Here is a 55,435-nt window from a genome sequence, read left to right on the forward strand (position 1 = left end):
CACGGCAACGTGTGGAGCTGACGAATACTAATCGGTCGAGGGCTTATCCAAAAAGCACATGAAGATGATCAGCGGCTTGGTTTCGATCCAGTTTTCAGGGCGCAAGCCTTGAGAAATGAATACGTTTGGTGATGATGGCGGAAGGGAACCACGCGTACCCATACCGAACACGACCGTTAAGCCTTCCAGCGTCGATGGTACTTGGACCGCAGGGTCCCGGGAGAGTAGAACGTCGCCAAGCAATGAAAGAGCCTCTTTGGATTTATAATCCGAAGAGGCTCTTTCCTGTTGTGTGATGCATAAAATAAGCACATCTTTTCAATTTGAAATGCTTTTGCGGTATATGAAATAAACGATGGGGTGTTTTTTAAAAATAAGCGCACGGTATTATTTAAAGACATAATCTTAGGGAAAGAATACATAATAAGCATAGGAACCGAAACCGTTGTTGCTTAAACGAAGTTAAACAAATGTGATATCGGAGCATCTCGCTGTAGGCTCAGTCTGGAGCACTGCGGGGTGTTGCATTATTGTAAAAATCTGATATAATGTTTTTAAAGTCAAAGAAAGTCAAAGTCAATAATTGAGATTTTCAATGGCTTTCACACAACATTTTACGAACTGGCTTTACTTCTGCCTTTGGAGGTCGAACGGATGCGAAATGTTTCAGAAGTTATCGAACAGTATCTGAAGCAAATTTTGCAGCAGAGCCCGGGCGGCGTGATTGAGATCCAGCGTAATGATCTTGCCGATCAGTTCAACTGTGTTCCATCACAAATCAACTATGTCATCAGTACCCGTTTTACTTTGGAAAAAGGGTACATTGTGGAAAGTAAACGAGGCGGCGGCGGGTACATTCGAATTCAGAAGATTAAACTGCATTCTCATGGCCCCGTGCTTGACCATATTTTTCGAACGATCGGCTCGCATATGGATCAATCCGCTTCGGAAGGTCTGTTGTACCAGCTAGAGGAGGGCGGCTTCATTTCCGAAAGGGAAGCGGCCATCATGAAGGCAGCTATGGCAAGAGAGGTGCTCACCTTGAAACTGCCTCTTCGCGACGAGATTCGGGCGAAGCTTCTTAAAGCCATGCTGATCTCCTTACTTAGCAAATGAGGAGGGAACCGAATGTTATGTCAAGAATGTGGTAAAAAACAAGCAACGCTGCATTTTACTAAAATTTTGAATGGCGAGAAGACGGAATTTCACATTTGTGAAACGTGTGCCAGGGAAAAGGGAGAGCTGATACCGGGAACCCCGAATGGCTTTTCCATTCACAATCTGTTGAGCGGATTACTTGACTTTGAACCCTCAACAACGCCCGGCACGCTGGCGAATAAAGTTCAACCGAGCCGCTGCGAGCATTGCGGGCTTACTTATAGTCAATTTAGTAAAGTAGGACGATTCGGCTGCAGCGAATGCTACAAATATTTCGGTGAGAAGCTCGATCCCCTTTTCAAAAGAGTCCACGGAAATATCATTCACACCGGCAAGGTTCCAAAACGATCTGGCGGGTTGATTAAATATAGGCGCGAAATCGATCGGCTCAAAAAGGAGCTGCTGTTATCCGTTGAAAATGAAGAATTTGAGCAAGCGGCCAAGCTTCGGGATCAGATTCGGGAATTAGAAAAGAAAGTAGCCGAAGGCTGAGATAATGACAGGTTGTTGGGGGGAATGCTTATGACAGAGGCGAGCCGGTTTACAAAGCATGCTCTGAGCGATTGGATGAAGGCGGATGGCCCAGATTCGGATATCGTGATGAGCAGCAGAATTCGCATTGCCCGGAATTTACGGGCCTACCCTTTTCCTATGTTGGCGACGAACCAACAGTCAAAAGAGGTTTTGGATCAAGTAGCTCAGGCGCTTCATAATGATGAATTGAATACGATCAGCAAGTTTACGCTGCTTCCGCTCTCGGAATTGAATGATTTGGAAAAACGGGTGCTGGTTGAAAAGCATCTGATCAGTCCGGCCCTGGCTAACGAGTCACGGAACGGTGCGGTTATTTTGAGCGATAATGAATCGATCAGCATCATGGTGAATGAAGAAGACCATCTGCGAATACAATGCCTGTGCCCCGGTTTTCAAATTAAAGAAGCGTGGGAGATGGCTAATGAAATCGACGATGCTTTCGAGGTGCAGCTGAACTACGCATTTGATGAGAAAAGAGGGTACATGACGAGCTGCCCGACAAATGTCGGAACCGGTATTCGCGCGTCGGTTATGATTCACCTTCCGGCGTTGGTGCTGACTCAGCAGATCAATCGAATTTTGTCGGCTATCACACAGGTAGGCTTGGCGGTTCGGGGTCTGTATGGTGAAGGCAGCGAGGCTCTGGGCAATCTGTTCCAAATATCCAACCAGATTACGCTCGGGCAATCGGAAGAGGAAATTATCGACAATCTTTACAGCGTAGTCAGACAGATCATCGAGCATGAACGGGCGGCCAGACAGAAGTTGGTACATGAAACCAAAGCCAAAATTATCGATCGAGTCAGCCGTTCCTATGGAATTCTTTCCTATGCGGCGATTATGGACTCCAAAGAAGCGACGCAGCGGTTGTCGGATGTTCGGCTGGGCATTGATTTACAATTTATCAAGAATGTGTCACCAAACGTACTGAATGAGCTTCTCGTGATGACCCAACCGGGTTTTTTACAGCAATTAGCAGGAGAAAAGCTAACCCCTGAAGAAAGAGACATTAGAAGGGCCCAGCTGATCCGGGACAAATTATCACAATCGGATTGAAGCCCGGCCGAGTTCATGTTAATGTGGAAACCATATTCCCTTACTAATTTTTGGAGGTGTTACACATGATGTTTGGCAGATTTACAGAACGTGCGCAGAAAGTACTGTCTTTGGCTCAGGAAGAAGCCGTTCGTTTGGGTCATAACAATATTGGAACGGAGCATATTTTGCTCGGTTTGATTCGCGAAGGCGAAGGAATTGCGGCCAAGGCGCTGATCGCGTTGGGGCTTGGTTTGGAGAAAATTCAGGACGAAGTCGAATCGCTGATCGGCAGAGGACAAGAGCAGCCGACGAATATCGCTTATACCCCTCGAGCCAAAAAGGTTATTGAGCTGTCCATGGATGAGGCGCGAAAACTCGGGCATACGTATGTCGGAACGGAGCATATTCTGCTCGGATTGATTCGCGAAGGCGAAGGTGTTGCAGCGCGAGTGTTGGGCAATTTGGGCGTAAGCTTGAATAAAGCCCGCCAACAAGTGCTCCAACTTCTTGGCAGCAGCGAGGTGGTCTCGCCGAACCATGGTAGCCCTGCTAATGTAAATACACCGACTTTGGACGGTTTGGCGCGTGATTTGACCGCCTATGCCAAAGAAGGCAACCTCGATCCGGTTATCGGCCGGAGCAAGGAAATCGAGCGCGTCATTCAGGTGCTCAGCCGTAGAACGAAGAACAATCCGGTCCTGATCGGGGAACCGGGGGTTGGTAAAACCGCTATTGCGGAAGGCCTGGCCCAGAAAATTGTAGCCAATGAGATTCCCGAGACTTTGCGTGACAAACGCGTGATGACTTTGGATATGGGATCTGTCGTAGCCGGTACCAAATACCGCGGCGAATTCGAAGACCGTCTGAAAAAAATCATGGATGAAATTCGTCAAGCCGGCAACATCATTCTTTTCATTGATGAGCTGCATACGCTTATCGGTGCAGGCGGAGCGGAAGGCGCAATCGATGCCTCCAATATTCTGAAGCCGGCGCTGGCCCGCGGCGAACTGCAGTGCATCGGAGCGACGACGCTGGATGAATATCGCAAATATATCGAGAAGGATGCCGCTTTGGAAAGACGCTTCCAGCCGATTACGGTGGATCAGCCTTCTCCGGAAGAGGCGATTCAAATTCTCCATGGGCTTCGTGACCGGTATGAAGCACACCATCGTGTAAAAATTACAGATGAAGCGATTGAGCAAGCCGTGAAGCTCTCCGATCGTTACATCACGGACCGCTTCCTCCCGGACAAAGCGATTGATTTGATTGATGAGGCAAGCTCAAAAGTAAGGCTTCGCTCTTACACCGTTCCGCCGGATCTGAAAAAGCTCGAAAGCCGTTTGGAAGACATCCGCAAGGAGAAGGATGCTGCCGTACAGAGCCAGGAATTCGAGAAAGCAGCCGCGCTTCGTGACACGGAGCAGAAGATGAGAGAAGAGCTCGATGCCACAAAGAACGAATGGAAGGAAAAACAAGGCCGCACCGACTCCGAGGTGACGCCGGAAGATATCGCCCAAGTGGTGGCCAGCTGGACCGGCATCCCGGTGGTGAAGCTGGCTGAAGAAGAAACCGAGCGTCTGCTCAAAATGGAATCCATTCTGCACGATCGGGTGATCGGACAGGATGAAGCAGTGAAAGCCGTGAGCCGCGCAATCCGTCGTGCAAGAGCGGGGCTGAAGGATCCGAAGCGTCCGATGGGTTCATTTATATTCCTTGGGCCGACAGGGGTCGGTAAAACGGAATTGGCCCGCGCTTTGGCGGAGTCGCTGTTCGGCGATGAAAACGCGGTGATCCGGATTGACATGTCCGAGTACATGGAGAAGCATTCCACTTCCCGTTTGGTTGGAGCGCCTCCGGGATATGTCGGATATGAGGAAGGCGGACAGCTTACGGAGAAAGTACGCCGCAAGCCGTACTCTGTCGTTCTTTTGGATGAAATTGAGAAGGCTCATCCGGAAGTGTTTAATATCTTGCTTCAAGTGCTTGAAGACGGACGTTTAACGGACTCCAAGGGCCGTACAGTAGATTTCCGCAACACGCTGATTATCATGACATCCAACGTCGGGGCGGATTTGATTAAGAAAAACTCGACGCTGGGCTTTACTGCGGCACAAGATTCGGGCAGAGATTACGCAAACATGAAGGACAAAGTCATGGGCGAACTGAAGAAGAGCTTCCGTCCGGAGTTCTTGAACCGGATCGACGAAATCATCGTATTCCACTCCCTGGACGAAAAGCATATCGGCGAAATCGTATCGTTGATGGCCGAAGAACTGCGTAAACGTCTGAAGGAGCAGGAAGTGGATTTCGTACTGACCGATGCGGCCAAGGCATTCCTTGCCAAAGAAGGCTACGATCCGGCATTTGGTGCAAGGCCTCTACGCAGAGCGATTCAAAAGCATATTGAAGATCGTTTGTCTGAAGAATTGCTCCGCGGCAACATCAGTAAGGGCGATACGCTTACGATTGATGAGAAAGAAGGCGAGTTGATTGTGGAGCGCAATCAAGGCGTCGCTTCACAAGCATAATGAAAAAATCCGGCTGCCGTTTTCCGGCTGGTCGGATTTTTCTTTATACGGAATGAACTGGGAGGGTTTTCAAGGGTGTTGCATCATGGTAAACTTTGTTTTGTAGTACTATAAGCGCGTTTGGGCTTGAAGCAGGATTAGGAGGCGCAATGGCCAAAGCAAAAACAAAGTTTTTTTGTCAGCAGTGCGGCTACGAAACGCCGAAATGGTTCGGCAAATGCCCTGGCTGCGGAGCTTGGAATACTTTTGTGGAAGAAGTGGAGACTTCCGGCAAGAGCAGGGGGCTTCATTTATCTTTTTCCGATAAGAAAGAAAAAGCAGTTTCCATCATAAACATAGAAAGCAGTCAGGAAGAGCGCATTATCACGGATAACCGGGAGTTAAACCGTGTGTTGGGAGGAGGCGTCGTACCAGGATCCCTTATTCTGGTAGGGGGCGATCCTGGAATTGGCAAATCGACACTTCTGCTGCAGGCTTCCTACGCATTGACGCAGCAAAATCTCAAAGTGCTGTATATTTCCGGCGAAGAATCCGTCAGGCAGACGAAGCTCCGAGCCGACCGGCTTCAAGCGGTCTCCGGTTTGTTGTTTGTACTTAGTGAAACGAACGTGGAGTATATCGAGGCGGCGATTGATGAGATGGAGCCGGATTTTGTCGTCATTGATTCCATTCAGACGGTATATCATCCCGCTGTGGCTTCGGCACCCGGCAGCGTATCTCAGGTCAGAGAATGCACGGGGCATTTTATGCGCATCGCTAAAGGGAGAGGCATTGCCACCGTGCTTGTGGGCCATGTTACTAAGGAGGGGTCGATTGCCGGGCCGCGACTTCTCGAGCATATGGTCGATTGCGTGCTTTATTTTGAAGGGGAGCGGCATCACTCGTATCGTCTTTTGCGTGCCGTAAAGAACCGGTTCGGTTCGACGAATGAGATCGGTATTTTTGAAATGCGGGAGAGCGGATTAGTCGAGGTGAGCAACCCTTCGGAGCTGTTCTTGTCGGAACGGCCGATGGGTGTATCCGGTTCAACCGTGGTTGCGAGCATGGAGGGAACCAGGCCGGTTCTGGTTGAACTGCAGGCGCTCGTATCGACCACAAATTTCCCTTCTCCCCGGAGGATGGCCACCGGCTATGATCACAACAGGTTGTCGCTGATCATCGCTGTGCTGGAGAAACGGATGGGTCTGTTCTTGCAGAATCAGGACGCTTACCTCAATATCGCAGGCGGAGTCAAGCTCGACGAACCGGCAGTAGACCTTGCTGTGGCGGTGAGCATTGCCTCAAGCTTCCGCGATCAGCCTACACAGCCGTTCGACGTTGTCTTCGGCGAGGTGGGCCTGACCGGTGAGGTCCGCGGCGTTTCCCGAGTAGATCAGCGGGTGCGCGAAGCGCAGAAGCTCGGCTTCAAGCGGGTCATTCTCCCGCACAAAAGTCTGAAGGGGTGGACGCCGCCCGCAGGAATTGAAATCATCGGTGTGAATACTGTAGCCGAAGCGCTATCAGCAGCTTTAGTATAACCGTCAGGAGGGACACCTTTGAGCAAGGAAGAAGCGAAACGCGACGTGATGAGCCAACTGCTGCAGTTGGTAGCGCCGGGAACCCCTTTTCGGGAAGGGCTCGAAAATGTGCTGCGAGCCAAAACCGGCGGTCTGATCGTCGTAGGATACAGTCCGGAAGTGATGGAAATTGTGGACGGAGGATTTTCCATCAACTGCGACTTTTCCCCAAACTATTTATATGAGTTGGCCAAAATGGACGGCGCCATCATTCTCAGCGAAGATCTCAAACGCATACTTTATGCCAATACACAGCTGATTCCGGATTCATCCATCCCATCCACCGAAACGGGGATCCGTCACCGGACAGCAGAGCGCGTCGCGAAGCAGACTTCCAAGCTGGTAGTGTCGATTTCGCAGCGGCGAAACGTCATCACGCTGTATCAAGGAAATTTGCGGTATGCCTTAAAAGATATTGGTGTGATTTTGACCAAGGCGAATCAGGCGATTCAAACGTTGGAAAAATATAAATCTGTACTCGATCAGGATTTGACGAACCTTGGCGCTTCGGAATTTGAAGAGCTCGTGACGCTACATGATGTAACGGGAGTTATACAACGTATCGAGATGGTGCTGCGTATTAAGGCGGAAATCAATCGCTACATCAACGAGCTGGGGAACGAAGGCCGTCTGATCAGTATGCAGCTGCATGAATTGGTCGGTAATACGGAATACGAAGCCTTTTTGCTGATTAAAGATTATGTCAAGGATCCCAGCGACGAAAAGGTTAAAGAAGTCTTGAACTCGCTCAAACGGCTGGCCACCGACGAAATGCTGGATCATTCCCACATTGCCCGAGTGCTTGGATTCCCGCATGCGACCAACAGTGCGGAGGAAATCGTATCCCCGCGGGGGTATCGGGTATTGAATAAAATCCCGAGGCTGCCGTCGGTGATCATTCATAATCTGATCGAGCGCTTCGAACAGCTTCCTCATCTGATGATGGCCACGATCGAGGAACTGGACGAAGTGGACGGAATCGGAGAAGTAAGGGCCCGAACGATAAAAGAAGGCCTAAAACGAATTCAAGATCAGGTACTCATTGACAGGCATATCTAACTTGCATACAATCATAAGGTACCTTAGTATAATTGAATTGGGTTAGGTTTTTTTGAATAGGGCACAGTATAACCAGAGGTGGATTAATCATGATAACGAAATCCCTCCCGAATTTGTTTACCGTCGGGAACTTGTTTCTCGGCATCATTTCGATCATTATGGTGTTTAACAATAAACCCGAGCTGGCGGCTATTATGGTGCTTGTGGCTATGCTGCTTGACGGTTTGGACGGACGGTTGGCCCGTGCGCTCAATGTTCAAAGCGAATTCGGCAAGGAACTGGATTCGCTGTCCGATGTCATCTCGTTTGGGGTGGCTCCGGCGTTCATTATGTATGTTATGGCCTTTACCGAGATGAACGCGGCAGGGGCGTGGATTGTCACGGCGATTTTCCCCATTTGCGGAGCGCTGCGGTTGGCTCGCTTCAACGTGATTGCCGGTACGCCCGGCTACTTTATCGGTTTGCCCATACCGGCTGCCGGCGGTGTTCTTTGTACGCTTGCTCTGTTTCACAATGAGCTGAGCACCATGGTGCTTGTCTTGGCCACACTTCTCCTGTCCTATCTGATGGTCAGCACGGTGAAATATCCGAACTTCAAGAAGGTGGGCATTCCAAAAGCGGCGATATGGGTAACCCCGATCGTGGTGATCATCGCCGTTGTCATTGCCGTTCAATTTCCGGGCACACTGTCCAAGATCATCTTTGTACCGCTGCTCCTGTATGCACTGTACGGCCTAAAAAAAAACGTTGACCGTCTTTTCGTCTTTCTCCGCCTGAAGAAAAAGAAAACGAATACGATGGAAGAACCGGAATCCAAAACAACGACAATTTAACGAAGAGATGTCCGTGAAAATGAAAAGCATTTATTTTCCTTATGGAAATAAATGCTTTTTTGTTTTTTTCTTACGGAACGATTAGGCAGGAAACTTTTGGTTCATAATTGTAACGTAAGGGATTATGCAACCGATTTTGATGGAGGTGAAGTCTATGATGAAAAAATGGTTCCAGCTTCTATTCGCAGTTATTGGCGGTACGCTTGGATTACAATGGAGTGATACGATAGGTAAACCATTATTTGAAGTCATAGGTACAGTAACGGGTATTCATGAAATAAAAGGCCAGGGAGCATGGATGTTTGGGGTGGGAGCACTCTTCTTTTATTCGATGAGCTCCTGGGCGCTAAATTCTCTGCTTAAGGTCATGGTTCAGGGGGAAGAACGCGCGGCGAATATGCCGGCGGCCGATATGCTTGCCGGGGCGGCGGGAATGGTGATGGGATTGTTGGTCTCTTCCGTTCTGCTGAATCCTTTGGCGCGTGCGGGTATATTCAATCCGCTGCTGCATATGCTGTGTATCGCGATTTTCTCGTATGCGGGATACCGGATGGGGATCTTGAAGAAAGAAGAGTTGTTAGCCGCACTCGATAAGCGGCGGTCGGATCGGAGACGCGGCGCTTCAGGCGAAGCCAAAGAGTTTGAGGAGCATAAAATTCTGGATACGAGCGTCATTATCGACGGCCGGATTGCAGATATCTGCAAGACGGGGTTTATTGAAGGTACGCTGGTCATTCCGGAATTCGTGCTGGAGGAGCTTCAGCATATTGCCGATTCCTCCGATCTGTTGAAAAGAAACCGCGGACGTCGGGGGCTTGATATTTTGAACAAGATTCAAAAGGAGCTCGACGTGAAGGTGCTGATCTATGAAGGGGATTTTGAAGAGATTTCCGAGGTGGACAGCAAATTGGTTAAGCTGGCGAAATTGCTTCAAGGCAAAGTGATCACGAACGATTTCAACCTGAATAAAGTATGCGAGCTTCAGGGCGTGTCGGTTCTGAACATCAACGATTTGGCCAATGCGGTGAAACCGGTCGTACTGCCGGGAGAGGAAATTCTCGTGCAGGTAATCAAGGACGGCAAAGAGCACGGTCAAGGCGTCGCTTATTTGGATGACGGCACGATGATTGTGGTCGAAGGCGGGCGTGACTTTATCGGCACGACACTGGATGTTCTGGTGACGAGTGTTCTGCAAACTTCAGCCGGACGAATGATTTTTGCTAAGCCCAAGCTATTGGAAAAAGCGCTCTAACGCGGTATGATAGTGTAGATGCGCTAATCGGGCCCATGTCTTGCCGGAAACGGCAGCTTTCGCGAAAGCAGGGCCCTGAAGCCGATATGTTGTGGCAGGTGGACAAGTTGACGATCAGACTTGGAGTAGTCGTTGTCGCTGCGGGCAAGGGCTCGCGGATGGGCACAAAAGAAAGCAAGCAGTATTTGCTGATTGATCATAAGCCGATTCTCGTACATACGCTGGAGCTGTTTGAACGCTTCGCTCCGGTAAGCAGCGTTGCGCTCGTTACCGGAGCGGACGATGTGCCGCGCTGCGGTCAGTTTGTCAGGGAGTACGGACTGGGCAAAGTAAAGCATATTATACAGGGTGGAAAAGAACGGCAGGATTCCGTTTATCAGGGCTTGCAGGCCTTGAAAGGGACTGTCGATTGGGTCATGGTACATGACGGCGTCAGGCCGTTCACGGCAGTTGAGCACCTCACCGCCTGTCTGCATCAAGCGATGAAGACGGAGGCGGCAGTGCTTGCCGTGCCCGTGAAGGACACGATCAAAGTCGTGGACGGCTCAGGGGTGATCCAATCCACTCCTGACCGGAGCAGCTTGTGGGCGATCCAAACGCCGCAGGCTTTTCGTTTTTCCGTGCTGCTGGAGGCGCACGAACGCGCCCGGCAAGAAGGGTTTACAGGGACGGACGATGCCATGCTGGTGGAGCGGATGGGGATCCGCGTGTCGGTAGTGGAAGCCGACTATTACAATATTAAAATCACGACTCCCGAGGATCTGCCTTGGGCGGAGTGGATTATTCGCAATGTCAGGGGAGAGAAGAAATGATGATTCGGGTAGGACAAGGCTTTGATGTACACCAGTTGGTGGAAGGGCGCAAGTGCATCATCGGCGGAGTGGAAATCCCGTACGAGAAGGGACTGCTCGGGCATTCGGACGCGGACGTGCTGCTGCATGCGGTGAGTGATGCCATTCTGGGAGCGCTCGGGCTTGGGGATATCGGCAAGCACTATCCCGATACGGATGCCGCCTTTAAAGATGCGGACAGCTATAAGCTGCTGGTAGACATATGGGGGAAGGCGAAGGAAGCGGGATACCGTTTGGGAAATGTGGATTGCACCATCATCGCGCAAAAACCGAAGATGGCTCCGTATATTCCGGCGATGGCGGAGCGCATCGCTCAGGCGCTGGAGGCGGAGACGAGCCAAGTCAATGTGAAAGCAACGACGACCGAGCAGCTTGGATTTACGGGACGCGGAGAAGGAATAGCGGCACAAGCGGTTGTTTGTCTTGTCCAAGGTGTGCTATCATAACACATATTATTTTGACGGTTGATCGGCTTGCAGGCATCGTTCGGTCTGAAGGAACGCCTGCGGAGCAGGGGAGGAGAACAACGTATGGCAAAGTTTCGTGTGAGGTATGCGCCGAGCCCGACAGGGCACTTGCATATCGGGGGAGCGCGTACGGCGCTGTTTAACTATTTGATCGCCCGTAAGGAAGGCGGACAGTTCGTGATCCGTTTCGAAGATACGGATCAAACCCGGCATGTGGAAACCGGAGTGGACAGCCAACTGAACGGATTGAAGTGGCTGGGTATCGAATGGGACGAGAGTGTGGATGTAGGAGGACCGTATGGGCCGTATCGCCAAACCGAACGGCTGGACCTGTACCGGCCTTTTATTGACCGGCTGCTGCAGGAAGGCAACGCCTACTACTGTTACTGTACGGAAGCGGAGCTGGAGGAGGAGCGGGCTAAGCAGGAGGCTGCGGGCCAGATGCCGATGTATTCGGGCAAATGCCGCCATCTGACGCCGGAGCAGGCGGAGGCCTACAAAGCGGAAGGCCGCAAGCCGTCGATCCGCTTCCGTGTGCCGGAGAACCGGACGATTGCTTTCGAGGATCGGATTCGCGAGCACGTCGAATTCGATACGAACGGCATCGGCGATTTCATTATCGTCCGCCCCGACGGCATCCCGACGTATAACTTTGCGGTCATTCTGGATGACCACCTGATGGACATCACCCTAGTTATTCGCGGGGAAGAGCACCTGACCAATACGCCGCGGCAGATCATGATGTATGAAGCGCTTGGCCTTCCTGTGCCGGAATTCGCGCATTTGGCGCTGATCCTGAATCAGGACCGCAAAAAAATGAGCAAACGGGACGAATCGATCATCCAATTTATCGAGCAGTATAGGGATCTGGGTTATTTGCCGGAAGCGGTGATGAACTTTATCGCGCTCCTAGGCTGGTCTCCGAAAGGGGAGGAAGAAATCTTCACAAGGGAAGAGCTGATTGCAGGATTCGATCTCGACCGGTTGTCCAAGAGTCCTGCGGTATTCGATATGGATAAGCTCAATTGGATGAGCAACGTCTACATCAAAAAGGCGGATACCGAGCGTATTGCAGAGCTGGCACTGCCCCATCTTCAAAAAGCGGGCAGACTGCCACAGGAGTTGACGGACGAGCAGCGGCAGTGGGCTCACTCCCTGATCGGGCTGTATCAGGAGCAGCTGCGCTATGCCGCTGAGATTGTTGATTTGTCGGAGCTGTTCTTCCGTGAGGAGGTCAGCTATGATGAAGAAGCTAAAGCGATGCTTGCGGAAGAGCATGCACCCGTCGTATTGCACAGCTTCTTAACCCAGGTGGAACAGGCGTCAGAGTTTGATGTCGATGCTCTAAAGGCGATGCTGAAAGCTGTCCAAACGGAAACCGGCTATAAAGGGAAGCAGCTCTTTATGACGGTGAGAGTGGCCCTGACGGGTCAAATGCATGGGCCCGATCTGAATAGGACCTTGTATTTGTTGGGCAAAGAAAAGGTGATTCAACGGGTGAAGAAGTTATTGTAAAACTTCCGTTTTTTCGATATACTATAGAGATCATTGATATTGCTTTAACTTCATACTTAGTGGCGACGAACGGGAAAGTACGGAAAAATGCGGGATTCTCAGAGAGGACAACCGGTGTGGGGGCATGCCGGCTGCAAGTTGTCCAATCCTCTTTATCCGGAAGTGCACCCGGGAGCTGTAAAGACGATCTGCCTGCGAGCGCTCCGGCTGCAGCGGCAGGGTAGCCTTTACCGTGACGTTCACGATACGAACGATACGAGATGGATAAGCTTCCCGGCCAATCATGGCTGCCGGGAAGAGGATTTATACTTATCCAAGCAGAGTGGAACCGCGGTATTTGAACGCCTCTGCAGCCGAAATCGGCTGCGGAGGCGTTTTTTGCGCGACGTTCTTTCTTTCGCTTGGGGGATTAGGAAAGGGAAGCGGTGAAACGATATGTTCGAACGGATGAAAGAAGACATCAATACGATCTTTGAGAACGACCCCGCGGCCAGGGGATGGTTTGAAGTCGTCTTTACTTATGCCGGTTTGCATGCGCTTTGGGCGCATCGGGTCGCGCATTGGCTTTATAAAAAAAGATGGTATACGCTGGCCCGCGTGATTTCTCAGATCAGCAGGTTTATGACGGGCATTGAGATTCACCCGGGTGCGGTTATCGGACGGAGATTTTTTATCGACCACGGCATGGGCGTCGTCATTGGAGAAACCTGCGAAATCGGCGATGACGTACTGTTGTATCATGGTGTAACGCTGGGGGGTACAGGCAAAGAGCGAGGGAAGCGCCATCCGACCATCGGCAATAATGTGGTCATTTCGGCCGGAGCCAAGGTGTTGGGTTCATTCACGGTAGGAGACAACTCCCGCATCGGCTCGAATGCGGTAGTGTTGAGCGAAGTGCCGCCGAACAGCACCGTAGTGGGAATTCCGGGACGCATCGTCAAGAGGGATGGCGTTCGTATCGGTCGGTTGGAGCATGATAAGCTTCCCGATCCGATCATCGATATGTTCAAACAGCTGCAGGAGCAGGTTGACGAGCTGAAGGCGGCGCAGCAAAGGGAGCAGAAAAGGGAACCAGTGAAAACAAAGATCGGAGGAAACGATTGAGCATGTCGCTTAAGATTTATAACACGATGACACGTACGAAAGAAAACTTTATACCGCTGGAACCGGGTAAAGTAAAAATGTATGTGTGCGGTCCGACCGTATATGATTATATTCACATCGGAAATGCCAGACCGGTTATTTTTTTCGATGTGGTTCGCCGTTATCTGGAGTCGGTAGGTTATGATGTGACGTTCATTGTGAATTTTACCGATGTGGATGACAAGCTGATCAAGAAGGCCGCGGAGATGGGCACCACCGTTCCGGAGGTGGCGGACTTGTTTGTTCAAAAGTATTATGAGGATACGGCGGGTCTGGGTGTTCGCAAAGCGACGGCGCATCCCCGCGTGACGGAGAACATGGCGGACATCATCGAGTTCATTTCGGGGCTGGTAGCCAATGATTACGCCTACGAATCCGGAGGAGACGTTTATTTTCGGACATCCAAATTTACCGAGTACGGCAAGCTTTCCCACCAAAACCTGGAGGAGCTGCAGTACGGCATTCGGGTAGACGTGGACGAGCGCAAGGAGAATCCTCAAGATTTCGTGCTTTGGAAGGCTGCGAAGCCGGGTGAAATTAGTTGGTCAAGCCCCTGGGGTGAAGGCCGCCCGGGATGGCATATCGAATGCTCGGCGTTGGTTCGTAAATATTTGGGCGAAACGATCGATATTCACGGTGGAGGCCAGGACCTGACTTTTCCGCACCATGAATGTGAAATCGCTCAATCCGAGGGATTAACCGGCCGCCGGATGGCCAATTATTGGATGCATAACGGATTTGTGAATATCAACAATGAAAAAATGTCCAAATCGCTTGGGAACGGCATTCAAGTGCATCAACTGCTCAAGGAGATGCCGGGCCAGGTGATTCGCTATTTTATGCTCTCCGGCCATTACCGTAATCCGTTGAATTTCAGCGAGGATGCGGTGGAGCAAGCAAAGGGCAGCTTAGCCCGTTTGGACAACTGTATCGCCGCTTTGAAGCACCGGCTGCAATCCGCGGAAGCGGGGGAGGCCGACGCTGCGGTCGTGGAGGCGGTCCGTGCGGCCAAGGAGCAATTTGAAGCGAAGATGAACGATGATTTCAATACGCCGGATGCAATTACGGCGGTGTTTGAGCTTGTCAGTGCCGCGAATAATTATTTGCAATCGGGACGGGTAACGTCCGGTTCCCTGGAGCTGTTCGTACAGCAGTTTGCAGCGATGGACGGCGTGTTGGGTCTATTGGCCCCGGAGGCAGAGGAATTATTGGATGAAGAGGTGGAACGGCTCATTACAGAAAGGACCGAAGCGCGAAAAGCGAAAAATTGGGCCCGCGCCGATGAAATCCGGGATCTGCTGACAGAACGCGGCATTCAACTGGAAGATACGCCTCAAGGCATCCGCTGGCGGCGGAAGTAGGGCGAGTTTATGAAATGGGACGAAATGTCGGATCAGGAGATCAAGAGCCATTTATTTTCCTTCCCGCCCGCCCGCGAACCGGGTCAGCTTCATCCGCTGGTGCTGGCGTATATGGGAGACGCCATTTACGAGGTGTTCGTGAGGCAGTATGTGGTGGCGCAAACGAATCATAAGCCTAACTACTTGCATCGGACGGCTACCCGGTATGTTTCGGCAAAATCGCAGGCGAAATCGCTGCAGCGTTGGCTGCCGCATCTCACGGAAGAGGAACAGGATGTCGTCAAGCGGGGGCGCAATGCCAAGTCCGGGACAACCGCGAAGAATGCGGATGTGTTGGAATATCGGCACAGCACCGCGTTTGAATGCCTGATCGGCTATTTGTATTACACGCAGCAATGGGAGCGGCTTCAGTATTTGATGTTGCTGTCGTTGGAGCAGGATAAATAACATTCGAAGAAGGAAAGGGGGCCTTGGGCATGGAAGAAGAATTTATCGGAGGAAAGCATTCCGTACTTGAAGCGCTGCGTTCCGGGCGGACGATCAACAAAATTTGGATTGCCGAGCAGGCGCAAAAACAGCTCGCCCAGCCGATTATTGCCGAAGCGAAGCGCAGCGGGGTGGTTGTGCAGCTGGCTGACAAGCGGAAGCTGGATCAAATGGCCTCGGGCCTGCAGCATCAAGGAATCGTCGCGCAAGTGGCGGCATATGCATACGTCGAAGTCGAGGATTTGCTTGCGAGAGCGGAGGAGCGCGGTGAGATGCCGTTCTTGCTTTTGCTTGATGAAATAGAAGATCCGCATAACCTTGGCTCCATTCTGCGTACAGCGGACTGTACCGGCGTGCACGGGGTCATTATCCCCAAAAGACGTTCCGTGGGATTGACGGCTGCCGTCTCGAAAACATCCGCGGGTGCAGTAGAGTATGTTCCGGTAGCGCGTGTGACGAATCTGGCGCAGACCATCGAGCTGCTAAAGGAGCGCGGGGTATGGGTGGCCGGAGCGGATGTCGGGGCCGAGCAGCCCGTATACCAGACGAATCTGAACCTGCCTCTGGCGATTGTGATCGGTAATGAAGGTAAAGGGATCGGCCGGTTGATTAAGGAAAAATGCGATTTTCTGCTTAAACTCCCGATGTTCGGTCAAATTAATTCGCTGAATGCCTCTGTCGCCGCATCGGTCTTCATGTATGAAGTCGTCCGGCAGCGGACGGCAGCCCGCTAGCGCGCTTACCAGCAGGGCGATGCTGCATGATACAGGAAATCTTAATCGTAGACGGATACAACATCATTGGCGACTGGCCTGAGCTTAAGGCGCTGAAAGAAATCAGGCTGGAAGAAGCGCGGGACAGGTTGATTGAGATGATGGCGGAATATCAATCGTTCTCGGGCATGAAGGTGATCGTTGTTTTTGACGCGTATTATGTGCCGGGACTTGGCGGTAAGTATGTTCAGAGCAAGCTTCCGGTTTATTACACCAAAGAAAAGGAAACGGCGGATGAACTGATCGAACGATTGGTTACGGAGCATATCGGACGGCGAAAGCAAGTATATGTGGCGACTTCGGATATGACGGAGCAGCATGTTATTTTCGGTAAAGGAGCCTTCCGCATTCCGGCCGGCGAGCTTCTCGTAAAGCTGCGGCAAGCGCGGGCCGAGATCCGGCGAAAAATTGAGGATGAAGCCGCGGGGAAGCGTAATACCTTTGATAAGCGGCTCAGTGAAGATGTTCGGGCGATGTTCGAAAAGTGGCGGCGGGAGAAGTAGCTTTGCAAATCTAGCAAGTAAAGCTTTTTCTAACGGGAATCCGGTTGACGATGGTAGATTACATAATGTATACTAGTCCTATCTTTCAAGCGTTGGGCCGGAGGGATTGTAGTGAGTGTCGACTTCAAAGAGTTGAGAATGGACGAATACGACCTCAAGGCAGACGAAGATCTTGTCGAAGCGGTCCGTGAAGGAAATAGCGATGCACTGGAGTACTTGATCAACAAGTATAAAAACTTTGTCCGCGCCAAAGCACGTTCTTATTTTTTGATCGGCGCTGACAGGGAAGACATCGTGCAGGAAGGTATGATCGGTCTCTATAAATCGATCCGCGATTTCCGCGGAGAAAAGCTCGCCTCTTTTAAAGCCTTTGCCGAACTCTGTATTACCCGCCAAATCATCACAGCGATCAAAACCGCCACGCGCCAAAAGCATATTCCTCTGAATTCTTACGTTTCGCTGGACAAGCCCATTTATGATGAAGATTCCGACCGTACACTGCTTGATGTGATCTGCGGTTCCCGGGTATCCGATCCGGAGGAGCTGATCATCAATCAAGAGGAGTTTAGCGGACTTGAAGACAAGATGGGCGAGATTTTAAGTGATCTCGAACGCAGAGTGCTGATGCTGTATTTGGACGGACGCTCCTATCAGGAGATTGCTGTTGATTTAGACCGCCATGTCAAATCGATTGACAACGCGCTTCAACGGGTAAAACGCAAGCTCGAAAGGTATTTGGAAGTACGCGATGCATAATGATTAAAGCGCCTTTTGCTTTTGTGGAGGTGCTTTTTTGCAATAAAAATAAAAACGTCCGGCAAAACTGAACAATTTCCTTTCCGCGCAAGAAAAGCGGCTGTACAAACCGCAAATGGTTCTTCACCGAAAGGGCTTCGTTCGGAAGCTTTTTTATACCCTTATCATAGAACAAATGTTCCTGAAATGCAAGGGATCCCTTTATATAAATCGGTTTAGGATTCGTTTAAGATCCGGGGCCTTGGTTAATAATGGATGTGGACGGGGACGGACAGCCAAGTGAATACATTCCTTGACACAAGTTATGTCGTGTGCTAAAGTATTTGGGTGGCCTTAATTGAAAGGCGTTTTTTTGCTGATCATATAAGGCTGTAAATCTTGAGGCTGGTCCGTAGGAGGTGTACATCATGCGGGTGATCATCACTTTAGCGTGCACAAACTGCAAGCAAAGAAACTATACATCCACTAAAAATAAGCGCAACCATCCCGACCGCATGGAGTTGAAGAAATATTGCAAGTTTTGCAATGAACAGACAGCTCATCGCGAAACGCGCTAGTTTTTTGGAGGTGTAGTTGTGTCCTTTTTGGCTAAATTGAAGCAGGGATTCGGCAATACATTTTCTTTTTTTGCGGACAGCTGGTCCGAGCTGAAAAAAGTAAAATGGCCTAGCCGTAAAGAGCTGATTAGCTACACGCTGGTCGTATTATTTACGGTCACCTTTATAACGGTGTACTTCTACGTTCTGGACCTGGGAATTTCAGAGCTGCTTCGCCTCGTGTTTCAATAATCTGGGCTGGTGGGTGGCACTATGGAAATGGAAAAAAGATGGTACGTCGTACATACCTATTCCGGGTATGAAAACAAGGTGAAGGCAAATTTGGAAAAGCGCGTCGAATCCATGGATATGAAGGACAAGATTTTTCGTGTGCTCGTTCCCATGGAAGAAGAGCTTGTGAATAAAGACGGCAAGAAGAAAACGGTTATGCGTAAAGTATATCCAGGGTATGTCCTCGTGGAGATGATCCAGACGGACGATTCGTGGTATGTCGTGCGCAACACTCCTGGGGTTACCGGGTTTGTCGGATCGACCGGTTCGGGTTCGAAGCCGACGCCGCTGCTTCCCGAGGAAGTGGATGCGATTCTCAAGCACATGGGTATGGAAGAGCCGAAGCCGAAGATCGATTTCGAGCTCAAAGAAACCGTACGCGTAAAAGTTGGGCCGTTTGCCAATTTTGTCGGTTCCGTAGAAGAAATTCTGCTCGACAAAAGCAAGCTGAAGGTTCATGTCAACATGTTCGGCAGAGAGACGCCGTTGGAGCTTGACTATAATCAGGTGGAAAAGCTTTAACCGTTGTAAGCGAAATTCTGCCATACTACGGGCGAGGAGGTGTACACAACAATGGCGAAAAAGGTTATTAAAATGGTGAAATTGCAGGTCCCTGCAGGAAAAGCGAATCCGGCTCCGCCGATCGGTCCTGCTCTTGGTCAAGCCGGTGTTAATATCATGGCGTTCTGTAAAGAATTTAATGCTCGCACGGCCGATCAAGCAGGTCTCATCATTCCGGTAGAAATTACGGTATTCGAGGACCGTTCCTTCACGTTCGTTACCAAAACGCCTCCAGCTGCCGTATTGCTGCGGGTGGCTGCAGGGATCGAAAAAGGTTCCGGCGAACCGAACAAGAAGAAAGTTGCAACCGTTAATCGTGCGAAAATTCGTGAAATTGCCGAGCAAAAAATGCCTGACCTGAACGCGGCATCCATCGAGGCTGCTATGCGTATGGTGGAAGGTACGGCTCGCAGCATGGGCGTTGCAATCGTAGACTAATCCATGCTTCCGGCTCCCGGTTATAACGGAGGAGCCAACCAAGTGGGAGGATATTCCGCTAATACCACATAGGAGGATAAGACAGTGGCTAAACACGGCAAGAAATACTTGGAAGCTGCCAAGCAAATCGACGCTGACGCTTTTTACGAGCCGCTCGAGGCGATCGAGCTCGTGAAGAAGACAGCGCGCGCCAAATTCGACGAAACCGTTGAAGTGGCTGTACGTTTGGGCGTAGACCCTAGAAAACAAGACCAAGCCGTTCGCGGTGTGGTTGTATTGCCTCACGGCACAGGTAAAACAAAACGCGTTCTTGTATTCGCCAAAGGCGAAAAAGCCAAAGAAGCGGAAGCGGCAGGAGCCGATTTCGTTGGCGATCAAGACATGATCAACAAGATCCAGCAAGGCTGGTTCGACTTCGATGTCTGCGTAGCTACGCCAGACATGATGAGCGAAGTGGGTAAGCTCGGCCGTATCTTGGGTGGTAAAGGTTTGATGCCGAATCCGAAAGCGGGTACCGTTACGTTCGACGTGGCGAAAGCCGTTCAGGAGATCAAGGCTGGTAAAATCGAATACCGTCTGGATAAAGCCGGACAAATTCACGCGCCGATCGGAAAAGTTTCCTTCGAAGCCGAGAAGCTTGCTGAAAATTTCAAAGCTTTGATTGATGCGCTGAACAGAGCGAAACCGGCCGCAGCTAAAGGGGTATACCTGAAGAACATCGCGGTATCCTCGACAATGGGTCCGAGCGCTCGTGTGAACGCTGCAGCTCTTAGATAGGAGTAGCCTTGGTATTTGACTTTCCAGGTCATCCATGCTAACCTGTTCTAAGTCTAACAAACGAATATGCTTACCGTAGACAGCAGGTGCTCCTACCCATGGGCTTAATTTCCTGCCGAGGTGTTATGATATAAATTCGGTATTCTTTGCTTAACAGCTCAAGAATATGTGAATCATCATGCCTTCGCTTTCGTCTGCGAAGGCATTTTCGCTTTTATGCGGACCTTGCCTTGGCGGAGATGGCGAGAAACGGAATGAGCGGCCTCGGGCGGACTTTGTTTACGAGTTAAGTTTACGAAGCAGTTTTCTCACGAAAACTTATAGCTTATGCTTACGATGCAAGCTTTCCTGCAGAAAGCTCTTAGGAGGTGCAAAAATGGCAAACGCAAAAATTATCGAGCAAAAAGCTCAACAGGTTACGGTTGTAGCCGAAAAGCTGAAAGAAAGCTCTTGTTCCATCGTTGCCGATTACCGCGGCTTGAACGTTGCCCAAGTAACGGAGCTTCGCAAACAATTGCGTGAAGCTGGTGTGGAATTCCAAGTGTTGAAAAATACTTTGGTACGCCGTGCTACGGCGAATGCGGAACTGTCTGAACTGGATGAGTATTTGACTGGTCCTACTGCGATCGCATTCAGCAAAGAAGATGTCGTGGCTCCGGCTAAAATTTTGGCGGAGTTCGCTAAGAAGAACGAAAACCTGAACATTAAAGCAGGCGTTGTAGAAGGTAAAGTGGTTGATATCAACCAAATCAAGGCGCTGGCTGAGCTTCCGTCCAGAGAAGGTCTTCTGTCCATGTTGCTCAGCGTGCTTCAAGCTCCGATTCGCAACTTCGCCCTTGCGGTTAAGGCTGTATCCGATAAGCAAGAAGGCGGCGCACAAGAAGCGTAATCTTTTTAAAAAAACGATCTAAATATAAACGGAGGTTTAAACCATGAGCAAAGAGCAAATTTTGGAAGCCATTAAAGGCATGACAGTATTGGAACTGAACGATCTGGTTAAAGCAATCGAAGAAGAGTTTGGCGTAACGGCGGCTGCTCCTGTGGCAGTAGTAGCAGGCGGCGGCGCTGCAGAAGCGCAAGAGCAATCCGAATTCGACGTTATCCTGGCAAGCGCAGGCGCGTCCAAAATCAACGTAATCAAAGTGGTTCGCGAAATTACAGGCCTTGGCTTGAAAGAAGCAAAAGACCTCGTAGACGGCGCACCGAAGCCGTTGAAAGAAAAAGTTTCCAAGGAAGAAGCTGAATCCATCAAAGCTAAGCTGGAAGAAGCAGGCGCTTCCGTAGAAGTGAAGTAATTTCAAAGGTCAAGCACCCCTTGAAGAGGCGATTCTCTCAAGGGGTTTTCCTTTTCAATACAGCAAACAGGGAGGTGGCCGAACGTGTCGGAACATTACTATTCCAGAAAACCCAGCGTTGAACATGACCTGCACACCATTGAAGAGACGATGCGTGGACGCAGGTTCATTTTTGTAACGGATGCCGGGGTGTTCTCAAAAAAGGGGGTTGATTACGGATCGAAGCTGCTCGTGGAAACGGTGGCGCTTCCCGTCGATGCCCGGATTCTTGATGTGGGCTGCGGTTACGGGCCGATTGGACTGACGGCTGCCGTGCTGGCGCACAAGGGTACGGTCACCATGGTGGACATCAATGAACGCGCTGTTGCGTTAGCCAAGCACAATGCCGATCGGAACGGCCTGGACAATGTAGAAATACTGCAAAGTGACCTGTTATCGGAGTTGAAGGGCCGGTCGTTTGATGTGGTGCTGACCAATCCTCCGATCCGGGCCGGCAAAGAAACGGTTCACCGTATTTTCGAGCAGGCGCATGAAGCACTTGTACCGGGCGGCGCTCTTTGGGTCGTTATTCAGAAGAAACAAGGCGCCCCGTCGGCTTATAGCAAATTGGAGTCTCTCTATAGCCGTGTAGAACAGGTGGAACGGAGTAAAGGCTACTGGATTATCAAGGCTGCGAAATGATTTTGATGCGCTGGAAAAATGTTGACTTGAATTTTGGGATGTGATATTATATTAAAATGTCAGTATTATGGTCATGCTTTTTCTCTTTAGTTTACTAAAATGTCAAGATATTTTTTTCATGCTGGGATGAATAAGATTTTATCATTTGACGTATAATGTTTAAATTTTAGGTAAACCCTACAAGGTGTGAAGAAAATTATGGTAAAATGGGGAAAAAGTCACCTGTTCGTTGTACGATTCGTGCATCGTAATAACAAGCTTCCTTAAGAAGTTTATCTTCGTGCAGTATTTACTCGAGAAGGCTTCCCAAAGAGGCTTTTATTTTGTTCTATTGAGTAGACATGAGGGGTGAATCTAAGTTGGCGGGACATCTTGTTCAATTAGGTCGACGTAAACGCAGGTCGTACGCGCGGATTCATGAGGTGTTGGAAGTTCCAAACCTGATTGAAATCCAACAAAAATCATATCAGTGGTTTTTGGATGAAGGGTTGCGTGAAATGTTTCAAGATATTTCCCCAATCCAAGATTTTACGGGGAATTTGGTGTTGGAATTTATCGACTACAGTTTGGGAGAGCCAAAGTATTCAGTGGATGAATCCAAAGAACGCGACGTCACCTTCGCTGCACCGCTTCGTGTGAAAGTACGTTTGATCAATAAAGAGACTGGCGAAGTCAAGGAGCAGGAAGTCTTTATGGGCGATTTCCCTCTGATGACCGAAACGGGTACTTTTATTATCAACGGCGCTGAACGGGTTATTGTCAGTCAGCTGGTTCGTTCCCCGAGCGTCTATTTTAGTACGAAAGTCGATAAAAACGGTAAAAAGGCTTATACCGCTACCGTGATTCCGAACCGCGGCGCTTGGCTTGAATTGGAAACGGATGCGAAGGATATCATCTATGTGCGTATTGACCGTACAAGAAAAATCCCTGTAACCGTACTGCTTCGTGCACTCGGCTTCGGTACCGACGCGGAAATCATAGACCTGCTTGGTGACGATGAATATATCCGCAATACGTTGGACAAGGATAACACCGATTCGACGGACAAGGCGTTGATTGAAATTTACGAGCGTCTTCGCCCGGGCGAGCCGCCGACGCTGGATAATGCGAGAAGCTTGCTGATCGCCAGATTCTTCGATCCGAAGCGTTACGATCTTGCCAATGTTGGACGGTACAAAATCAACAAAAAGCTGCATATCAAAAATCGTCTGTTCAATCAACGTCTGGCTGAGACCCTTGTTAATCCGGAAACAGGCGAGATTATTGCAGAAGCTGGACAACAGCTTGACCGCCGTTTGCTCGACACGATTATTCCTTATCTGGAAGACAACGTCGGCTTCAAAGAATATTCGGTCGCTAACGGCGTAACTGAAACAGATAAGATTACGCTGCAGCACATTAACGTCTACTCCCCGATTGAAGACGGGAAAGTGGTTAAAGTCATCGCCAACGGGAAAATTGACAAGTCGGTGAAGAACATTACGCCGGCTGATATCATTGCATCGATCAACTATTTCATTAACTTGCTGCATGGGATCGGCAGCACCGATGATATCGATCATCTGGGTAACCGTCGCTTGCGTTCCGTGGGAGAGCTTTTGCAGAACCAGTTCCGCATTGGCCTGTCCCGGATGGAGCGCGTGGTACGCGAGCGGATGTCGATTCAGGATGTGAACACGATCACCCCGCAGCAATTGATCAATATACGTCCGGTCATCGCTTCGATCAAGGAGTTCTTCGGAAGCTCCCAGCTGTCGCAGTTTATGGACCAGACGAACCCGCTTGCCGAACTGACGCACAAACGCCGCCTGTCCGCTCTTGGACCCGGTGGTTTGACGCGGGAACGCGCAGGTTTTGAAGTGCGGGACGTCCATCACTCCCACTATGGGCGGATGTGTCCGATTGAGACGCCGGAAGGACCGAACATCGGTTTGATTAACTCACTTTCCACGTTCGCGCGTGTGAATGAATTCGGCTTTATTGAAGCGCCCTACCGGCGTGTTGACCCGAATACCGGCATAGTTACGGATGAGATCGCTTATTTGACGGCCGATGAAGAAGATAATTACGTGGTCGCGCAGGCGAATGCCGAGTTGACCGAGGACGGCAGATTTGCGAATGATAACGTCATTGTCCGTTACAAGGACGATATTCTGACGCTTCCTAAAGAGCGTGTCGATTACATGGACGTTTCCCCTAAGCAAGTTGTATCGGTAGCGACGGCGCTTATTCCATTTTTGGAAAACGACGACTCCAACCGTGCTCTCATGGGTTCGAACATGCAGCGTCAAGCCGTTCCGCTTCTTATCCCTAAGGCGCCGCTTGTCGGTACGGGGATGGAGCATAAGGCGGCCAAGGACTCGGGTGTATGCGTCGTTTCCAAGGTGAACGGTGTGGTAGAACGGGTGACGGCTAACGAGATCTGGGTACGCCGTCAGGAAGTAGTGGACGGCCGCCTGGTGAACGGAGACATCGTTAAACATAAATTGCACAAGTTTTTGCGCTCCAATCAAGGAACATGTATTAACCAACGTCCGATTTGCCATAAAGGCGAGCAAGTGCGCGTAGGAGATATCCTCGCCGATGGTCCGTCGACGGAGATGGGTGAGCTTGCGCTCGGGCGGAACGTAGTGGTTGCCTTTATGACATGGGAAGGCTACAACTACGAGGACGCGATATTGCTTAGTGAAAAACTGGTGAAGGAAGACGTCTATACTTCCATTCACATTGAAGAATATGAGTCTGAAGCCCGGGATACGAAGCTCGGACCGGAGGAAATCACCCGTGATATTCCGAACGTCGGGGAAGATGCGCTGAAAAATCTCGATGAGCGCGGAATTATCCGCGTCGGTGCCGAGATCGCGGCAGGCGACATTCTGGTGGGCAAAGTAACGCCAAAAGGGGTTACGGAGCTGACCGCGGAAGAACGTTTGCTTCATGCGATTTTCGGTGAAAAAGCCCGTGAAGTTCGCGATACTTCGCTTCGTGTGCCGCACGGTACCGATGGTATCGTAGTCGACGTGAAAGTATTTACCCGTGAGAACGGCGACGAACTGCCTCCTGGCGTAAACCAGCTGGTGCGCGTCTACATCGCCCAGAAGCGGAAAATTTCCGAAGGCGACAAGATGGCGGGACGTCACGGAAACAAAGGGGTTATCGCACGGATTTTACCGGAAGAGGACATGCCGTTCCTGCCGGACGGCACGCCAGTTGAAGTTGTGCTGAACCCGCTTGGCGTTCCTTCCCGGATGAACATCGGACAGGTGCTGGAAGTTCACTTGGGGATGGCTGCCAAGTATCTCGGTATCCATACGGCAACGCCGGTATTCGACGGTGCTAATGAATACGACGTGTTCGATACGATGGAAGAGGCCGGCATGCAGCGTAACGGCAAGACGATCCTGTACGACGGCAGAACCGGTGAACCGTTTGAGCGAGAGGTAACGGTAGGCGTCATGTATATGATCAAGCTGGCTCACATGGTCGATGATAAAATCCATGCGCGTTCGACAGGGCCGTACTCGCTCGTTACGCAGCAGCCGCTGGGCGGTAAAGCTCAGTTCGGCGGACAGCGGTTTGGCGAGATGGAGGTATGGGCGCTCGAGGCTTATGGTGCAGCTTATACCCTGCAGGAGATTTTGACTGTGAAATCCGACGACGTGGTAGGACGCGTCAAAACGTATGAGTCGATTGTTAAAGGTGAGAATGTTCCGGAGCCTGGCGTACCGGAATCCTTCAAGGTATTGATCAAAGAGCTTCAAAGCTTGGGTATGGATGTGAAAATCTTGTCCGAGAATGAAGAAGAGATCGAAATGAAGGAAATCGACGATGAGGATGAGGTAACAAGCGATAAGCTTAACCTTAACCTTGAAGGCGCGGAAATGGGAGTCGAGTAATCTATTGGGCCAGGCGTAAGCCACGGGTGTATGAAGCGTACAGACAGCACATTCTTACAACGGATGCTTCCGGTGTAGATTTGCCCACACAAACTTGGAGGAGGGTTGCTCCTTGATCGACGTCAACAATTTTGAATTCATGAAAATCGGATTGGCTTCCCCCGACAAAATCCGTTCATGGTCCAGAGGCGAAGTGAAAAAGCCGGAGACGATCAACTACAGGACGCTGAAACCTGAAAAAGAAGGCTTGTTCTGTGAGAAAATATTTGGTCCGACCAAGGATTGGGAATGTCATTGCGGTAAATATAAACGGGTTCGTTACAAAGGCGTTGTCTGTGACCGCTGCGGCGTAGAAGTTACGCGTCAAAAAGTGCGCCGCGAGCGCATGGGTCACATCGAGCTTGCAGCACCGGTTTCACATATCTGGTATTTCAAAGGAATTCCAAGCCGTATGGGGCTTGCGCTCGACATGTCTCCGCGGTCTCTGGAAGAGATCATCTACTTTGCTTCCTATGTCGTAACTGATCCTGGAGATACGCCGCTGGAGAAAAAACAGCTTCTCTCCGAGAAGGAATACCGCAGCTATCGGGAAAAATACGGCTATGCATTCCAAGCCGGTATGGGCGCGGAAGCGGTGAAGAAGCTGCTTCAAGACATCGACATCGAGAAAGAAGTCGATATGCTGAAGGAAGAGCTGAAAACCGCTCAAGGTCAACGCCGTAACCGTGCCATTAAACGTCTTGAGGTTATGGAAGCATTCCGTAACTCCAAAAATATGCCGGAGTGGATGGTGCTCGACGTACTGCCGGTTATCCCTCCGGAGCTTCGTCCGATGGTTCAGCTTGACGGGGGGCGCTTTGCGACCTCTGACTTGAACGATTTATACCGCCGTGTCATCAACCGGAACAACCGTCTGAAACGTCTGCTTGATCTGGGCGCTCCTGATATTATCGTGCAGAACGAAAAGCGGATGCTTCAGGAAGCGGTTGACGCGCTTATTGATAACGGCCGCCGCGGCCGTCCCGTAACGGGACCGGGTAATCGTCCGCTCAAATCCCTCAGCCACATGCTGAAGGGTAAACAGGGGCGTTTCCGTCAAAACCTGCTGGGTAAGCGGGTTGACTACTCCGGCCGTTCCGTTATCGTGGTGGGACCGAGTCTCAAAATGTATCAGTGCGGACTTCCAAAGGAAATGGCATTGGAATTGTTTAAGCCTTTCGTCATGAAAGAGCTTGTGAATAAAGGTCTTGCGCATAACATTAAGAGCGCAAAACGCAAAGTGGAACGCGTTAGTCCTGAAGTATGGGATGTTCTTGAGGAAGTCATCAAGGAACACCCGGTTCTGCTGAACCGTGCTCCCACGCTTCACCGTTTGGGCATTCAGGCGTTCGAGCCGATTCTGGTTGAAGGCCGGGCGATCAAGCTGCATCCGCTTGTTTGTACGGCATATAACGCCGACTTTGACGGAGACCAGATGGCCGTTCACGTTCCGTTGTCTGCAGAAGCCCAGGCGGAAGCCCGCGTGCTGATGCTCGCAGCAGGCAATATTCTCAACCCAAAAGACGGCAAACCGGTTGTTACGCCGTCGCAGGACATGGTTTTGGGAAGCTTCTACTTAACGACGGAAAACAAGGAAGCCAAAGGCTCCGGTACGATTATTCGTTCGATTGAAGAAGCCGTGTCGCTCTACCACCGCGGAGATGCGGCTCTGCATGCGCGCGTGGCGATTCCGGCCAAGGCTTTGAAAAAAACCAGCTTTACGCCGGAACAAGAAAAGGCCATGCTGATCACAACGATCGGTAAAATTATCTTCAATGAGATTTATCCGCCGGACTTCCCATACATTAATGAAGCGACGAAAGCGAATTTGCTGAACGGACCTTCAAACGATTATTTCGTGTTCGAGAAAGGCGTGGATCTTCGCAAGAAAATGGCGGAGCTGCCTGAAACGAAAGCGGTCGGAAAAGATTACCTTGGCACGATCATTGCAGAATGCTTCCGCCGTTACCATACGACACAAACGTCGATCACGCTGGATAATATCAAGCAGCTTGGATTTACTTACTCTACGCGTGCCGGTATCACCATTGCCGTAGCGGATGTGACGGTTCCGAAGGAGAAAGATGAAATCCTTAGAGAATCCGACGAAAAAGTTCGTGTGGTTACGAATCAATATCGCCGCGGTTTAATTACAGACGATGAACGCTACGACCGCGTTATCGCGATCTGGAGCAAGGCCAAGGATGAAATTACCGATATTTTGATGAAGTCGCTTGATAAATATAATTCCATCAATATGATGGTGGAATCCAAAGCACGGGGTAACAAATCGCAAATTACCCAGCTTGGCGGAATGCGCGGTCTGATGGCTAACCCGTCCGGTAAAATCATCGAGCTTCCGATCAAGTCCAATTTCCGCGAAGGGTTGACCGTATTGGAGTACTTTATCTCCACTCACGGTGCACGGAAAGGTTTGGCCGATACCGCACTTCGTACGGCGGACTCGGGTTACTTGACCCGCCGTCTGGTAGACGTGGCTCAAGACGTAATTGTTCGTGAAGAAGATTGCGGTACGGATAAAGGGTTCCTCGTCAGCAGAATCCAGGATGGTAAAGAAGTCATCGAAGATCTGTATGACCGAATCGAAGGACGGTACTCCTTTGAAACGATTCGTCATCCGCAAACAGGTGAGATTATTATTAACCGTAACGAGCTGATTGAAGCACATATTGCCGACCAAATTATAGCAGCCGGTATTGAGAAGGTACAAATCCGTTCCGTACTCAGCTGCCGTTCCAGACACGGCGTCTGCAAAAAGTGCTACGGCCGTAATCTGGCGACCGGCAAACATGTAGAAATCGGCGAAGCGGTAGGTATTATCGCGGCGCAATCCATCGGTGAACCAGGAACGCAGCTTACCATGCGTACGTTCCATACCGGGGGCGTTGCGGGCGACGACATCACGCAAGGTTTGCCGCGGATTCAGGAGCTCTTCGAAGCTCGTAATCCAAAAGGGCAAGCGATAATTTCTGAAATTGACGGTGTGATTAAAGAAATCCGTGAAGCGAAGGATCGTCGTGAGATTGAGGTTCAAGGCGAAGCTGAATCGAAAGTATATTCCGTACCTTACGGCTCCCGGATTCGCGTCACAGTGAACCAGACCGTAGAGGCCGGAGATGAGCTGACGGAAGGCTCGATCGATCCGAAGGAAATGCTGCGCATTAAAGGGATCCGCGGCGTGCAGAACTACATTTTACAGGAAGTTCAGCGCGTATACCGGAACCAAGGGGTGGAAATCAACGACAAGCACGTCGAAGTGATGATCCGCCAAATGCTGCGTAAAATTCGCATCGTCGATGCCGGAAATACGACTCTGCTTCCGGGATCCTTTGTGGACATTCATGAGTACGAAGAAGCGAACAAAGTGGCGCTTTTCGCCAATGAGGAACCTGCTGTTGCCAAACCGGTGCTTCTGGGTATTACCAAAGCATCGCTCGAAACAGATTCCTTCCTCTCTGCGGCATCGTTCCAGGAAACGACTCGTGTCCTGACGGATGCGGCGATTAAAGGAAAAGTCGACCAGCTGCTCGGTTTGAAGGAGAATGTGATCATCGGTAAACTGATACCGGCAGGTACGGGGATGGCAAGATACCGTAACATCCGCATTACAGATCCGAACGCAGAGCCAAGGGATGAAGAGTTGACTGAAGCAGAAGCGGTAACCGTAGAGTAACGAAGAAGACCCGGCGCTTGCCTTCAAAGTATGGATTGTAAAATCTTTTTGAAGGCAAGCGTCCATTCTTGACACGGTAAAACCGAGATGCTAATATATCAAAGTGTGCCATTTTCTAAGCCTAGTCACCTGTCCTTTTGGAGGATATGATCTATGTCTTATGATAAAGTGAAACAGGCAGCAAAGCTGATTATAGGCACGAAACAAGTGACGAAAATGGTAGAGGCGGGACATGCCGCCGAAGTTTTCGTTGCCAGAGATGCAGATCCGCGAATTACGATAAAAATAGTTAACCTCTGCAAGATGATGGGGGTTAAAGTGACATACGTGGACTCCATGACCATGTTAGGTAAAGCGTGTGGAATCGAAGTAGGCGCAGCTATGGCTGCGGTAGTGAATGAATGATGCAGTAATGTTTTTGCCTGAGAATCCGTAAGGGTTTAAGGTAAAAACTTTTACTTTGTTCATTTACGATTCGCCTGGATCTGTGGGCTTGAAAAGAAAGAACCATTCATATTAAAGGAGGTGGCCAATATGCCAACAATTAACCAGCTCGTTCGTAAAGGACGCCAAGCGAAAGTTGTAAAATCCAAATCCCCGGCTCTTCAAAGAGGTTTCAACGCCTTGAAAAGAGAAGCAACGAATCTGAGTTCTCCTCAGAAACGTGGCGTCTGCACTCGTGTAGGTACGATGACCCCGAAGAAACCAAACTCTGCTCTTCGTAAGTATGCGCGTGTTCGCTTGACGAACCGTGTAGAGGTTACTGCCTACATTCCGGGTATCGGACACAACCTGCAGGAGCACAGCGTTGTTCTGATTCGCGGCGGTCGTGTTAAGGACCTTCCAGGGGTACGTTACCACATCGTTCGCGGCGCACTCGATACTTCCGGTGTAGCCAACCGCAAGCAAGCACGTTCCAAGTACGGCGCAAAACGCCCGAAAGAGAAAAAGTAATACAGCTTTTATAAATTGAATGATTTTAGAAGAAAGGGGGATAACTATGCCTCGTAAAGGTCCAGTTACTCGCAGAGACGTATTGCCAGATCCGATTTATAACAGCAAGCTCGTTACCCGCTTGATCAACCGCATTATGATTGATGGTAAAAGAGGAACAGCTCAAACAATCCTTTATAATGCTTTCAATCTGATTAAAGAACGTACGGGTAAAGAACCTATGGAAGTATTTGAACAAGCGATCAAAAACATTATGCCGGTTCTTGAAGTTAAAGCTCGCCGTGTTGGGGGTGCCAACTATCAAGTTCCTGTAGAGGTAAGACCTGATCGCCGTACGACTTTAGGTCTTCGCTGGCTTGTAAACTATTCCCGCCTGCGCGGTGAAAAAACGATGGAAGAAAGACTGGCTCAAGAAATCATCGATGCCAGCAACAACACAGGCGCTTCCGTGAAAAAACGCGAAGATACGCACAAAATGGCAGAAGCCAACAAGGCGTTTGCACATTATCGTTGGTAAAATTAAATTCCTTTTTATAGGAAGGAGACGTTCCTGATGGCAAGAGAGTTCTCCTTGAAAGATACGCGTAACATCGGGATCATGGCGCATATTGATGCCGGCAAGACCACCACGACGGAACGCATCCTGTTCTACACTGGCCGCGTGCACAAAATCGGTGAAGTTCACGAGGGTGCTGCTACGATGGACTGGATGGAGCAGGAGCAGGAGCGCGGAATCACCATTACTTCCGCTGCTACGACCGCTCAATGGAAAGGCCACCGCATCAATATTATCGACACCCCGGGACACGTTGACTTCACTGTAGAAGTTGAACGCTCCCTGCGCGTATTGGACGGAGCAGTAGGCGTATTCAGCGCCAAAGAAGGCGTTGAGCCGCAGTCGGAGACAGTTTGGAGACAAGCGGACCGTTATGGCGTTCCCCGGATCGCCTATGTCAATAAAATGGATATCATCGGTGCGGATTACCTGCAGGTTATCCAATCGATGCGCGATAAGCTTGGCGCGAACGCAGTTGCCATTCAGCTGCCGATTGGGGCTGAAAATGATTTCAAAGGCGTTATCGACCTTATCGAGCGTAAAGCTTATATCTACAAAGACGATCTGGGTAAAGAACCTGACCAGGTTGAAGTCCCTGCTGAATACAAGGATAAAGTGGAAGAGCTTCGTCTTGAGCTTGTAGAGAAGGTAGCGGAGCTTGACGAAGAACTGATGATGAAATATCTGGAAGGCGAAGAACTGACGGTCGAAGAAATTAAAGGGGCGCTCCGTAAAGGGGTTGTCGGCGTTAAAATCTTCCCGGTTGTCTGTGGATCGTCTTACCGGAATAAAGGCGTACAGTTAATGCTGGATGCCGTTATTGACTATCTCCCGTCTCCAATCGATGTGCCGAACATCAAAGGTACGCTCGAGGACGGATCGGAAGTCGTACGTAAATCTTCTGATGACGAACCGTTTGCCGCTCTGGCATTCAAAATCATGACAGACCCGTTTGTCGGCAAATTAACGTTCTTCCGTGTGTACTCAGGGGTTCTGAACTCCGGTTCTTACGTATTGAACGCGACAAAAGGCAAACGCGAACGGATCGGCCGTATTCTTCAGATGCATGCGAACAGCCGTCAGGAAATCAGCGAGGTTTATGCGGGTGACATTGCGGCTGCCGTAGGCTTGAAGGATACTGTGACCGGGGATACGCTGTGTGATGAGAAGCATCCGGTTATTCTGGAATCCATGAACTTCCCGGAACCGGTTATTCAGCTGGCTGTTGAACCGAAAACAAAAGCCGACCAAGACAAAATGGGTATTGCGCTGGCCAAATTGTCTGAAGAAGATCCGACTTTCCGTGCGCATACGGATGAAGAAACCGGCCAAACGATCATCTCCGGTATGGGTGAGCTTCACCTTGAGATTATCGTCGACCGCATGCTTCGCGAGTTCAAGGTAGAAACCAATGTGGGTAAACCGCAGGTTGCCTACCGCGAAACGTTCCGTCAACCGGCTAAGGTTGAAGGTAAATTCGTTCGCCAATCCGGCGGCCGTGGTCAATACGGACATTGTTGGGTTGAGTTCGAACCGCTGGAGCCGGGTACCGGATTCCAGTTTGAAAGCAAAATTGTCGGTGGTGCGATTCCTAAAGAATTCATCCCTCCGATTCAAGCCGGTATTGAAGAAGCTATGAAAAATGGCGTATACGCAGGCTTCCCTCTCGTGGATATCAAAGCAACTGTCGTTGACGGTTCTTACCACGATGTGGACTCCAGCGAAATGGCGTTTAAAATTGCTGGCTCCATGGCACTCAAAGCTGCCGGAGAAAAATGCCGTCCGGTATTGCTTGAGCCGATCATGAAGGTAGAGGTTACCGTGCCGGAAGAGTACATGGGCGACGTTATGGGCGACCTGAACTCCCGCCGCGGAAGAATCGAAGGTATGGATTCCCGCTTCGGCGCGCAAATTATCCGTGCCAAAGTGCCTCTTTCCGAAATGTTTGGTTACTCTACGACGCTGCGCTCCCGTACACAAGGCCGGGGTGTATACTCGATGGAAATTTCGCACTATGAAGAAGTGCCTAAGTCGATTGCCGAAGAAATCGTTGCAAAGAACAAAGGCGCTTAATATAATTACTATATTTAAGGAGGCTATTCACTCATGGCTAAAGCAAAATTTGAGCGTACAAAACCGCACGTTAATATTGGCACCATCGGTCACGTTGACCATGGTAAAACAACTCTGACTGCCGCAATCACTACCGTATTGTCCAAAAAATACGGCGGTGCCGCTGTAGCTTTCGATCAAATCGACAAAGCACCGGAAGAGCGCGAACGCGGTATCACGATTTCGACTGCACACGTTGAATACGAAACGCCTAACCGTCACTATGCACACGTTGACTGCCCAGGCCACGCTGACTATGTTAAAAACATGATCACGGGTGCTGCGCAAATGGACGGCGCGATCCTGGTTGTATCCGCAGCAGACGGTCCGATGCCGCAAACTCGCGAGCACATCCTGCTGTCCCGTCAGGTAGGCGTACCTTACATCGTGGTATTCCTGAACAAATGTGACATGGTTGAAGACGAAGAGCTTCTTGAACTGGTTGAAATGGAAGTTCGCGACCTGCTGAACGAATACGAGTTCCCAGGCGACGAAACTCCAATCATCCGCGGCGCTGCTCGTGAAGCCCTGCAAAACCCAGACGGTCCTTGGGCTGACAAAATCATTGAGCTGTTCGAGCAAATCGACAACTACATCCCTACGCCTGAGCGCGACACTGATAAACCTTTCTTGATGCCGGTAGAGGACGTGTTCACGATCACTGGTCGTGGTACTGTTGCTACAGGCCGTGTAGAGCGTGGTGTGGTTAAAGTCGGTGACGAGGTTGAAATCATCGGTTTGGCTGAAGAAACTCGCAAATCCGTTGTTACGGGCGTAGAAATGTTCCGTAAGCTTCTGGATTCCGCACAAGCTGGTGACAACATCGGTGCACTGCTTCGCGGTGTAGACCGTAAAGACATCGAGCGTGGACAAGTTTTGGCAAAGCCGGGTTCCGTTAAACCGCACACGAACTTCACCGCTCAAATCTACGTTCTGACAAAAGAAGAAGGTGGACGTCACAAACCTTTCTTCAGCGGTTACCGTCCGCAGTTCTACTTCCGTACAACGGACGTAACAGGTATCATCAACCTGCCGGAAGGTTCCGAGATGGTTATGCCTGGTGACAACATCACTGTTACCGTAGAACTGATCTCGCCGATCGCTATCGAAGAAGGAACTCGCTTCGCGATCCGTGAAGGCGGCCGTACAGTTGGTGCCGGCGCCGTTGCAACCATCAGCAAGTAATTTCGGTGATCCGAATCCTATAGATTTACGTACTGTTCCGAAGCAAGACCAAAGCAATTTGTACTGTTCCGAAGCAACCCTTCATCTATATAGATGAAGGGTTTTAATTTTTTAGGCATCCGCAGCATTTTTTTCTTGCTTTTCATAATGAAATTTAATATAATAGTGAACGTTGGTCTGTGACGTTGCGATGATGTGAGAGGTTGCTGACACGCCCGGCCCCTTTGCCATAGGGACGGCGTCAGGAGATTTTCACGGAGTATGTCCGATACTAAATTGGGCGAAAGAAGGAGGGAATACTATGGCAAAGCAAAAGATTCGTATTCGTTTGAAGGCGTATGATCACAGAATTCTGGATCAATCTGCCGAAAAAATCGTGGACACTGCAAAACGTTCCGGTGCAGGGGTATCTGGTCCGATTCCGCTTCCTACCGAGAAGCAAATCATCACGATTCTTCGTGCGGTTCACAAGTACAAAGATTCTCGTGAACAGTTCGAGATGCGTACACATAAACGTTTGATCGATATCGTCAATCCGACGCCGCAAACGGTTGATGCATTGATGCGTTTGGATCTGCCGTCCGGTGTGGACATCGAAATCAAACTGTAATATATACACTGTGGTTATAAAACAACAGGCTAAAGAGGAAAAGAGGTGTCAACGATGACTAAAGGTATCTTAGGTAAAAAGATTGGGATGACTCAAGTATTTACTCCTGAAGGATTGGTTGTTCCGGTTACCGTTATTGAAGCAGGTCCTTGCACGGTGCTGCAAAAGAAGGACGTAGAGAACGACGGTTACGAAGCCATCCAAATCGGTTTTGCCGACAAGAAAGAAAAGAATGCGAACAAACCTGAGTTGGGCCACGCGAAAAAAGCCGGCACAACACCTAAGCGCTACGTGAAAGAAATTCGCAATGTACAGATCTCTGAGTATGAAGTTGGCCAGGAGATCAAGGCTGACATCTTCGCAGAAGGCGAATTCGTTGACGTAACGGGTACATCTAAAGGTAAAGGATTCCAAGGCGTTATCAAAAGACATAACCAATCCAGAGGTCCGATGGCGCACGGCTCGCGTTATCATCGCGGTCCGGGTTCGATGGGCTCGATCCAGGCTAACCGTGTTCCAAAAGGTAAAAACCTTCCGGGTCACATGGGTACAGAGACGGTTACCATTCAAAAGCTTGAAGTGGTTAAAGTCGATGCGGAACGGAATGTACTTCTAGTTAAAGGCTCCATTCCAGGTCCTAAAAACAGCTATGTTACCGTGAAATCTTCAGTGAAGAAGTAAGAAAGCGGGAAAGGAGGATAACAAATGCCAAAAGTAGCAGTGTATAACGTTAGTGGTTCTCAAGTAGGCGAAGTGGAACTGGCCGACAGCGTGTTCGGAATCGAGCCGCACGTTCATGTATTGAACGAAGCGGTATTGATGCAGCGGGCATCCCTTCGTGCCGGAACTCATAAAACTAAAGGTCGCTCCGAAGTGCGCGGCGGCGGTCGCAAACCTTGGAAGCAAAAAGGTACAGGTCGTGCGCGTCAAGGCAGCATCCGCTCTCCACAATGGAAAGGCGGCGGTACCGTATTCGGACCGACACCACGCAGCTATGCTTACAAGCTGCCTAAGAAAGTTCGCCGTTTGGCGATTAAATCCGCGTTGTCTTCCAAGGTGAAGGCGAGCGAAATTATCGTGCTGGATCAATTGCAACTGGCTCAGCCGAAAACGAAAGAATTTGTATCCATTTTGAATAACCTTAAAGTAGATCGTAAGGCTTTGGTTGTGACGGCTGCATATGACGAGAACGTAGCATTGTCCGCACGCAACATTCCTGGAGTTAAATTTGTGGCTGCCGAAGGAATCAACGTGCTTGATGTTATGGTCTATGACAAGCTGATCATTACGAAGGATGCGGTGCAAAAGGTAGAGGAGGTGTTTGCGTAATGAAGAACCCTCACGATATTATTAAAAGCCCGATCATTACTGAACGTTCCAGCGAAATGATGGCGGATAAGAAATATGTATTCGAGGTGGATCTCCGTTCGAATAAAACGGAAATCAAGCAAGCGATCGAACAAATTTTCAAAGTGAAAGTTGCGAATGTCAATACGCTCAGAGTACCGGCGAAGCCAAAGCGCTACGGCCGCTATTCCGGATATACGTCCGAATGGAAAAAAGCGATCGTGACACTCAGCGCAGACAGCAAAGAGCTGGAATTCTTTGAATCGGTATAAGATGAATTCTTGAAGTAAGGAGGGAACCCACGTGCCTATCAAAAAATATAAACCAACGTCTCCTGCAAGACGTGCGATGTCGGTTTCTACATTTGAAGAAATCACAACATCGACTCCGGAGAAGTCGCTTTTGGCTCCTTTGAGCAAAAAAGCGGGACGCAACAACCAAGGTAAAATTACGGTTCGTCACCAAGGCGGCGGACATAAGCGTAAATACCGTATTATCGACTTTAAACGGAACAAAGATGGAATACCCGGTAACGTTGCTACAATCGAGTATGATCCGAACCGTTCCGCTAACATTGCATTGATTCATTATGTGGATGGCGAGAAGCGTTATATCCTCGCTCCGAAAGGCCTTAAAGTAGGCGATCAAATCGTATCCGGTCCGACAGCGGACATCAAGATCGGCAATGCATTGCCGATGGAGAACATCCCTGTAGGTACGGTGATTCACAATATCGAATTGAAGCCCGGAAAAGGCGGCCAACTGGTTCGCGCAGCCGGTACGGAAGCGCAGCTGCTTGGTAAAGAGGATCAATACGTTATTGTTCGTTTGTCCAGTGGTGAAATGAGAAGAATTTTGAAAGTGTGCCGCGCAACGGTAGGTTCCGTAGGTAACGAAGATCACGAGCTCGTGAAAATCGGTAAAGCCGGACGTTCCCGTTGGTTGGGTAAAAGACCGGAAGTTCGCGGTTCCGTTATGAACCCGAACGATCACCCGCACGGTGGTGGTGAAGGTCGTTCCCCGATCGGCCGCAAATCCCCGATGTCTCCTTGGGGCAAGCCGACACTCGGATATAAAACACGGAAGAAGAACAAAGCTTCCAATCAATATATTATTCGTCGCCGCACGAAATAATTCGGTTCTCAGTTCGGTTAAAGAAGGGAGGAATGAAGCATGGGTCGCAGTTTGAAAAAAGGTCCATTTGTTGACGGTTATCTTTTGAAGAAAGTGGAAGCAATGAATGGTGAGGGTGTTAAAAAGCAAGTAATCAAAACTTGGTCCCGCCGTTCCACAATTTTCCCGCAATTCATCGGCCACACCTTTGCTGTATATGACGGCAGAAAGCATGTGCCGGTATATGTGACGGAAGATATGGTCGGACATAAGCTTGGTGAATTTGCTCCAACCCGTACTTACAAAGGTCACGCGGGTGACGATAAGAAGACGGGCAAGCGCTAATAGATGAACGTGAATTCGATTGAGTTGTGAATGAGAGGAGGTACTTCCATGCAACAAGCTAAAGCCATTGCAAGATATGTTCGTGTTGCTCCCCGCAAAGTTCAATTGGTTGTCGACTTGATCCGCGGCAAGAAAGTAGGCGAAGCGATCGCTATTTTGCGTCATACGCCAAAGTCCGCTTCCCCGATCGTGGAGAAGCTGTTGAACTCGGCTATTGCCAATGCGGAGCACAACTACTCTTTGGACGTAAACAACCTGGTGGTTGAGCAGGCTTATGTGAACCAGGGACCAACTTTGAAAAGATTCCGTCCTCGCGCTATGGGTCGTGCGAGCCGCATCAATAAACGTACCAGCCACATTACAGTAGTGGTATCTGAGAAATAAGGAGGGATAACGTGTGGGTCAAAAAGTAAACCCGGTAGGACTTAGAATTGGTATTATTCGCGACTGGGAATCCAAGTGGTATGCTGGAAAAGATTTCGGCGATCTGCTTATGGAGGACGTAAAAATCCGCGAATATTTGAAAACAAAACTGAAAGATTCCGCTGTTTCCCGTATTGAAATCGAACGTGCGGCAAACCGCGTGAACGTAACCATTCATACAGCTAAGCCTGGCATGGTTATCGGTAAAGGCGGATCGGAAGTCGAGGTTATCCGCGGCTACCTGTCCAAGCTGACTAACGGCAAGAAAGTTCATATTAACATTTCGGAAGTTAAAAATTCGGATCTGGATGCGATTCTTGTAGCTGAAAGCATTGCACAACAACTGGAGCGCCGCGTATCGTTCCGTCGTGCATTGAAACAAGCGATTCAAAGATCGATGAGAGCCGGAGCCAAAGGTATTAAAACATCGGTTAGCGGTCGTTTAGGCGGAGCGGAAATCGCCAGAACCGAAGGATATAGCGAGGGTACAGTTCCTCTTCATACATTGCGTGCGGATATCGATTATGGTACGGCGGAAGCTCACACCACTTACGGTCGGATCGGCGTAAAAGTATGGGTCTATCGCGGCGAGGTTCTTCCAACGGCTAAGAAAAAGGCTGCTACGGAAGGAGGCAACTAATCATGTTAATTCCTAAACGTGTAAAACACCGCAAAGAGCACCGCGGGAAAATGCGCGGCCGTGCAAAAGGCGGAACGGAAGTTCATTTTGGTGAATATGGTTTGCAGGCGTTGGAACCGGCTTGGGTAACCAACCGTCAAATCGAGGCTGCACGTATTGCCATGACCCGTTACATTAGACGGGGCGGTAAGGTTTGGATCAAAATCTTCCCTGCCAAACCAATCACTCAAAAGCCGCTTGAAGTCCGGATGGGTAGCGGTAAAGGTAACGTAGAAAAATGGGTTGCTGTCGTTAAACCGGGTAAGGTTCTGTTTGAACTTGCCGGCGTAAGCGAAGAAGTCGCTCGTGAAGCTATGCGTCTCGCCTCTCACAAGCTGCCAATCAAGACGAAGTTTGTGAAAAGAGAAGAACTGGGTGGTGAAGCAAATGAAAGCTAGTGAATTTCGCAACTTAACCACTGCTGAGATCGAACAAAAAATTTCCGGATTTAAAGAGCAGCTCTTTAACCTCCGTTTTCAACTAGCTACAGGTCAACTGGAAAATCCCGTACAAATTCAAAAAGTCCGCAAAGATATTGCTCGGGCAAAGACGGTTTTGCGTGAAAGAGAATTGGGAATCACTAGTTAATGAATGAGAGAGGAGGATTTTAACATGGCTGAACGCAACGAGCGTAAAACGCAGCAGGGTAAAGTCGTCAGCGACAAAATGGACAAAACCATCGTTGTCGCCGTTGAAACTTATAAGAAGCACGACCTTTACCACAAGCGCATCAAATACACGAAGAAGTTCAAAGCTCATGACGAAAACAATGAAGCCAAAATCGGCGATATTGTTGAAATCATGGAAACCCGTCCGCTCTCCAAAGACAAACGCTGGAGATTGGTCAAAGTGGTCGAAAAAGCGGTTATCGTTTAATATAAGCATTCGGCATCAATTCCGGAAGGAGGGAATTACACAATGATTCAACCATTTACACGATTGAAAGTAGCTGACAACTCTGGTGCAAAATCGCTGATGTGTATCCGCGTGTTGGGTGGTACCGGTCGTCGTACCGCTAACATCGGTGATCTGATCGTTTGCTCTGTGAAAGAAGCAACACCAGGGGGCGTTGTCAAAAAAGGTGATGTGGTTAAAGCTGTAGTTGTACGTACGAGACGCGGTGCGCGCCGTAAGGACGGATCCTACATCAGCTTTGACGAGAATGCAGCGGTTATCGTAAAAGAAGACAAGAGCCCGCGTGGTACTCGTATCTTTGGACCGGTAGCTCGTGAACTTCGTGACAGAGACTTCATGAAAATCGTATCTCTGGCTCCAGAAGTTATCTAATTGTCGTTCATTGACATTCAATTCGGATGCTTACGAAGTGGTTTTCTAACGAAAGCCTAAGCAGACGCTTACGAGGAAGGCATTCTTCCGAATGCCCTTAGGAGGTGGAAACATAATGCCAAAACAACCGAAGAAACTCGAGTCCCATAACAACAAACTTCATGTCAAAAAAGAAGACAAAGTGTTCGTTATTAGCGGTAAAGATAAAGGAAAAACGGGTCGCGTGATCGCTGCTTATCCTCGCGAGAACCGCGTGTTGGTCGAAGGTGTAAACTTGATCAAGAAGCATGCCAAGCCATCCCAACAAAACCCGCAAGGTGGCATCCTTACACAGGAAGCTCCTATTCACGTATCCAACGTGATGCTGGTCGATCCAAAAACAGGCGAGCCTACACGTGTTGGCTACAAAGTGCTTGATAACGGCAAAAAAGTTCGCGTTGCGAAAAAATCCGGCGAGATTATCGATTAATATCTGGTAAGAAAGGAGGCACTCGGATTCATGGCTGCAAGATTGAAGGATCGTTTTCTGAACGAAATTACTCCTGCTCTGATGCAAAAATTTAATTACACCACGGTGATGCAGGTTCCTAAAATTGAGAAAGTAGTTATCAATATGGGCGTTGGCGAGGCGGTTTCCAACTCTAAAGTGCTCGATACTGCTGTACAAGATCTGCAATTGATCTCTGGTCAAAAGCCGGTGATCACAAAAGCGAAAAAATCAATCGCAGGCTTTAAACTGCGTGAAAATATGCCGATCGGCGTGAAAGTAACATTGCGCGGCGAGCGTATGTACCACTTCTTGGACAAATTGTTTAACGTTGCTCTTCCGCGCGTGCGCGACTTCCGCGGCGTATCTACCAAAGCATTTGACGGCCGCGGCAACTATACGCTCGGATTGAAAGAACAGTTGATTTTCCCGGAAATTGAATACGACAAAGTAGACAAGGTCCGCGGCATGGATATCGTCATTGTAACAACAGCTAAAACGGATGAAGAGTCCCGTGAATTGTTAACACAATTAGGCATGCCGTTTTCCAAATAATCAGGACAGGCACCCGAGTGCCGGATCCCAACGGAAACCCCAGGAGGTGTAAACTGAAGTGGCAAAAACTTCGATGAAGGTCAAACAGCAGCGTCCTCCTAAATTTAAGGTGCAGGCCTATACGCGCTGCGAACGCTGCGGTCGTCCGCATTCCGTGCTTCGGAAATTTAAAATTTGCCGGATTTGCTTCCGCGAATTGGCATACAAAGGCCAGATTCCTGGCGTGAAGAAAGCAAGCTGGTAAAACTCATAGTTTCGGGAAGGAGGTTTCAACACATGGTTATGTCCGATCCAATTGCAGATATGCTTACACGCATTCGCAACGCTAACGTCGTTCGTCATGAGACTGTGGAAATTCCGGCTTCGAAGATCAAAAGAGAAATTGCTGAGATCCTCAAGAAGGAAGGCTTCATTCGTGACGCTGAATATATCGAAGACAACAAGCAAGGTATTATCCGCGTATTCTTGAAATACGGCCCTAACAACGAGCGCGTTATCACTGGTCTGAAAAGAATCAGCAAGCCAGGCCTGCGCGTTTATGCGAAGAGCCAAGAGGTGCCTCGCGTACTGGGCGGCTTGGGTATCGCCATCCTGTCCACATCCAAAGGTGTGATGACGGACAAGGAAGCTCGTCAATCCAAAGCCGGCGGAGAAGTTATCTGCTACGTTTGGTAATAAAGATTTTGAATGAATGGAGGTGCAGAACATGTCCCGTATTGGTCGCAAACCAATCACGATCCCAAGCGGAGTAAACGTGACTATTGATAACACATTGATTACGGTAAAAGGACCTAAAGGCACTTTGAGCCGTGAACTGCATAGAGATATGAAGATCAACGTTGAGGGCAATGTCATTACAGTAGAGCGCCCTTCAGATAATAAATTGCACCGTTCTCTCCATGGTACGACGCGCAGTGTTGTGCAAAACATGGTGAGCGGAGTAACGGACGGATTTGCTAAAAGTCTCGAGTTGGTTGGCGTAGGATACCGTGCGAACAAATCCGGCAACAAGCTGGTGTTGAACGTAGGTTACTCGCACCCGGTAGAAATCGAGCCGGAAAACGGCATCGAATTCGAAGTTCCTTCGAACACGAAAGTCATCGTTAAAGGAATCGATAAAGAGCTGGTAGGCGCAACTGCCGCTAAAGTCCGTTCTGTTCGTGAGCCTGAGCCGTATAAAGGTAAAGGTATCAAGTACGAAGGCGAACGTATTCTTCGTAAAGAAGGTAAAGCCGGTAAGAAGAAATAAGGCCGCGTAATGGACACTGCGTGCTAATGTTTCTGATCCAACTCGAAAGGAGTGACACAAGAATGATTACCAAAGTCGATAAAAATAAAGCGCGTTTGAAAAGACATCTTCGCGTGCGCAAGAAAATTCAAGGAACGGCTGAGCGTCCTCGTCTCAACATTTTCCGTTCCTCCAAGCATATGTATGCCCAATTGATCGACGATGTTAAAGGCGTTACACTTGCCTCCGCTTCCACGCAAGACAAGGAGCTCAGAGAGGGCATCCGTAACGGCGGCAACATCGAAGCGGCTACGAAGGTTGGAGCATTGATCGCTGAACGCGCCAAAAAAGTCGGTGTCGATAAAGTGGTTTTCGACCGCGGCGGATATTTGTATCACGGTCGTGTCAAAGCACTTGCAGACGCTGCTCGTGAAGCAGGTCTTGAATTCTAATCTAAATTTACACATAAGGAGGTAAAGGACTTGCGTATTGATCCCAATACTTTAGAGCTGACTGAAAAAGTCGTTCATATTAACCGCGTTGCTAAAGTAGTAAAAGGCGGTCGCCGCTTCAGCTTCAGCGCACTCGTGGTTGTAGGCGACGGCAAAGGTTGGGTAGGCGCTGGAATCGGTAAAGCTTCCGAGGTACCTGACGCGATCCGTAAAGGTATTGAAGATGCAAAGAAAAACCTGATTCACGTTCCTATCGTCGGAACTACAATTCCTCATCTGGTGACCGGACACTTCGGCGCAGGTAAAGTTCTGCTTAAACCTGCTTCCAAAGGTACAGGAGTGATCGCGGGCGGCCCGGTTCGTGCCGTGCTCGAACTGGCTGGCGTAGGCGACATTTTGACGAAGTCCCTCGGATCTTCGAACTCCATTAACATGGTCAACGCTACCTTGGAAGGTTTGGGTCGTCTGAAGCGTGCGGAAGACGTGGCTAAGCTTCGCGGTAAAACCGTTGAAGAACTCTTAGGTTAGGAGGGATACCATGGCTAAGCAATTGCAAATCACCCTCAAGCGCAGCCTGATCGGTCGTCCTGAGACTCAGCGTCGTACAGTTACGGCACTTGGGCTCCGCAAGCTGAATCAAACTGTAACCCAAGCAGACAATGCCGCGATTCGCGGAATGGTAAACCAAGTCAATCACTTGGTGGAAGTTAAAGAAATCGAAGCTTAATAGACTACCATATAGCTAGAGGAGGTGCGAACGATGAAATTGCATGAGCTTACTTCTGCTCCTGGTTCACGCAGTTCCCGCAAGCGCGTAGGACGCGGTGTGGGCAGCGGTATGGGAAAAACGGCAACTCGTGGTCATAAAGGTCAAAATGCGCGTTCCGGCGGCGGTGTTCGTCCAGGATTTGAGGGCGGTCAAAATCCGCTTTATCGTCGCTTGCCAAAACGTGGATTCAACAACTATTTCCGTAAGGAATTTGCTGTTGTCAACGTTGAGGATTTGAACAAATTCGCAGCGGGTACGGAAGTTACTCCGGAGACTTTACTTGAATCCGGCATCGTGAAAAATCCAAGAGACGGTATCAAAATCTTGGGTAACGGTGAAATCACGGTTAAATTGAACGTTAAGGCCAACAAATTCTCCCAATCTGCGGTAGAAAAAATTCAGGCTGCAGGCGGTCAAACCGAGGTGATTTAATGTTTCGTACCATATCCAATATTATGAAAGTAGAGGATCTGCGCAAACGTATCATCTTCACCTTACTTGTGCTGATCGTCTACAGGATTGGTGCTTTTATTCCGGTACCTAACATCAACACGGACATTCTGAAGCTCCAAGACCAAGCCAGTCAAGGCGGCGTGTTCGGGTTGCTTAATACTTTTTCCGGCGGCGCTCTGTTCCAATTCTCCATCTTTGCGATGGGGATTATGCCTTATATCACGGCATCGATCATTGTGCAGCTGCTCTCTATGGATGTCATTCCCAGATTTGCACAATGGGCGAAAGAAGGAGAAGCAGGCCGAAAAAAGTTAGGGCAGATTACCCGTTACGGGACCATCGTGCTGGGCATCATTCAAGCGTTCGGACTTGCGATCGGTTTTAATCGTCTGTACACCGGACTGGTTATCAATCCGACATTTGCGACCTATGCTTTGATTGCTATCGTTCTCACGGCGGGCACTGCTTTTCTGATGTGGTTAGGGGAACAAATCACCGAGAATGGCATTGGAAATGGTATTTCCATTATCATCTTTGCAGGCATCGTAGCTGCCATTCCGACAAGTATACAGCAAATTTATCAAACGCAATTTGTTGATGCCGGCGGGGCGCTCTTCCTTAACTTAGTGAAACTCGTGATTATTGCGCTCGTGGTCATTGCATTGATTGCCGGTGTGATTTTCGTCCAGCAGGGCGTGCGTAAAATCCCTGTACAATATGCTAAGCGAGTGGTCGGGCGCAAAATGTTCGGAGGCCAATCGACGCATATTCCGCTCAAAGTTAACGCGGCGGGTGTCATTCCGGTTATCTTTGCGCTTTCGCTTTTGGTGTTTCCTCCGACAATTGCAAGCTTCTGGAGAGGCAATCCGGTTGCCGATTGGATTATCACGAATATGAGTTATACACATCCGCTTGGGATGGTGTTGTATGTTTTACTGATCATCGGATTCACTTACTTCTACACCTTTGTACAGATTAACCCAGTACAAATGGCGGACCAGATGAAGAAGAACGGCGGCTATATCCCGGGAATTCGACCAGGCAAAACGACATCGGCTTACCTGACGCGGGTAATGACAAGAATCACTTTGTCCGGGGCGCTTTTCCTGGCTGCCATTTCCATTCTTCCAATCATCTTTGGTGCATTGGCCGACTTGCCTCAATCCGTGCAGATTGGCGGCACATCCTTGCTGATCGTCGTCGGTGTAGGATTGGAAACGATGAAGCAAATCGAAAGCCAGTTAATCAAACGCCATTACAAAGGTTTCATTAACAAATAGTGAATAGGTACTGATAGCTGTTTTTCAAAGCTATCGGCACCTATTGTGCTGTTAGCATCAAATGATGCGAGTAGGGGAGGAAATCGTGATGAACATCATCTTTATGGGGCCTCCTGGTGCAGGTAAAGGTACCCAGGCGGAACGAATCGTTGACGAGTTTCAGATCCCGCATATTTCAACCGGTGATGCATTCAGGCTGGCGATGAAGCAGGAGACGCCGCTCGGGGTTGAAGCGAAGAAATATGTTGACCAGGGTTTGCTTGTCCCGGATGAAATTACGATCGGGATTGTTCGTGAAAGACTTGGGCAGCCTGACTGCAGTAAAGGATTTTTGCTTGACGGTTTTCCCCGGACCATCTCTCAAGCGGAGGCGCTGGATGGTATCGCGATATCGCTGGGTAAAAGCATCGAGCATGTGATTAACCTGAAAGTGGACCGGGATTTATTGCTTGCCCGTCTGACGGGTCGTAGAATTTGTAAATCTTGTGGAGCTACGTATCATATCTTGTTTAACCCTCCTGCACGTGAAAATGTTTGCGACAAATGTTCAGGTGAATTGTATCAACGTTCGGATGACAACGAAGAAAAAGTAGGGACTCGTTTGGACGAGTATATCAATAAAACCGCTCCGCTTTTGGAGTACTATCGTAACAAGGGAATATTGCGTGAGGTTAACGGTGAGCAAGAGATAAATACGGTTACTGCACAAATCAGTTCACTATTGCGAGGGCAAGCGTAATGATCATTTGTAAATCTGAAGCTGAATTGGAATTGATGCGGGAGGCTGGGCGGATTGTTGCGGAAACTCACCTGCTGCTTCAAAAACACATTCAGCCCGATATTACAACCAAAGAGCTCGATCAAATCGCTGAGGATTATATCCGAAGTCAGGGCGCAATTCCGTCTTTTAAAGGTTACAATGGTTTTTCCGGAAGTATCTGTGCTTCAGTCAACGATGAATTGGTTCACGGCATACCCGGCAAAAGAAAGCTGAAGAATGGCGATATTATTAGTATCGACATCGGTGCGCAGTATAAGGGCTACCATGGAGATTCCGCTTGGACTTACGGTGTCGGGACGATCTCCGACACGGCAAGGAAGCTTCTGGAGGTGACCGAAAGGTCGCTCTACGCAGGAATTGCCGAAGCCAAACCGGATGTCCGGCTGTACACGATATCTAACGCTATTCAGAGGTGCATTGAGAGTGAAGGTTTTTCGGTTGTCCGGGAGTATGTAGGACATGGGATTGGTACCGAGCTTCACGAGGAGCCTCAAATTCCGAACTACGGCCCGGCCGGTCACGGCCCGCGGCTAAAGCCCGGTATGGTGCTTGCGATCGAACCAATGGTCAATGTAGGGGAACGATATGTTCGAACCTTGGAAGACAATTGGACGGTCGTCACGGTGGATGGCACACTGTGCGCTCATTTCGAGCATACCATAGCGATTACGGCAGACGGTTACGAAATTTTGACGCTTCCCGGTAAGTAGGCTTTACCATGGAACCATCGAATATGCCTGTCATCGGACAAATCGTAAGGGTGAATCGGGGGCGTGATTCCGGGAAGTACGCCGTCATTATCGGCGTCGTAGACCAACGATACGTGTGGATTGCGGACGGCGGAAAACGGAAATTCGATGAACCCAAGAAGAAAAATATCATTCATCTTGATCTCCTGCCGGCGGTCAGTTCGGAAGTAGCTGATAGTCTGCGTGAGACCGGACGTGTCACGAATGGCAAATTACGTTTTGCACTCTACAGCTATGTGGACAATTTATCTGAAGAAGCGCTAGAGAAAGGAGAATGACTGTGGCCAAAGAAGATGTAATTGAAGTTGAAGGTACAGTGATTGAACCTCTTCCGAATGCAATGTTTAAAGTGGAACTGGAGAACGGTCATAAGATACTTGCTCATGTATCCGGGAAAATCAGAATGCACTTTATCCGGATCCTGCCTGGTGATAAAGTGACGGTCGAACTCTCGCCTTATGATTTGACCAGAGGCCGTATAACCTATCGTTTTAAATAAATGTAATCTTACGAAGTAAGTTTTTCTCTTGAAAAACGCTGCTTATGCTTACGAAGAAAGTTTTTCTAACGAAAAACTCTTAGGAGGTAACCACCATGAAGGTTAGACCATCGGTCAAGCCGATTTGCGAAAAATGCAAAGTCATTCGCCGCAAAGGGAACGTTATGGTAATCTGTGAAAATCCGAAGCACAAACAAAAACAAGGTTAAGGAGGTGCAGGTATAAATGGCACGTATTGCTGGTGTAGACTTACCTCGTGACAAACGGGTAATCATCGCTTTGACTTACATTTTCGGTATCGGTAACACTACCGCTCAGAAGATTGTTGCTCAAACTGGTATTAATCCCGACACTCGCGTTCGCGATCTAACGGAGGATGAAGTAAGCAAAATCCGTGATGTGATCGACAAAACGTTGAAAGTGGAAGGCGACCTGCGTCGTGAAATCGCATTGAACATTAAGCGTCTCATCGAGATCGGCTGCTATCGTGGCGTTCGTCATCGCCGCGGCTTGCCTGTTCGCGGTCAACGGACGAAAACAAACGCTCGTACGCGTAAAGGACCTCGTCGTACTGTAGCTAATAAGAAAAAATAGTAAAGGAGGTAACGCATAAATGGCTAAACCAAAAAAAGTTGTTCGTACCAAACGTCGTGACCGGAAAAATATCGACTCCGGAGTGGCACATATCCGCTCCACGTTTAACAATACGATTGTCACTATTACTGACCCGCACGGAAACGCGATTTCTTGGGCTAGTGCCGGTAATCTTGGCTTTAAAGGCTCGCGTAAAAGCACTCCGTTTGCCGCTCAAATGGCTGCCGAGTCCGCTGCGAAGGCTGCTATGGAGCATGGGATGAAAGCCGTTGAGGTTATGGTTAAAGGACCAGGCGCAGGCCGTGAAGCTGCGATTCGTTCCCTTCAAGCCGCAGGGCTCGAAGTTAACCTGATCAAAGACGTAACTCCGATTCCTCATAACGGTTGCCGTCCTCCAAAACGCCGTCGTGTCTAATTCAGGATTGCTAAGTACAAGTGGTATATTTATCCAAAAGGTGAGAATACTATTTGGATAGGCATACTGCACGTCTTATACGTCTTAAGTTATCCAGAGGGAAACGACGTTTGAAGGAGGGTTAACCAATGATCGAAATCGAAAAGCCGAAAATAGAAACCGTACATTCGAGCGAAGACGGCACCTACGGGAAGTTTGTAGTTGAGCCTTTGGAAAGAGGCTACGGGACTACGCTGGGCAACTCTCTTCGCAGAATCCTGCTTTCGTCTTTACCGGGTGCGGCCGTATCATCCGTGCAAATCGACGGCGTTCTGCATGAGTTCTCCACGATTCCAGGTGTTGTGGAAGATGTTACGGAGATCATCCTTAACCTGAAGGGGCTATCGTTAAAGATTCATTCTGACGAGGAGAAGGTTCTTGAGATCGATGCCGAAGGTGAAGGTACTGTTGTGGCTGGCGATATTCGCGGCGATAGCGATGTGGAAATTCTGAATCCGGATTTGCACATTGCTACGCTTGCCTCCGACGCCCGGCTTCATATGAGAATTCATGCGAACCGCGGCCGGGGATACGTACCGGCGGATAAGAACAAGCGCGAGGACCAACTGATCGGCGTGATTCCGATTGATTCGATCTATACTCCGATCACCCGTGTCAATTACAGCGTGGAAAATACCCGCGTCGGTCAAGTCACCAACTATGATAAGCTAACCCTCGAAGTCTGGACCGATGGAAGTATCAGACCCGAAGAAGCCGTGAGCTTGGGCGCAAAAATTTTGACGGAGCATCTGATGCTCTTTGTCGGATTGACCGATGAAGCCAAAGATGCCGAGATTATGGTAGAGAAGGAAGAGGACAAGAAAGAGAAGGTTCTCGAGATGACTATCGAGGAACTGGACCTTTCTGTGCGCTCTTACAACTGCCTGAAGCGTGCGGGTATAAATACGGTGCAGGAATTGATCACGAAAACGGAAGAAGATATGATGAAGGTTCGTAACTTGGGTCGTAAATCGTTGGAGGAAGTTCAGGAGAAGCTGGAAGAGCTTGGTCTTGGACTCCGTATGGAAGATTAATTCTCAAGCAAGCGAACGGTATTAATTCAACAGAAGGAGGTTGCACACATGGCATACCAAAAGTTGGGTCGTGACTCCAGTGCGCGTAAAGCTTTGTTTCGTGACCTGGTAACCGACTTATTCATACATGAACGTATTCAAACGACGGAAGCGAAAGCGAAAGAACTTCGTTCGATCGCAGAGAAGCTGATCACTTTGGCCAAGCGCGGAGATCTGCATGCGCGTCGTCAAGTAGCTGCTTTCGTTCGCCGTGAAGCAGCGAACGACAATCAAGATGCCATTCAGAAGCTTTTCTCCGATTTGGCTCCTCGCTACGCAGAACGTCAAGGTGGGTATACCCGCATTTTGAAGCTGGGACCTCGCCGCGGCGATGCAGCACCGATGGTTTACTTGGAACTTGTAGACCGGGCTTAAGAGAAAAAAGGATGGGAAAGGGTGGACGGGATCTTAGGATTCTGATGAAACCCTTTTTTTTGTAGTCAGGTAACGGTGAACGGAAATACGCACGGGAGGCTTGGCCGTGAGGAACATTTGCATGACCGTCAGCTATGACGGTACCGCGTACAATGGATTTCAAACGCAGCCGGGGAAAAATACGGTTCAGGACCAGCTTGAGCATGCATTGCTGCGATTGACAGGCGAGGAACTGAAAATTATCGCATCAGGCCGGACGGATGCAGGGGTTCATGCAAAGGGTCAAGTCATTAATTTCCATACTCATTCCCGCATACCCGTTGAACGCTTTTGCCTTGCGATGAATTCATGGCTTCCGCGGGATATCCTTGTATGGGATGCAAAGCAGGTAGAGGATGGGTTTCACGCCAGGAAATCGGCAAAGCGAAAGACATATCGATATACGATACGCTGCGGCAAATATATCGATATATTCAGGAGTCACTTTGAGGTACATCATCCGGCCCCCCTCTGTGTCGAATCGATGCGTGACGGCTTAAAGCAGTTGATAGGGGAACATGATTTTACTTCTTTTTGTTCAACTAAAACGGTGGCTCAAAGCCATGTCAGGACGATTTATGATGCCTGGATCGAATGTGAGCCGATGGATACGGAGCTGCAGTCATTCGCTATGCATATCTATTTGACCGGTAATGGTTTTTTGTACAACATGGTACGAATTATCGTAGGAACGCTCATCGATATCGGAGAAGGCAAACGGTCAAGCTCTGAGATTCGAAGCATTCTGGAGGCCAAAGATCGTTCATTGGCAGGACCCACTGCAATGCCGCACGGTTTGATGTTATGGAAAGTTTTTTATGGTGAAGAGCCATTGCGGCCTTGATTACTGCAGCTAAATGTAGTAGAATATCTAATGGTGTTTCTTGACTGGCTAACCCACGGCCCCGGGTCATGCAAACGACCATCCGACTATTAAACCTATGAACATTAAAACGAATGTGATGAAGATAGATTTAGGAGGAACATTTCATGCGTACCACATATATGGCGAAGCCAAATGAAGTTGAACGCAAATGGTACATCATCGACGCTACGGACAAGACGCTTGGACGTCTGGCCAGCGAAGCGGCAAGTATCCTGCGCGGCAAGCATAAGCCTCAATTCACTCCGCATGTTGACACCGGCGATTTCGTCATTATCATCAATGCAGAGAAAATCAACCTGACAGGTAAGAAACTGCAAAATAAAAAGTACTACCGTCACTCCTTGTATCCAGGCGGTTTGAAAGTAACCACCGCTGGAGATATGCTGAAGAACAAACCGGAGCGTATGCTGGAATTGGCAATTCACGGTATGCTTCCGAAGAATCGTTTGGGCAACCGTATTAAGCTGAAGCTTAAAGTATATGCCGGTTCGGAGCATCCGCATCAAGCACAACAACCTGAAGTTTGGGAACTTCGCGGTTAATAAAGGGAGGACTGTCTTGTGGCACAAGTACAATATTATGGCACCGGCCGTCGTAAGCATTCGGTAGCACGCGTACGCTTGGTACCGGGTGAAGGCCGTATCATTATTAATAAGCGTAATTTGGACGATTACTTTGGTTTGGAGACATTGAAACTGATCGTAAAGCAGCCTCTGAACCTAACGGATACATTGAACAAGTATGATGTATTGGTATTGGCGCATGGCGGCGGTATTTCCGGACAAGCCGGAGCCATCCGTCACGGTATTTCCCGCGCCCTGCTCAAAGTGGACCCCGAATATCGCGGTACTTTGAAAAAAGCCGGCTTCCTGACTCGTGACCCACGGATGAAAGAGCGTAAGAAATACGGCTTGAAAGCTGCTCGTCGCGCTCCTCAATTCTCGAAACGTTAATATTTATCCTTGTAAGAAAAACCTCTCCATTTCACGGAGAGGTTTTTTGTATGATGATAAATATCCGGTTAACCGGTCGTGGACGGTGGACGGATTGTGTTTCGGCTCGTAGTCCCAATCTTTACGCTCTACGCGGCGTGGATAGGAGATGTGAATGCCGGACAATTTCAATTCATTGACGAGAGCCTTTCGGATCTCCTTGCATGCCGTCCAATAGTGATCGTCTTTAACCAAGCTTGTAACGGTATATTTAGCTCCAAGAGCATTATTTTCTACATCCGGAATACCATATAGCTGCGGCTGCTCAACGGCCTGACCTTTGTCATCTAACAGGAACATCTGCGGCATCGTTGCGATAAGGCGTGTCGAAATAGCATGAACGGCTTTTTCAATGACCGCCGAGTCTGATTGGTCCTCAAAAATAATAAAAAACCCGGTAATCAAATCCTTCACCAAAGTCTGGGCACCGAAGCCTACGGCCAATCCGATCACCCCGGCACCGGCAATAATGGGGCCTACTTCCAAACCTACATTACTTAGACACATAAGGTCGGCGATAATAAACAACACATATCTGGGAAAGAGAGCAGCAGCGATTCAGCAGCAGATTAGGCTCCCAAAAACTCCAGCTCCAATACTTCTCCAGAGAATCAACGGTTTCATAAGACAAGTCGTATCATACCTCCCAGTATAGAAATCTCTTCTAAATGTACTTGAATCAACCAATGGGCTCAAACTTCTTTTCACCGAAAAGGTCATAAGGCAATAAAATAGGATAAACGCCCATCGTAAAGAAAAATTTAATTTGACAAAAAGTCATGAAGAGTTATAATAAAATTCAAATACAATAAAGCGCATTAACATACTCGGAATTATTTTATAGGAGGTACTTATATTATGAATTTATTTGAAAAAGAAGAACTCATTCGTCAAGCCGCTGAAGAATATGAGAACAAGAGCCCTGAGGAACTTTTAGCCTTTGCGGTGGAAAGATTCCCGAATATTACGCTTGCCTGTAGTTTCGGGGCGGAAGATGTCGTACTTGTCGACCTGCTCCAAAAGATTAGTCCGAAAACCGATATTTTCTATCTTGATACGAATGTGCATTTTAAAGAAACGTATGAGACCCGTGACCGTCTGCAGCAGCGTTATGGCGTAGAATTTGTACAAGTACTTCCAAAGCTCACCCTGGAAGAGCAAGCGCAGCAATACGGCGAAGAATTATGGAAGAGCGATCCGACGCAATGCTGCAATATTCGTAAGGTGGATCCGCTCACCGATATACTTAAAAATTATGATGCATGGATAACGGGAATTCGCCGTGATCAAGCTCCTACACGTGCCAACGCCAAAAAAGTAGAGTACGATGTGAAGTTCGGACTGGTCAAATTCAACCCGCTGGCAAGCTGGACATCCGAGGATGTATGGAATTATATCCGGAACAACAATATTATTTATAACCCGCTGCATGACCGCAACTACCCAAGTATCGGATGCGAGCACTGCACACGTCCGGTAGCACCAGGTGAAGACCCGAGAGCTGGTCGCTGGGCGGGCTTTGAGAAGACGGAATGCGGACTTCATAAATAAAACAGAATTCTCGGACATAGGAGGGACGTCAAAAATGGGAGAAACCATTCGGCCGCACGGAGGAACATTAATTAACCGTATTGTAGAGGGAGAGCAAAGAGATCGACTGCTGGAGCATGCCAAAGACTTGTTTCCGCTAAGAATCAATGCGTGGACGATTTCAGATCTGGATTTGATCGGCGTAGGCGCATTTTCCCCATTGACAGGGTTTATGGGTAAACAGGATTACCATTCCGTCGTAGAACGAATGAGGCTCGCTGACGGAACGGTATGGAGCCTGCCGATTACACTGGGTGTTGAAGATGAGGTCGCGAAAGATCTGGAGCCAGGCCAGGAGGCCGCGCTTGTTGGAGAGAAGGATGGCGTCATTTACGGCATTATCCGAGTGGAGAGCATCTATCAGGTAGACCAGAAGCATGAAGCCGTCAAGGTTTTTAAAACCGACGATACGGAGCATCCGGGCGTGCAAAAGCTGTATACGAAGCCTGCCACTTATGTCGGAGGACCCGTACAGGTTCTGAACCGTCCAAAGCCGGAGAAGTTCGAGGAGTTTTATTTTGATCCGGCTGAGACTCGCAAAATCTTTTCTGACAAGGGATGGAAGACGGTAGTAGGCTTTCAAACGCGTAATCCGGTTCACCGTGCCCACGAATATATCCAAAAAAGCGCGATGGAAATCGTGGATGCGCTGTTCTTGAATCCTCTTGTCGGCGAAACCAAATCTGATGATATTTCGGCTGACGTACGGATGCGCAGTTACCTTGTACTGCTTGACAACTACTATCCGAAGGATCGTGTCTTTTTGGGCGTGTTCCCTGCCGCTATGCGTTATGCGGGACCTCGTGAAGCCATTTTCCATGCGATAGTCCGCAAAAACTACGGCTGCACGCATTTCATCGTAGGGCGCGATCATGCAGGTGTAGGTGATTATTACGGTACTTATGAAGCGCAGGAAATTTTCAGCAACTTCACGGCTGAAGAGCTCGGCATTACACCATTGTTCTTCGAACACAGCTTTTTCTGCACCAAATGCGGCAATATGGCCTCGAGCAAAACTTGCCCGCACGGCAAGGAAGACCACCTTCATTTGTCGGGAACAAAAGTACGTGCGCTGCTGCGCGAAGGTCAATGCCCTCCCCCGCAATTCACCCGTCCGGAAGTGGCCGAAGTGCTCATAGAAGGTATGAAAGAGCCTGAATATCAGGTATAAGCGGCTGGTCTAATTGTCCACCTCGTCCCATAAGATGAAAGTGAGTCTATGGGATGCGAGGTGGATTTTTCATGTTCCGAAGAAGAAAGAGGGTTGTGATCTGGCTGACCATGCACAGCGGAATCAAAATTGTCATGTCCGCCATATTGGTCGCTCTTATGCTATTCATGTTGACATATGAGCTTCCTTCGACCAAAACATGGACCTACTGGACAATGCCTCTTTCAGGTAAGATCATAGCTTTGGATGCAGGGCACGGCGGACCGGATGGGGGAGCCCGCAGTAAAGACGGACTGGATGAAAAGGACGTGAATCTGGCCATCGCCAAGTATTTGCGGGATTATTTGCAGCAGGCGGGAGCGCTGGTCGTGATGAC

Annotated in this window: 70 protein-coding genes, 1 rRNA gene, 1 pseudogene and 1 other annotated feature (1 of these 73 cut by a window edge); of the genes and pseudogenes, 71 read left to right on the top strand and 1 reads right to left on the bottom strand. The window is 49.2% G+C overall.

Annotated elements, in window-relative coordinates; all coding sequences use genetic code 11:
- Window positions 1–124: 124 nt before the first annotated feature.
- The 68 genes from rrf (at window position 125) to rpsI (ending at window position 52,259) form a co-directional block, all read left to right on the top strand.
- Window positions 125–241: ribosomal RNA gene (gene rrf / locus NR121_RS19995) — 5S ribosomal RNA — on the top strand.
- Between the two features lie 413 nt (window positions 242–654).
- A complete protein-coding gene (locus NR121_RS20000; protein WP_062410357.1) occupies window positions 655–1,116 on the top strand; it encodes a CtsR family transcriptional regulator in 462 nt (153 codons plus the stop codon).
- Between the two features lie 12 nt (window positions 1,117–1,128).
- Window positions 1,129–1,650 carry a protein-arginine kinase activator protein McsA gene (gene mcsA / locus NR121_RS20005; RefSeq protein ID WP_062410358.1) on the top strand — a complete coding sequence of 174 codons (522 nt, stop codon included), beginning with the start codon at window positions 1,129–1,131 and terminating at the stop codon, window positions 1,648–1,650.
- A 30-nt stretch (window positions 1,651–1,680) separates the two neighbouring features.
- Window positions 1,681–2,748 carry a protein-arginine kinase McsB gene (gene mcsB, locus NR121_RS20010; protein WP_062410359.1) on the top strand — a complete coding sequence of 356 codons (1,068 nt, stop codon included), beginning with the start codon at window positions 1,681–1,683 and terminating at the stop codon, window positions 2,746–2,748.
- 65 nt (window positions 2,749–2,813) lie between these two features.
- The gene (gene clpC, locus NR121_RS20015) at window positions 2,814–5,258 is read left to right on the top strand and encodes an ATP-dependent protease ATP-binding subunit ClpC (RefSeq protein WP_054818694.1); all 2,445 of its coding nucleotides are present in this window, start codon (window positions 2,814–2,816) and stop codon (window positions 5,256–5,258) included.
- A gap of 149 nt (window positions 5,259–5,407) precedes the next feature.
- The gene (radA, locus tag NR121_RS20020; RefSeq protein WP_062410360.1) at window positions 5,408–6,775 is read left to right on the top strand and encodes a DNA repair protein RadA; all 1,368 of its coding nucleotides are present in this window, start codon (window positions 5,408–5,410) and stop codon (window positions 6,773–6,775) included.
- A gap of 18 nt (window positions 6,776–6,793) precedes the next feature.
- On the top strand, window positions 6,794–7,873 hold the full coding sequence (disA, locus tag NR121_RS20025; RefSeq protein WP_256380575.1) for a DNA integrity scanning diadenylate cyclase DisA: 1,080 nt from the start codon (window positions 6,794–6,796) through the stop codon (window positions 7,871–7,873).
- A gap of 89 nt (window positions 7,874–7,962) precedes the next feature.
- Window positions 7,963–8,706: a CDP-diacylglycerol--serine O-phosphatidyltransferase gene (gene pssA, locus NR121_RS20030; protein ID WP_054818696.1), complete on the top strand. Its 744-nt coding sequence runs from the start codon at window positions 7,963–7,965 to the stop codon at window positions 8,704–8,706.
- Between the two features lie 154 nt (window positions 8,707–8,860).
- Window positions 8,861–9,958 carry a PIN/TRAM domain-containing protein gene (locus NR121_RS20035; protein ID WP_054818697.1) on the top strand — a complete coding sequence of 366 codons (1,098 nt, stop codon included), beginning with the start codon at window positions 8,861–8,863 and terminating at the stop codon, window positions 9,956–9,958.
- Between the two features lie 107 nt (window positions 9,959–10,065).
- On the top strand, window positions 10,066–10,770 hold the full coding sequence (gene ispD, locus NR121_RS20040) for a 2-C-methyl-D-erythritol 4-phosphate cytidylyltransferase (RefSeq protein WP_137671169.1): 705 nt from the start codon (window positions 10,066–10,068) through the stop codon (window positions 10,768–10,770).
- Complete coding sequence (gene ispF, locus NR121_RS20045; RefSeq protein WP_054818698.1) at window positions 10,770–11,255, top strand: 2-C-methyl-D-erythritol 2,4-cyclodiphosphate synthase; 486 nt, start codon at window positions 10,770–10,772, stop codon at window positions 11,253–11,255. The genes ispD and ispF overlap by 1 nt, the downstream gene beginning before the upstream one ends.
- A gap of 84 nt (window positions 11,256–11,339) precedes the next feature.
- Window positions 11,340–12,791 carry a glutamate--tRNA ligase gene (gene gltX, locus NR121_RS20050; protein ID WP_174351239.1) on the top strand — a complete coding sequence of 484 codons (1,452 nt, stop codon included), beginning with the start codon at window positions 11,340–11,342 and terminating at the stop codon, window positions 12,789–12,791.
- An 87-nt stretch (window positions 12,792–12,878) separates the two neighbouring features.
- Window positions 12,879–13,220 carry a hypothetical protein gene (locus NR121_RS20055; RefSeq protein ID WP_256831834.1) on the top strand — a complete coding sequence of 114 codons (342 nt, stop codon included), beginning with the start codon at window positions 12,879–12,881 and terminating at the stop codon, window positions 13,218–13,220.
- Between the two features lie 6 nt (window positions 13,221–13,226).
- Window positions 13,227–13,895 carry a serine O-acetyltransferase gene (gene cysE / locus NR121_RS20060; protein ID WP_174351241.1) on the top strand — a complete coding sequence of 223 codons (669 nt, stop codon included), beginning with the start codon at window positions 13,227–13,229 and terminating at the stop codon, window positions 13,893–13,895.
- Window positions 13,896–13,897: 2 nt separating this feature from the next.
- Window positions 13,898–15,295, top strand: a complete 1,398-nt coding sequence (gene cysS, locus NR121_RS20065) for a cysteine--tRNA ligase (RefSeq protein WP_137671166.1) — start codon at window positions 13,898–13,900, stop codon at window positions 15,293–15,295.
- Between the two features lie 9 nt (window positions 15,296–15,304).
- The gene (locus NR121_RS20070; protein WP_054818700.1) at window positions 15,305–15,742 is read left to right on the top strand and encodes a Mini-ribonuclease 3; all 438 of its coding nucleotides are present in this window, start codon (window positions 15,305–15,307) and stop codon (window positions 15,740–15,742) included.
- A 29-nt stretch (window positions 15,743–15,771) separates the two neighbouring features.
- Window positions 15,772–16,515, top strand: a complete 744-nt coding sequence (gene rlmB, locus NR121_RS20075) for a 23S rRNA (guanosine(2251)-2'-O)-methyltransferase RlmB (RefSeq protein ID WP_054818740.1) — start codon at window positions 15,772–15,774, stop codon at window positions 16,513–16,515.
- Between the two features lie 26 nt (window positions 16,516–16,541).
- Complete coding sequence (locus tag NR121_RS20080) at window positions 16,542–17,057, top strand: NYN domain-containing protein (protein ID WP_062410366.1); 516 nt, start codon at window positions 16,542–16,544, stop codon at window positions 17,055–17,057.
- Between the two features lie 111 nt (window positions 17,058–17,168).
- Entirely contained in the window at window positions 17,169–17,813 is a 645-nt protein-coding gene (gene sigH / locus NR121_RS20085; RefSeq protein ID WP_054818701.1) for an RNA polymerase sporulation sigma factor SigH, read from the top strand.
- 407 nt (window positions 17,814–18,220) lie between these two features.
- Window positions 18,221–18,370, top strand: a complete 150-nt coding sequence (gene rpmG, locus NR121_RS20090; RefSeq protein WP_025851018.1) for a 50S ribosomal protein L33 — start codon at window positions 18,221–18,223, stop codon at window positions 18,368–18,370.
- An 18-nt stretch (window positions 18,371–18,388) separates the two neighbouring features.
- Window positions 18,389–18,601: a preprotein translocase subunit SecE gene (secE, locus tag NR121_RS20095; RefSeq protein ID WP_062410367.1), complete on the top strand. Its 213-nt coding sequence runs from the start codon at window positions 18,389–18,391 to the stop codon at window positions 18,599–18,601.
- A 27-nt stretch (window positions 18,602–18,628) separates the two neighbouring features.
- Window positions 18,629–19,162 carry a transcription termination/antitermination protein NusG gene (gene nusG / locus NR121_RS20100; protein ID WP_054818741.1) on the top strand — a complete coding sequence of 178 codons (534 nt, stop codon included), beginning with the start codon at window positions 18,629–18,631 and terminating at the stop codon, window positions 19,160–19,162.
- 51 nt (window positions 19,163–19,213) lie between these two features.
- A complete protein-coding gene (gene rplK, locus NR121_RS20105) occupies window positions 19,214–19,639 on the top strand; it encodes a 50S ribosomal protein L11 (protein WP_062410368.1) in 426 nt (141 codons plus the stop codon).
- An 84-nt stretch (window positions 19,640–19,723) separates the two neighbouring features.
- On the top strand, window positions 19,724–20,416 hold the full coding sequence (gene rplA / locus NR121_RS20110) for a 50S ribosomal protein L1 (RefSeq protein WP_062410369.1): 693 nt from the start codon (window positions 19,724–19,726) through the stop codon (window positions 20,414–20,416).
- 55 nt (window positions 20,417–20,471) lie between these two features.
- Window positions 20,472–20,636: a sequence feature (ribosomal protein L10 leader region), on the top strand.
- Window positions 20,637–20,792: 156 nt separating this feature from the next.
- Entirely contained in the window at window positions 20,793–21,305 is a 513-nt protein-coding gene (rplJ, locus tag NR121_RS20115; RefSeq protein ID WP_054818704.1) for a 50S ribosomal protein L10, read from the top strand.
- A gap of 43 nt (window positions 21,306–21,348) precedes the next feature.
- Entirely contained in the window at window positions 21,349–21,711 is a 363-nt protein-coding gene (gene rplL / locus NR121_RS20120; RefSeq protein WP_054818705.1) for a 50S ribosomal protein L7/L12, read from the top strand.
- A gap of 84 nt (window positions 21,712–21,795) precedes the next feature.
- Complete coding sequence (locus NR121_RS20125) at window positions 21,796–22,392, top strand: class I SAM-dependent methyltransferase (protein ID WP_074729640.1); 597 nt, start codon at window positions 21,796–21,798, stop codon at window positions 22,390–22,392.
- 341 nt (window positions 22,393–22,733) lie between these two features.
- Window positions 22,734–26,288: a DNA-directed RNA polymerase subunit beta gene (rpoB, locus tag NR121_RS20130; protein WP_171006031.1), complete on the top strand. Its 3,555-nt coding sequence runs from the start codon at window positions 22,734–22,736 to the stop codon at window positions 26,286–26,288.
- Window positions 26,289–26,400: 112 nt separating this feature from the next.
- Window positions 26,401–30,021 carry a DNA-directed RNA polymerase subunit beta' gene (gene rpoC, locus NR121_RS20135; RefSeq protein ID WP_062410372.1) on the top strand — a complete coding sequence of 1,207 codons (3,621 nt, stop codon included), beginning with the start codon at window positions 26,401–26,403 and terminating at the stop codon, window positions 30,019–30,021.
- Between the two features lie 153 nt (window positions 30,022–30,174).
- Complete coding sequence (locus NR121_RS20140; RefSeq protein WP_054818706.1) at window positions 30,175–30,426, top strand: ribosomal L7Ae/L30e/S12e/Gadd45 family protein; 252 nt, start codon at window positions 30,175–30,177, stop codon at window positions 30,424–30,426.
- A 129-nt stretch (window positions 30,427–30,555) separates the two neighbouring features.
- Window positions 30,556–30,975 carry a 30S ribosomal protein S12 gene (gene rpsL / locus NR121_RS20145; protein ID WP_054818707.1) on the top strand — a complete coding sequence of 140 codons (420 nt, stop codon included), beginning with the start codon at window positions 30,556–30,558 and terminating at the stop codon, window positions 30,973–30,975.
- A gap of 46 nt (window positions 30,976–31,021) precedes the next feature.
- Complete coding sequence (rpsG, locus tag NR121_RS20150; protein ID WP_054818708.1) at window positions 31,022–31,492, top strand: 30S ribosomal protein S7; 471 nt, start codon at window positions 31,022–31,024, stop codon at window positions 31,490–31,492.
- A 36-nt stretch (window positions 31,493–31,528) separates the two neighbouring features.
- Window positions 31,529–33,604: an elongation factor G gene (gene fusA / locus NR121_RS20155; protein WP_054818709.1), complete on the top strand. Its 2,076-nt coding sequence runs from the start codon at window positions 31,529–31,531 to the stop codon at window positions 33,602–33,604.
- A gap of 33 nt (window positions 33,605–33,637) precedes the next feature.
- A complete protein-coding gene (tuf, locus tag NR121_RS20160) occupies window positions 33,638–34,828 on the top strand; it encodes an elongation factor Tu (protein WP_054818710.1) in 1,191 nt (396 codons plus the stop codon).
- A 301-nt stretch (window positions 34,829–35,129) separates the two neighbouring features.
- Window positions 35,130–35,438, top strand: a complete 309-nt coding sequence (rpsJ, locus tag NR121_RS20165) for a 30S ribosomal protein S10 (protein WP_062410373.1) — start codon at window positions 35,130–35,132, stop codon at window positions 35,436–35,438.
- Window positions 35,439–35,492: 54 nt separating this feature from the next.
- Window positions 35,493–36,119 carry a 50S ribosomal protein L3 gene (gene rplC / locus NR121_RS20170; protein WP_054818711.1) on the top strand — a complete coding sequence of 209 codons (627 nt, stop codon included), beginning with the start codon at window positions 35,493–35,495 and terminating at the stop codon, window positions 36,117–36,119.
- 24 nt (window positions 36,120–36,143) lie between these two features.
- Entirely contained in the window at window positions 36,144–36,767 is a 624-nt protein-coding gene (gene rplD, locus NR121_RS20175; protein ID WP_054818712.1) for a 50S ribosomal protein L4, read from the top strand.
- The gene (rplW, locus tag NR121_RS20180; RefSeq protein WP_054818713.1) at window positions 36,767–37,057 is read left to right on the top strand and encodes a 50S ribosomal protein L23; all 291 of its coding nucleotides are present in this window, start codon (window positions 36,767–36,769) and stop codon (window positions 37,055–37,057) included. The genes rplD and rplW overlap by 1 nt, the downstream gene beginning before the upstream one ends.
- Window positions 37,058–37,088: 31 nt before the next feature.
- Window positions 37,089–37,919 carry a 50S ribosomal protein L2 gene (gene rplB, locus NR121_RS20185; protein ID WP_062410374.1) on the top strand — a complete coding sequence of 277 codons (831 nt, stop codon included), beginning with the start codon at window positions 37,089–37,091 and terminating at the stop codon, window positions 37,917–37,919.
- A gap of 39 nt (window positions 37,920–37,958) precedes the next feature.
- On the top strand, window positions 37,959–38,243 hold the full coding sequence (gene rpsS / locus NR121_RS20190; protein ID WP_054818715.1) for a 30S ribosomal protein S19: 285 nt from the start codon (window positions 37,959–37,961) through the stop codon (window positions 38,241–38,243).
- Window positions 38,244–38,291: 48 nt separating this feature from the next.
- On the top strand, window positions 38,292–38,627 hold the full coding sequence (gene rplV / locus NR121_RS20195) for a 50S ribosomal protein L22 (protein ID WP_054818716.1): 336 nt from the start codon (window positions 38,292–38,294) through the stop codon (window positions 38,625–38,627).
- A gap of 13 nt (window positions 38,628–38,640) precedes the next feature.
- Window positions 38,641–39,306 carry a 30S ribosomal protein S3 gene (rpsC, locus tag NR121_RS20200; RefSeq protein WP_054818717.1) on the top strand — a complete coding sequence of 222 codons (666 nt, stop codon included), beginning with the start codon at window positions 38,641–38,643 and terminating at the stop codon, window positions 39,304–39,306.
- A gap of 2 nt (window positions 39,307–39,308) precedes the next feature.
- The gene (gene rplP / locus NR121_RS20205) at window positions 39,309–39,743 is read left to right on the top strand and encodes a 50S ribosomal protein L16 (protein ID WP_062410375.1); all 435 of its coding nucleotides are present in this window, start codon (window positions 39,309–39,311) and stop codon (window positions 39,741–39,743) included.
- Window positions 39,733–39,933, top strand: a complete 201-nt coding sequence (gene rpmC / locus NR121_RS20210; protein ID WP_062410376.1) for a 50S ribosomal protein L29 — start codon at window positions 39,733–39,735, stop codon at window positions 39,931–39,933. The genes rplP and rpmC overlap by 11 nt, the downstream gene beginning before the upstream one ends.
- A 24-nt stretch (window positions 39,934–39,957) precedes the next feature.
- Window positions 39,958–40,221 (top strand): 30S ribosomal protein S17, encoded by a 264-nt coding sequence (rpsQ, locus tag NR121_RS20215; RefSeq protein ID WP_054818719.1) that lies wholly within the window; start codon window positions 39,958–39,960, stop codon window positions 40,219–40,221.
- A gap of 42 nt (window positions 40,222–40,263) precedes the next feature.
- Window positions 40,264–40,632 (top strand): 50S ribosomal protein L14, encoded by a 369-nt coding sequence (gene rplN / locus NR121_RS20220; RefSeq protein WP_054818720.1) that lies wholly within the window; start codon window positions 40,264–40,266, stop codon window positions 40,630–40,632.
- Window positions 40,633–40,747: 115 nt separating this feature from the next.
- Window positions 40,748–41,101 carry a 50S ribosomal protein L24 gene (rplX, locus tag NR121_RS20225; RefSeq protein ID WP_062410377.1) on the top strand — a complete coding sequence of 118 codons (354 nt, stop codon included), beginning with the start codon at window positions 40,748–40,750 and terminating at the stop codon, window positions 41,099–41,101.
- 30 nt (window positions 41,102–41,131) lie between these two features.
- Complete coding sequence (gene rplE, locus NR121_RS20230; RefSeq protein WP_054818721.1) at window positions 41,132–41,674, top strand: 50S ribosomal protein L5; 543 nt, start codon at window positions 41,132–41,134, stop codon at window positions 41,672–41,674.
- Window positions 41,675–41,732: 58 nt separating this feature from the next.
- Window positions 41,733–41,918: a type Z 30S ribosomal protein S14 gene (locus NR121_RS20235; protein ID WP_026326663.1), complete on the top strand. Its 186-nt coding sequence runs from the start codon at window positions 41,733–41,735 to the stop codon at window positions 41,916–41,918.
- A 32-nt stretch (window positions 41,919–41,950) separates the two neighbouring features.
- Window positions 41,951–42,349: a 30S ribosomal protein S8 gene (rpsH, locus tag NR121_RS20240; RefSeq protein ID WP_054818722.1), complete on the top strand. Its 399-nt coding sequence runs from the start codon at window positions 41,951–41,953 to the stop codon at window positions 42,347–42,349.
- A gap of 31 nt (window positions 42,350–42,380) precedes the next feature.
- Window positions 42,381–42,923 carry a 50S ribosomal protein L6 gene (gene rplF / locus NR121_RS20245; RefSeq protein ID WP_054818723.1) on the top strand — a complete coding sequence of 181 codons (543 nt, stop codon included), beginning with the start codon at window positions 42,381–42,383 and terminating at the stop codon, window positions 42,921–42,923.
- Window positions 42,924–42,985: 62 nt separating this feature from the next.
- On the top strand, window positions 42,986–43,354 hold the full coding sequence (gene rplR / locus NR121_RS20250) for a 50S ribosomal protein L18 (RefSeq protein WP_062410378.1): 369 nt from the start codon (window positions 42,986–42,988) through the stop codon (window positions 43,352–43,354).
- A gap of 30 nt (window positions 43,355–43,384) precedes the next feature.
- On the top strand, window positions 43,385–43,882 hold the full coding sequence (gene rpsE / locus NR121_RS20255) for a 30S ribosomal protein S5 (protein ID WP_054818725.1): 498 nt from the start codon (window positions 43,385–43,387) through the stop codon (window positions 43,880–43,882).
- A 10-nt stretch (window positions 43,883–43,892) separates the two neighbouring features.
- On the top strand, window positions 43,893–44,081 hold the full coding sequence (gene rpmD, locus NR121_RS20260) for a 50S ribosomal protein L30 (protein WP_054818726.1): 189 nt from the start codon (window positions 43,893–43,895) through the stop codon (window positions 44,079–44,081).
- Between the two features lie 33 nt (window positions 44,082–44,114).
- Window positions 44,115–44,555: a 50S ribosomal protein L15 gene (gene rplO / locus NR121_RS20265; protein WP_054818727.1), complete on the top strand. Its 441-nt coding sequence runs from the start codon at window positions 44,115–44,117 to the stop codon at window positions 44,553–44,555.
- The gene (secY, locus tag NR121_RS20270; protein WP_054818728.1) at window positions 44,555–45,856 is read left to right on the top strand and encodes a preprotein translocase subunit SecY; all 1,302 of its coding nucleotides are present in this window, start codon (window positions 44,555–44,557) and stop codon (window positions 45,854–45,856) included. The genes rplO and secY overlap by 1 nt, the downstream gene beginning before the upstream one ends.
- 88 nt (window positions 45,857–45,944) lie before the next feature.
- Complete coding sequence (locus tag NR121_RS20275; RefSeq protein WP_062410379.1) at window positions 45,945–46,595, top strand: adenylate kinase; 651 nt, start codon at window positions 45,945–45,947, stop codon at window positions 46,593–46,595.
- The gene (map, locus tag NR121_RS20280) at window positions 46,595–47,347 is read left to right on the top strand and encodes a type I methionyl aminopeptidase (protein ID WP_054818729.1); all 753 of its coding nucleotides are present in this window, start codon (window positions 46,595–46,597) and stop codon (window positions 47,345–47,347) included. Before NR121_RS20275 ends, map begins: the two co-directional genes overlap by 1 nt.
- 8 nt (window positions 47,348–47,355) lie before the next feature.
- A complete protein-coding gene (locus NR121_RS20285; protein ID WP_054818730.1) occupies window positions 47,356–47,664 on the top strand; it encodes a KOW domain-containing RNA-binding protein in 309 nt (102 codons plus the stop codon).
- A gap of 2 nt (window positions 47,665–47,666) precedes the next feature.
- Window positions 47,667–47,885 (top strand): translation initiation factor IF-1, encoded by a 219-nt coding sequence (gene infA / locus NR121_RS20290; RefSeq protein WP_009676800.1) that lies wholly within the window; start codon window positions 47,667–47,669, stop codon window positions 47,883–47,885.
- Window positions 47,886–47,980: 95 nt separating this feature from the next.
- Window positions 47,981–48,094, top strand: a complete 114-nt coding sequence (gene rpmJ / locus NR121_RS20295) for a 50S ribosomal protein L36 (protein ID WP_003333770.1) — start codon at window positions 47,981–47,983, stop codon at window positions 48,092–48,094.
- A 16-nt stretch (window positions 48,095–48,110) separates the two neighbouring features.
- Window positions 48,111–48,479 carry a 30S ribosomal protein S13 gene (rpsM, locus tag NR121_RS20300; protein WP_062410381.1) on the top strand — a complete coding sequence of 123 codons (369 nt, stop codon included), beginning with the start codon at window positions 48,111–48,113 and terminating at the stop codon, window positions 48,477–48,479.
- 19 nt (window positions 48,480–48,498) lie between these two features.
- Window positions 48,499–48,894: a 30S ribosomal protein S11 gene (gene rpsK / locus NR121_RS20305; protein ID WP_013921137.1), complete on the top strand. Its 396-nt coding sequence runs from the start codon at window positions 48,499–48,501 to the stop codon at window positions 48,892–48,894.
- A gap of 128 nt (window positions 48,895–49,022) precedes the next feature.
- Window positions 49,023–49,967, top strand: a complete 945-nt coding sequence (locus NR121_RS20310; RefSeq protein WP_054818731.1) for a DNA-directed RNA polymerase subunit alpha — start codon at window positions 49,023–49,025, stop codon at window positions 49,965–49,967.
- Between the two features lie 48 nt (window positions 49,968–50,015).
- On the top strand, window positions 50,016–50,381 hold the full coding sequence (rplQ, locus tag NR121_RS20315; RefSeq protein ID WP_054818732.1) for a 50S ribosomal protein L17: 366 nt from the start codon (window positions 50,016–50,018) through the stop codon (window positions 50,379–50,381).
- Between the two features lie 106 nt (window positions 50,382–50,487).
- Complete coding sequence (truA, locus tag NR121_RS20320) at window positions 50,488–51,264, top strand: tRNA pseudouridine(38-40) synthase TruA (protein ID WP_062410382.1); 777 nt, start codon at window positions 50,488–50,490, stop codon at window positions 51,262–51,264.
- 146 nt (window positions 51,265–51,410) lie between these two features.
- On the top strand, window positions 51,411–51,848 hold the full coding sequence (gene rplM, locus NR121_RS20325; protein WP_054818733.1) for a 50S ribosomal protein L13: 438 nt from the start codon (window positions 51,411–51,413) through the stop codon (window positions 51,846–51,848).
- Between the two features lie 18 nt (window positions 51,849–51,866).
- The gene (rpsI, locus tag NR121_RS20330; protein ID WP_062410383.1) at window positions 51,867–52,259 is read left to right on the top strand and encodes a 30S ribosomal protein S9; all 393 of its coding nucleotides are present in this window, start codon (window positions 51,867–51,869) and stop codon (window positions 52,257–52,259) included.
- Between the two features lie 3 nt (window positions 52,260–52,262).
- Here the strand turns inward: rpsI and NR121_RS25205 are convergent.
- Window positions 52,263–52,832 (bottom strand): annotated as a pseudogene (locus NR121_RS25205) (hypothetical protein); the annotation flags it as partial.
- A gap of 324 nt (window positions 52,833–53,156) precedes the next feature.
- Between NR121_RS25205 and NR121_RS20340 the strand changes: the two are divergent.
- The 3 genes from NR121_RS20340 to cwlD all read left to right on the top strand — a co-directional run.
- A complete protein-coding gene (locus NR121_RS20340; protein WP_074729642.1) occupies window positions 53,157–53,849 on the top strand; it encodes a phosphoadenylyl-sulfate reductase in 693 nt (230 codons plus the stop codon).
- A gap of 34 nt (window positions 53,850–53,883) precedes the next feature.
- Window positions 53,884–55,059 (top strand): sulfate adenylyltransferase, encoded by a 1,176-nt coding sequence (sat, locus tag NR121_RS20345; RefSeq protein ID WP_074729643.1) that lies wholly within the window; start codon window positions 53,884–53,886, stop codon window positions 55,057–55,059.
- A 71-nt stretch (window positions 55,060–55,130) separates the two neighbouring features.
- Window positions 55,131–55,435 carry the beginning of an N-acetylmuramoyl-L-alanine amidase CwlD gene (gene cwlD / locus NR121_RS20350; RefSeq protein WP_062410387.1) on the top strand. 454 nt of this gene lie beyond the right edge of the window, so only the first 305 of its 759 coding nucleotides appear in the window; its start codon is at window positions 55,131–55,133; its stop codon lies beyond the right edge, outside the window.

The organism is Paenibacillus sp. Pae15 (assembly GCF_024519685.1).
Lineage (GTDB): Bacteria > Bacillota > Bacilli > Paenibacillales > NBRC-103111 > Paenibacillus_G > Paenibacillus_G naphthalenovorans.

Coding starts and splice junctions, on each gene's coding strand:
- NR121_RS20000 (WP_062410357.1), top strand. CDS start 655: ATGCGAAATGTTTCAGAAGTTATCGAACAGTATCTGAAGCAAATTTTG.
- mcsA (WP_062410358.1), top strand. CDS start 1,129: ATGTTATGTCAAGAATGTGGTAAAAAACAAGCAACGCTGCATTTTACT.
- mcsB (WP_062410359.1), top strand. CDS start 1,681: ATGACAGAGGCGAGCCGGTTTACAAAGCATGCTCTGAGCGATTGGATG.
- clpC (WP_054818694.1), top strand. CDS start 2,814: ATGATGTTTGGCAGATTTACAGAACGTGCGCAGAAAGTACTGTCTTTG.
- radA (WP_062410360.1), top strand. CDS start 5,408: ATGGCCAAAGCAAAAACAAAGTTTTTTTGTCAGCAGTGCGGCTACGAA.
- pssA (WP_054818696.1), top strand. CDS start 7,963: ATGATAACGAAATCCCTCCCGAATTTGTTTACCGTCGGGAACTTGTTT.
- NR121_RS20035 (WP_054818697.1), top strand. CDS start 8,861: ATGATGAAAAAATGGTTCCAGCTTCTATTCGCAGTTATTGGCGGTACG.
- ispF (WP_054818698.1), top strand. CDS start 10,770: ATGATTCGGGTAGGACAAGGCTTTGATGTACACCAGTTGGTGGAAGGG.
- gltX (WP_174351239.1), top strand. CDS start 11,340: ATGGCAAAGTTTCGTGTGAGGTATGCGCCGAGCCCGACAGGGCACTTG.
- NR121_RS20055 (WP_256831834.1), top strand. CDS start 12,879: ATGCGGGATTCTCAGAGAGGACAACCGGTGTGGGGGCATGCCGGCTGC.
- cysE (WP_174351241.1), top strand. CDS start 13,227: ATGTTCGAACGGATGAAAGAAGACATCAATACGATCTTTGAGAACGAC.
- cysS (WP_137671166.1), top strand. CDS start 13,898: ATGTCGCTTAAGATTTATAACACGATGACACGTACGAAAGAAAACTTT.
- NR121_RS20070 (WP_054818700.1), top strand. CDS start 15,305: ATGAAATGGGACGAAATGTCGGATCAGGAGATCAAGAGCCATTTATTT.
- rlmB (WP_054818740.1), top strand. CDS start 15,772: ATGGAAGAAGAATTTATCGGAGGAAAGCATTCCGTACTTGAAGCGCTG.
- NR121_RS20080 (WP_062410366.1), top strand. CDS start 16,542: ATGATACAGGAAATCTTAATCGTAGACGGATACAACATCATTGGCGAC.
- rpmG (WP_025851018.1), top strand. CDS start 18,221: ATGCGGGTGATCATCACTTTAGCGTGCACAAACTGCAAGCAAAGAAAC.
- nusG (WP_054818741.1), top strand. CDS start 18,629: ATGGAAAAAAGATGGTACGTCGTACATACCTATTCCGGGTATGAAAAC.
- rplK (WP_062410368.1), top strand. CDS start 19,214: ATGGCGAAAAAGGTTATTAAAATGGTGAAATTGCAGGTCCCTGCAGGA.
- rplJ (WP_054818704.1), top strand. CDS start 20,793: ATGGCAAACGCAAAAATTATCGAGCAAAAAGCTCAACAGGTTACGGTT.
- rplL (WP_054818705.1), top strand. CDS start 21,349: ATGAGCAAAGAGCAAATTTTGGAAGCCATTAAAGGCATGACAGTATTG.
- rpoB (WP_171006031.1), top strand. CDS start 22,734: ATGAGGGGTGAATCTAAGTTGGCGGGACATCTTGTTCAATTAGGTCGA.
- NR121_RS20140 (WP_054818706.1), top strand. CDS start 30,175: ATGTCTTATGATAAAGTGAAACAGGCAGCAAAGCTGATTATAGGCACG.
- rpsL (WP_054818707.1), top strand. CDS start 30,556: ATGCCAACAATTAACCAGCTCGTTCGTAAAGGACGCCAAGCGAAAGTT.
- rpsG (WP_054818708.1), top strand. CDS start 31,022: ATGCCTCGTAAAGGTCCAGTTACTCGCAGAGACGTATTGCCAGATCCG.
- fusA (WP_054818709.1), top strand. CDS start 31,529: ATGGCAAGAGAGTTCTCCTTGAAAGATACGCGTAACATCGGGATCATG.
- tuf (WP_054818710.1), top strand. CDS start 33,638: ATGGCTAAAGCAAAATTTGAGCGTACAAAACCGCACGTTAATATTGGC.
- rpsJ (WP_062410373.1), top strand. CDS start 35,130: ATGGCAAAGCAAAAGATTCGTATTCGTTTGAAGGCGTATGATCACAGA.
- rplC (WP_054818711.1), top strand. CDS start 35,493: ATGACTAAAGGTATCTTAGGTAAAAAGATTGGGATGACTCAAGTATTT.
- rplD (WP_054818712.1), top strand. CDS start 36,144: ATGCCAAAAGTAGCAGTGTATAACGTTAGTGGTTCTCAAGTAGGCGAA.
- rplW (WP_054818713.1), top strand. CDS start 36,767: ATGAAGAACCCTCACGATATTATTAAAAGCCCGATCATTACTGAACGT.
- rpsS (WP_054818715.1), top strand. CDS start 37,959: ATGGGTCGCAGTTTGAAAAAAGGTCCATTTGTTGACGGTTATCTTTTG.
- rplV (WP_054818716.1), top strand. CDS start 38,292: ATGCAACAAGCTAAAGCCATTGCAAGATATGTTCGTGTTGCTCCCCGC.
- rplP (WP_062410375.1), top strand. CDS start 39,309: ATGTTAATTCCTAAACGTGTAAAACACCGCAAAGAGCACCGCGGGAAA.
- rpmC (WP_062410376.1), top strand. CDS start 39,733: ATGAAAGCTAGTGAATTTCGCAACTTAACCACTGCTGAGATCGAACAA.
- rpsQ (WP_054818719.1), top strand. CDS start 39,958: ATGGCTGAACGCAACGAGCGTAAAACGCAGCAGGGTAAAGTCGTCAGC.
- rplN (WP_054818720.1), top strand. CDS start 40,264: ATGATTCAACCATTTACACGATTGAAAGTAGCTGACAACTCTGGTGCA.
- rplX (WP_062410377.1), top strand. CDS start 40,748: ATGCCAAAACAACCGAAGAAACTCGAGTCCCATAACAACAAACTTCAT.
- rplE (WP_054818721.1), top strand. CDS start 41,132: ATGGCTGCAAGATTGAAGGATCGTTTTCTGAACGAAATTACTCCTGCT.
- rpsH (WP_054818722.1), top strand. CDS start 41,951: ATGGTTATGTCCGATCCAATTGCAGATATGCTTACACGCATTCGCAAC.
- rplF (WP_054818723.1), top strand. CDS start 42,381: ATGTCCCGTATTGGTCGCAAACCAATCACGATCCCAAGCGGAGTAAAC.
- rplR (WP_062410378.1), top strand. CDS start 42,986: ATGATTACCAAAGTCGATAAAAATAAAGCGCGTTTGAAAAGACATCTT.
- rpmD (WP_054818726.1), top strand. CDS start 43,893: ATGGCTAAGCAATTGCAAATCACCCTCAAGCGCAGCCTGATCGGTCGT.
- rplO (WP_054818727.1), top strand. CDS start 44,115: ATGAAATTGCATGAGCTTACTTCTGCTCCTGGTTCACGCAGTTCCCGC.
- secY (WP_054818728.1), top strand. CDS start 44,555: ATGTTTCGTACCATATCCAATATTATGAAAGTAGAGGATCTGCGCAAA.
- NR121_RS20275 (WP_062410379.1), top strand. CDS start 45,945: ATGAACATCATCTTTATGGGGCCTCCTGGTGCAGGTAAAGGTACCCAG.
- map (WP_054818729.1), top strand. CDS start 46,595: ATGATCATTTGTAAATCTGAAGCTGAATTGGAATTGATGCGGGAGGCT.
- NR121_RS20285 (WP_054818730.1), top strand. CDS start 47,356: ATGGAACCATCGAATATGCCTGTCATCGGACAAATCGTAAGGGTGAAT.
- rpmJ (WP_003333770.1), top strand. CDS start 47,981: ATGAAGGTTAGACCATCGGTCAAGCCGATTTGCGAAAAATGCAAAGTC.
- rpsM (WP_062410381.1), top strand. CDS start 48,111: ATGGCACGTATTGCTGGTGTAGACTTACCTCGTGACAAACGGGTAATC.
- rpsK (WP_013921137.1), top strand. CDS start 48,499: ATGGCTAAACCAAAAAAAGTTGTTCGTACCAAACGTCGTGACCGGAAA.
- NR121_RS20310 (WP_054818731.1), top strand. CDS start 49,023: ATGATCGAAATCGAAAAGCCGAAAATAGAAACCGTACATTCGAGCGAA.
- rplQ (WP_054818732.1), top strand. CDS start 50,016: ATGGCATACCAAAAGTTGGGTCGTGACTCCAGTGCGCGTAAAGCTTTG.
- rplM (WP_054818733.1), top strand. CDS start 51,411: ATGCGTACCACATATATGGCGAAGCCAAATGAAGTTGAACGCAAATGG.
- NR121_RS20340 (WP_074729642.1), top strand. CDS start 53,157: ATGAATTTATTTGAAAAAGAAGAACTCATTCGTCAAGCCGCTGAAGAA.
- sat (WP_074729643.1), top strand. CDS start 53,884: ATGGGAGAAACCATTCGGCCGCACGGAGGAACATTAATTAACCGTATT.